Below are 54,125 nucleotides of genomic sequence, written 5' to 3'. Positions count from 1 at the left end.
CAACGCCTGAGGCGTCAGCCGCGCGCGATCCTCAGCGCCGTCTGCGCCGCATTGCGCAGGAAACCCGTATCGCTCATCACGGTGACCAGCCGCGCGCCGAGCGCAATGCCTTCCGCGGCGCGCTCAGCGCTCGCAGCGTAAAAGGCGACAGGCTTCTTCGCTGCATTCGCCCGCGCCACGATATGGCGCATCGCATCGTCGACCTCCTTGGCGGAGGCATTGACGGAGGCGCCGCCCGAGAGCGCGATCGAGAGATCGGACGGGCCGACGAAGAGCGCGTCGATCCCCTCCAGTGCGAGGATGTCATCGACGATCGCCATCGCCTCACGCGTCTCGATCATCGCGAACGTCAGGGAGAAGGCGTTGGCCTGCCGGAGATAGCTGTTCTGGTCGAGGCCAGAGGCGCCCAGGCCGCCATAGCTGCCCCAGCTGCGCTCTCCGAGCGGCGGGTACTTGGCATAGGCCGCGAGCCGGCGCGCATCCTCGATCGTGTTGATCATCGGCGCGATCACGCCGGAGGCGCCGGAATCGAACAGCTTCGAGACGTTCTGGAACTCGCCGACTGGAATGCGCGCCAGCGCCGGCTTGCCGGCGGCGTTGATCAGCGGGATCGCCCGGATCACCTCGGCCAGCGTGATCGGACCATGCTGCATGTCGAGCGTGACCGCGTCGAAGCCTTCCTGCGCCAGGATCCCGGCGATGCTCGGATCGGGCAGGCCGCACCAGGCGGACAACAGCGTCTCGCCCTTGGCGAGACGATCGGCGAGCGAGGACAGCACGGTCGGCTTGGCGGCGGTCATGAGCGCATTCTTCCGGTTGCCCGCTCTTCATCACTGGCGGGTCCGCCGACCCTGGACCGAACCGGCGGTGAAAGGCAAACCATGCGGCATGCGCCGTGCTCAAGGCCGCAATGCGGAGATGGCCGCCGAAGCAGCCCCGCTTCAACGGCCGGCCTGGATCTCGTCGGCCGCCTTGATCAGCAGCTCGGTCATGGTCCGGCGGATCTCGTCATCGGCGACCGTGACGCCGCCCGCGGCGAAGTCGGCCTTGACCTTGCGCAGCACGTCGTCGTCGCCGGCCTCCTCGAAATCGGCGAGCACCACCGACTTGGCATAGGCCTCGGCGTCGGCGCCGCTCTTGCCGAGCTTCTCGGCGGCCCACAGGCCGAGCAGCTTGTTGCGCCGGGCCGTCGCCTTGAAGCGCAGCTCCTCGTCATGCGCGAACTTGTTCTCGTAGGCGTCCTTGCGCTGGTCGAAGGTGGTCATCTGGCTCTTATCCTCTTCGGAGCGGCAAAATCATGCTGCGACGCGATATCAGCTTCGCCATATAGCAATGTGATGGCGGTCCGGGCTAGAGGCCAAGCGTCCCACTGCCCCAAGACGTCCCAGAAGAGCATACTGCGCCGCTTTTCCGGCCTTTGTTGCGTTTGCGGCGCGGAGGGGCCATATAGCGCGAGCGTGGCATGCTCTCCCAGGAGCGAGGCCCGCATGAACCAGCCGGATCGGCGCGCCAGAATCGAACTCGAAAGAGCCACGGGATTGCGCGAGAGCGTGCTGAACAGGGCCATGATCCCGCCGCGGGCGACCGCGACCAGAGAGAGGCCGACCCTTTGGATTTCCTCAAGCCACGGTATATCCCGATGAACCGCCGCCGTCGCATTTACGAAGGCAAGGCGAAGGTCCTTTATGAGGGGCCAGAGCCCGGAACGCTGATCCAGCATTTCAAGGACGACGCGACCGCCTTCAATGCCAAGAAGCATGAAGTGATCGACGGCAAGGGCGTGCTCAACAACCGCATCTCCGAGCACATCTTCAGCAATCTCAACGACATCGGCGTGCCCACGCACTTCATCCGCCGGCTCAACATGCGCGAGCAGCTGATTCGCGAGGTCGAGATCATTCCGCTCGAAGTCGTGGTCCGCAATGTTGCGGCCGGCTCGCTCTCGACCAAGCTCGGCATCGAGGAAGGCACCCAGCTGCCGCGCTCGATCATCGAGTTCTACTACAAGAACGACGCGCTGAACGACCCGATGGTCTCTGAAGAGCACATCACCGCCTTCGGCTGGGCGACGCCCCAGGAGATCGACGACATCATGGCGCTGGCCATCCGCGTCAACGATTTCCTCTCCGGCCTGTTCCTCGGCGCCGGCATCCGCCTGGTCGACTTCAAGATGGAATGCGGCCGACTCTGGGAAGGCGACATGATGCGCATCGTCGTCGCCGACGAGATCAGCCCCGATTCCTGCCGTCTCTGGGACATCCGGTCGAAGGACAAGATGGACAAGGACCGCTTCCGCCGCGACCTGGGCGGCCTGATCGAGGCCTATACCGAGGTTGCGCGCCGCCTCGGCATCCTCGGCGAGAACGAAAAGCCGGGCCCGACCGGGCCGCGCCTCGTGCAGTGAGCGTGACGGCTACCGGAACTCCGACGATTGAACGGGGGCGCTTGCGCTCCCGTTTGCGTTTCGGCGCGGTCGCCATGGCGCTCGTCCTGATCGCCGGCTGCGCCGACCATTTCGGGCCGGGCCTGATCCAGCTCGCGGCCGGGCGCGGCTGGGAGCCGCTGCCGATCCAGAACTGGGTCGTCAACGACGGCATCAACCCGAAGGCGATGGTGTTTTGCACGCCGCAGGATTGTGCCCGGCCGGGCGTCGCCGCGCTGCTGAGCTTCGAGGGCCGCGAGGCCACTGACATGGCGCGGACGCTCGCCCTCGACCCGGCGCGGCTGGCGCGGGAATTCTCGAAGCGCCCCAAGGCGAAACAGGGCGAGAAGCCGAAGAGCACCACCACCGTCTCGCGCTTCAAGCAGGACGGCAGCAATGGCATCCTCGTCGAGATCCGCGCCAAGGATGGCGGGCGCCTTGCCTCGACCGCGATCATCTACGCCCGCAAGGACAACACGCTCGCCATGGCGATCGCGGTGACCGACGATTCGCAAGCCGCCCAGGATTTCGCCCGCGCCACCTGGGCCAGCCGCTGACGTCACTGGAAAGCAGGAGAGCCCAATGGGCGACAAGCCACAGCTCGACCCTCAGCTGGTCCAGGATTTCGTCCGCGCCGCGCATGGCAATCTTGAGCGGGTCACGGCGCTCCTCGCCGAGCATCCGACCCTAGTGAACGCCGTCTGGGACTGGGGTGGTGGCGATTGGGAGAGCGGCCTCGGCGCGGCCGCCCATACCGGACGGCGCGAGATCGCTGAATTCCTGCTTGATCGGGGGGCGCGGATGGATGTCTTCGCGGCCGCGATGCTCGGGCATCTCGACCTGGTCCGCACCCACCTCGCCGCCATGCCTGCCGCCCTGACCGCACGGTATTCCGCTGCTCACCCATGCCAAAATGGGCGGCGAGGTGGCGAGGGCCGTGCTCGACTACCTGCAGGGCCTGCTCGACAGCCGCGACACCGCCGCCCCGGCGACCGACGCGACAAAGAGTTGAGCCCCCGCCGATTCGCCGCTAAGGCACCCGCACAGTCCCACCCCCGGAGATCACGATGAAAGCCCGCGTCACCGTCACCCTCAAGACCGGCGTGCTCGACCCGCAGGGCAAGGCGATCGAAGGCGCGCTGAAATCGCTCGGCATCGACGGCGTCGGCTCGGTCCGCCAGGGCAAGGTCTTCGACATCGAACTCGACGGCGCCGACAAGGCCGCGGCCGAGGCCGCGCTCAAGGCTGCCTGCGAGAAGCTGCTCGCCAACACCGTGATCGAGAATTATCGCGTCGAGTTGCAGGCGTGAGCCTGGATACGTCGATGGTCGTCCCCGCGACGCCGGCCGATATCGACGCGATCATGGCCTGCGAGCGCGGGCCCGGCTACGAGGCGACCGTCGGCCGCTGGAGCCGCGAGGAACACCTCGCCGGCATGGCCGACCCGACGCATCGCTATTTCGTCGCGCGCCGACCGGATGGCGCCATCGCGGGCTTCGTGATGCTGCAGGAGGTCGGCAACGCAGCCGATTCAATACTGGTCCGCCGGATCGCTGTCGGCGAGCAGCGGCGCGGCCATGGTCGGCAATTGCTCGGCCATGCGCTGCATGTGATCTTCGACGAGCTCGGCGCCCGCAGTGCTCGCCTGGGAGTCCGCGCCTACAATGCGAACGGCATCGCTCTTTACTCTGCCCTCGGGATGAGGGAGGAGAGCCGGCGCGAGGAGCACGGGCATGGCGACAAAGCCGTCACGGTGGTCACCATGACGATGAGTGCCGAGAGCTACCGCCAGTCGAAAAGGTCGAATCCATGAAGGCCGCCGTCATCACCTTCCCCGGCTCGAACCGCGACGGCGACGTCGCCAAGGCCTTGCGCCAGACTGGTGCGACCGTCGAACATGTCTGGCATGCCGACCATGAGCTGCCGGCCGGAACCGATCTCGTCGTCCTGCCGGGCGGCTTTTCCTATGGCGACTATCTGCGCTGCGGCGCCATCGCCGGCCGCGCCCACATCATGGACGCGACGCGGGCGCATGCGGCGCGCGGCGGCCTCGTGCTCGGCATCTGCAACGGCTTCCAGATCGCCTGCGAATCCGGGCTGCTGCCGGGCGTGCTTGCCCGCAACGCCAATCTGAAATTCGTCTGCAAGCGCCAGCACCTCAGGGTCGAGCGCAACGACACTGCCTTCACCTTCGCCTATGCCAAGGGCCAGGTGATCGACGTTTGCATCGCCCATGGCGAAGGCAACTACATCTGCGATCCCGAGACCCTCGCTCGGCTCGAAGGCGAAGGCCTCGTTGCTTTCCGCTATTGCGATGCCGCAGGCCAGATCACGGCCGCGGCCGATCCGAACGGCTCGCTCAATCACATTGCGGGCATCTATTCGCCGAACCGCAACGTGCTCGGCCTGATGCCGCATCCGGAGAACCTGATCGACGGCCTCGTCGGCGGCACCGACGGACGCGGCATGTTCGAGAGCCTTGTCAACGGCAGGAAGGCGGCCTGAGAAAGCGCGTCATTCTCGGGCGAAGCGAAGCGCAGACCCGAGAATCTCCCTACGAGAGAGGCGCCTTCTTGTCCTGAGATAGTCGGGTCAAGCCCGGCCATGACGCGCTCACGCGGGTCACTTCACCAGCGCCGCCGCCTTTGCCAGCATCCGCGACGCCGCCTGCCCGTCGAGCGGGCCGACATGCTTCTCCAAAATCCGCCCGTCCGGCCCGATCAGGAAGGTCTCGGGCACGCCGTAGACGCCCCAGTCGATCGCGGCGCGTCCGGCACGATCGACCCCGACCGCGGAATAGGGATTGCCGAGCGCGCCGAGGAAGCGGCGGGCATTCTCGGCCTCGTCCTTGTAGTTGAAGCCGACCAGCGCGACCTTGCCCTGCTTCACCGCGGCCGAATCCGCCATGGCGACGAGGAAGGGATGCTCGACCCGGCAGGGCGCGCACCAGCTCGCGAAGACGTTGGCGATCGTCGCCTTGCCTTTCGCCAGATCGGCCATGGCGAAGCTCGGCACCGGCTGGCCGTCGCGCTGCAGGCCTTCGAGCGGGGCGAGCGTGACTGCCGGCGCCGGCTTGCCGATCAGGGCCGAGGGCACCTTGCTGGCATCGCCCGAGAACAATCCCTTGGCGAAGACAGCGGCCAGCGCCGCGAAGACCAGCAGCGGGATGGCGTAGAGCCAGGGCGAGCGCCGCGGCGGCGAAACCGAAGCCTCGCTCATGACGCGTTCCCGCCACGGCGGCCGACGCCGCGCTCTTCCAGCGCCGCGAGCGCCCGCCGCTGGGCACGTCGATCGAGCAGGATCGCCGCCGCGAGGCCGGACAGGATCACGGCTGCCGCCAGATAGGCGGCGAGGATGAAGCCGGCATGGGGTCCGAGCATGTCCGTCATTGCGCCGCCTGCAGCGAGAGCCGGTCGAGCCGCTCGGCCTCGAAGATCGTCAGCGTCCGGACCCGCCGGCGCAGGATCTCGGCCTGCATGGCGGCGGCGTGCAGAGCCAGCGCCAGCAGCGTGAAGCCGACAGCGGTGATCAGCAGCGGCCAGAGCATCGAAGAATGGATGGTCGGGCCGCTGAGGCGCAGCACGGAAGCGGGCTGGTGGAGCGTGCTCCACCAGTCGACCGAGAACTTGATGATCGGGATGTTGACGCAGCCGACCAGCGTCAGGATCGCCACCGCGCGCCCGGCGCGCGACGGCTCGTCGATGGCGCGGCGCAGGGCGATCAGGCCGAGATAGAGCAGGAACAGCACCAGCATCGAGGTCAGGCGCGCATCCCAGACCCAATAGGTGCCCCACATCGGCTTGCCCCAGAACGAGCCGGTGAGCAGGCAGATCAGCGCGAAGCAGGCGCCGATCGGCGCTGCAGCCTGCTGGGCGACATCGGCGAGCGGGTGGCGCCAGACCAGGACGCCGAGCGCCGACAGCGTCATCATCGAATAGAACATCATGGCCAGCCAGGCGGCCGGCACGTGGATGTACATGATCTTGATGGTCTCGCCCTGCTGGTAGTCGGATGGCGCGACGAACCAGACGAGATAGAAGCCGATCGCGAGCAGCAGCGCCGCCGCGCCCGCAAGCCAGGGCAGCAACGCGCTCGACAGGCGCATGAAACGCGCCGGATTGGCCAGTTCGGTAAGGCTCGCCATGAAGGTGGTGGCCGGCTCTGCTCTTCTTTCGACCAGAGAGCATGTAGCAATCGCCGGCCCGGCTCACAATCGACGAGCGGCCCCTGCGACGATGAAGCCTTACTTCTCCTTGTCGCTCTCGGAAGCGGTCGCCCCACCTATGTCGACGACACCGAAGCGGCCGGAAGTCACGCCTTCGCCGGCCGTGAGGAAGCCCTCGGCCGCGAGCCCACGCCTGAGCAGTTCACGGACGGCAGCAGCTCGGCTCGGCATACGCTTCTCGAAGCGCCAGTTCTCGACGGCACGCAGCTCGTCCATGCTGAGCATGATCTGCAGCCTTTCGCCGCGTTCCAGATCCGGCATTGGCGCGCCCCCATCGCGCTGAAAATGAGTAAGTGACTATATGTACACAAATCACTTGTTCGCAAGCGATGACGCCCCCGGCGGTACCTTAGCGTCATGCCATTCCGCCGCCAACAGCGCTCCTTACTAACTAATTGAAATTATTATATTTTTTCTTGCGCTTGATGCAGTTTTCGTCCATCCTGCAGTTCAGGAGGGATTGTCATGCTCATCAAGCTATCCGATCCCATGTGGCGCGACATCGAGACCACCGTGCGCTCCAAGGCGGGTGAATCACGTGTCGTCGACGTCTTCGGCGTTGCCGAAGAAGTCCAGCTCCGCTTTGTCGACGATAACGTCGCGCTCGAGGATATCGCTGCCGCCGTCGCCCGGCTGGCAACCCAATCCGGCTGCGCGCTCGAACTCGACAGCGGCGAGATGCTGTCCGAAGTCTGAAACCTCAATCAGGCTGACGCAGCGCCGCCGCCGCCGCGATGCACCCGACCGCGGCAGCCATCAGTGACAGCGCGCCAAGGATCAGCAAGGGGCTCTGCAACGGCATCGGCCCCCGCGCGGCATCCGAGGCCGAGACACCGAAGATCAGCACCGGCACGCAGAGCGGCGCGACCAGGATCGGCAGGATCAGCCCGCCACGACGCAGGCTCGCGGTCAGCGCCGCCGCCGCCGCTCCGATGAAGCTCAGCGCCGGCGTGCCCAGCATAAGGCTCGCCGTCAGCGGCAGGACGCCTTCTGCCGGCAGGGCGACGAGAAGGCCGAGCAGCGGCGCAGCCAGCGTCAACGGCAGGCCGGTCGTCAGCCAATGCGCCAGCGCCTTGGCGAAGACGGCGAGCTCCAACGGCAGCGGCGCCCCCCTGATCAGGTCGAGCGAGCCGTCCTCCTCATCGGCCTGGAACAGCCGGTCGAGCCCGATCAGCGTCGCCAGCAGCGCGCCCAGCCAGAGGATGGCCGGGCCGATCCGCGACAGCAGGTTGAGGTCGGGGCCGAGCGCGAAGGGGATCAGCACGACGACGGTCAGGAAGAAGACGAGCGCGAGCTCGCCGCCGCCCCCGGCCCGCACCGCCAGCGCAAGATCGCGCCTGAGGATGGCGAGGAAGGCGCGGCTCACGGGCCGATCCTGAGTTCGCGCGCGCCGTCGAGGCCAAGCGGCCCATGCGTCGCGGCCAGGATCGCCCCGCCCGCGGCCAGATGCGCCTGCATCAATTGCGAGAGCATCGCCTGCGAGCCGACATCGAGCGCTGCCATCGGCTCGTCGAGCAGCCAGATCGGCCGCGACGTCACCAGGAGCCGCGCCAGCGCCACGCGCCGCCGTTGCCCGGCGGAGAGGTAGCCGACCGGCAGCGGTCCGGCATGCGGCAGGCCGACCGTGGCGAGCGCCTCGGCCGGGTCGAGCCCCGGCGAGCCCAGCAGCTCCTGCGTGAAACGCAGGTTTTCCGCCGCCGTCAGCGCGGTCTTGAGTCCGTCGCGGTGGCCGACCAGATGGGACGCCTCCGCTGGCGGCGTGTCGTCGAGACCGTCGAGCCTGATTGTGCCGGCCTCCGGACGCAGCCGCCCGCACAGCATGGCGATCAGGCTCGATTTGCCGGCCCCGTTGCGGCCGGTGAGCGCGATCGCCTCGCCATTCGCCAGCCGAAAACCGACTCCGTCGAAGATCGCACGGCCGCCGCGGCGGCAGGCGAGGCCCTCGGCGGTCAGGGCGAATCTCTGGAATCGAATCTGCGTCACGCCGAGCCTATCTTCCGAAACGTCATTAGTCCCTCGTGCGACGCATATCGAGCCTGTAGCGGGCTTCTTGGAATTGATCTATAGAACCCGTGGCTACGCCGCACGCCGATCCGGCGCGGGGCTCGGGCACTCCCGGGGCGGCGTGCGCGTCATGCGCAACAGGCCTTCGACCGAATCTTTCCGCAAGGCGGGATTCGGCTCGTGACCGCAACCCCTTGATCAGGATGTAAGCCAAAATGGCCTCGCTCGATTCATTCAAGTGCCGCAAGACGCTGACCGTCGGCACGAAGAAGTACGTCTATTACTCGCTGAAGGCGGCCGAGAAGAACGGCCTCGCCGGCATTTCCAAGCTCCCCTTCTCGATGAAGGTGCTGCTCGAGAACCTGCTGCGCTTCGAGGATGGCCGCTCCGTCACCAAGACCGACATCGAATCCTTCGTCGGCTGGCTCAGCGACAAGGGCAAGGCCGGCAAGGAGATCGGCTTCCGCCCCGCCCGCGTGCTGATGCAGGACTTCACCGGCGTGCCCGCGGTGGTCGACCTCGCCGCGATGCGTGACGGCGTCGTCGCCCTCGGCGGCGATCCCAAGAAGATCAACCCGCTGGTGCCGGTCGATCTCGTCATCGACCACTCGGTCATCGTCGACGAGTTCGGCTCGCCCAAGGCGTTCAAGCAGAACGTCGACCTCGAATACCAGCGCAATGGCGAGCGCTATCGCTTCCTGAAATGGGGCCAGGGCGCCTTCGACAATTTCCGCGTCGTGCCGCCCGGCACCGGCATCTGCCACCAGGTCAACCTCGAATACCTCGCCCAGACCGTCTGGACGGCCAAGGAGAAGGTGAAGAAGGGCAAGAAGACTGAAGTTGTCGAGGTCGCCTATCCCGACACGGTGGTCGGCACCGACTCGCACACCACCATGGTCAACGGCCTGGCGGTGCTTGGCTGGGGCGTCGGCGGCATCGAGGCCGAGGCCGCCATGCTCGGCCAGCCGCAGTCGATGCTGTTGCCCGAGGTGATCGGCTTCAAGCTCACCGGCAAGCTCAAGGAAGGCATCACTGCGACCGACCTCGTGCTCACGGTCACCCAGATGCTGCGCAAGAAGGGCGTTGTCGGCAAGTTCGTCGAGTTCTTCGGCCCCGGCCTCTACAATCTGACGCTGGCCGACCGCGCAACAATAGCCAATATGGGCCCGGAATACGGCGCGACCTGCGGCTTCTTCCCGGTCGATGCCGAGACGCTGAACTATCTGGAGACCACCAGCCGCAAGGCCGCCCGCGTCGCCCTGGTCGAGAAGTATTCGAAGGCACAGGGCCTGTTCGCGACGCGCTCGACGCCCGATCCGGTCTTCACCGACACGCTCGAGCTCGACCTGACCACGGTGCAGGCCTCGATGGCCGGCCCGAAGCGTCCGGAAGGCCGCGCCGATCTCGGCGCGATCAAGAGCGGCTTCGCGGCCGCGATGGACGCCGATTACAAGAAGGGCGGCGAGCTGTCGCGCCGCGTCAAGGTCGAGGGTGAGAAGTTCGATCTCGGCCATGGCGACGTCGTCATCGCCGCCATCACCTCCTGCACCAACACCTCGAACCCCTCGGTGCTGATGGCTGCCGGCCTGCTCGCCCGCAACGCCGTGGCGAAGGGCCTCAAGGTCAAGCCCTGGGTCAAGACCTCGCTGGCCCCCGGCTCGCAGGTCGTGGCGGAGTATCTCGCCAAGGCCGGCCTGCAGAAGGACTTGGACAAGCTCGGCTTCAACTTGGTCGGCTTCGGCTGCACCACCTGCATCGGCAATTCCGGCCCGCTGCCGGCGCCGATCTCGAAGGCGATCAACGATCAAGGCCTGATCGCCGGCGCCGTGATCTCGGGCAACCGCAACTTCGAGGGCCGCGTCTCGCCAGACGTGCAGGCGAATTACCTCGCCTCGCCGCCGCTGGTCGTCGCCTATGCGCTGGCGGGTTCCGTGCAGATCGACCTGACCACCGAGCCGCTCGGCATGGGCAAGGACGGCAAGCCGGTCTACCTCAAGGACATCTGGCCCTCCAACAAGGAGATCCAGGCCTTCATCGCCAAGAACGTCACCAAGGCGATCTTCAAGGCGAAGTATGCCGACGTCTTCAAGGGCGACGCCAACTGGCAGAAGGTCAAGGCGCCGACCGGCCAGACCTATGCCTGGGACGATCAGTCGACCTATGTCCAGAACCCGCCCTATTTCCGCGGCATGGGCAAGCAGCCGGCTCCGGTCACCGAAATCGTCGGCGCCCGCATCCTTGGCCTGTTCGGCGACAAGATCACGACCGATCACATCTCACCGGCCGGTTCGATCAAGGCCGCCTCGCCCGCGGGCGCCTATCTCACCGAGCATGGCGTCGCCGTCGCCGACTTCAACCAGTACGGCACGCGTCGCGGCAATCATGAGGTGATGATGCGCGGCACCTTCGCCAATATCCGCATCCGCAACCACATGATGGGCCCGAACGGCCGGGAAGGCGGCTACACCATCCATTATCCCAGCAAGGAAGAGCTGCCGATCTACGATGCGGCGATGCGCTACCAGGCCGAGAAGGTGCCGCTGGTGATCTTCGCCGGCGTCGAATACGGCAATGGCTCCTCGCGCGACTGGGCGGCCAAGGGCACCAACCTGCTCGGCGTCAAGGCCGTGATCGCCCAGAGCTTCGAGCGCATCCACCGCTCGAACCTGGTCGGCATGGGCGTGGTGCCGTTCACCCTGCAGGAAGGCACGAGCTGGGCCTCGCTCGGCCTCAAGGGCGACGAGAGCGTCACGATCAAGGGCCTCGCCACCGTCAAGCCGCGCCAGATGCTCGAAGCCGAGATCACCTATGCCGACGGCAAGGTGAAGAAGGTTCCGATCCTCTGCCGCATCGATACGCTGGACGAGCTCGACTACTTCAAGAATGCCGGCATCCTGCACTACGTGCTGCGCGGCATCGCAGCCTAAGGCTTGCGAAGACGATACTGGACGCCCGGCCTCAAAGCCGGGCGTCTCTATTTGGTCGTGACGGTTGTCCTATCCCGCACCGGGGTGTAAGGGGGCGGTCACAGCCATCCTCGGCGGGGGGCTTGGGGCAGGCGCGGGGCGAACGCGCCCGGACGCCATCCGCCATCATCATCCAAGACGGAGCACCCGCATGTCCGCCACGTTCGAGACGGTCGCCGGCATCATTTCGGAAACTTGCGACATTCCTCGCGAGAAGATCACGCCCCAGAGCCATGCGATCGACGATCTCGGCATCGACTCCCTCGCCTTCCTCGACATCGCCTTCGCGATCGACAAGGCCTTCGGCATCAAGCTGCCGCTGGAGCAGTGGACCCAGGAAGTGAACGAGGGCAAGGCGCCGGCCGAGCAGTATTTCGTGCTCGAGAACCTGTGCAAGCGCATCGACGACCTCGTCGCCGCCAAGGCCGCCTGAACAAGCTTCGGCCCGGAAGGGTCGCCGCTGGATACTGAAACGCCGCAAGCGGGGCCCGACCCCGATCGCGGCGAGACGGGTTGGAACCGCATGCGCCTCGAATATTTCGACATGATCGACAAGGTCGAGAGCTTCGATCCGGCGAGCAAGCGGATTGTGACCCGCTCGACGGTTCCGACACAGAGCCCGGTCTTCGAGGGCCATTTCCCCGGCCACCCGCTCGTTCCCGGCGTCCTGCTCACCGAGACCATGGCGCAGGCCTCGGGCTATCTGCTGCTCGGCCTCAACGGCCTGACGCAGATGCCCTTCCTGATGATGGTCGACAAGGCACGCTTCCGCACCTTCGTCGAACCCGACGCCGTGCTCGACGTCAGCGCCGAGCTCGTTCATGAGGGCTCCGGCTACGCTGCGACAAAGGCGAAGATCGCGATCGCCGGCAAGCCGATCTGCGATGCCGAACTGCGCTTCCGCCTGATGCCGTTCCCCGCCGATATGCGCACCTTGATGCAGAGCCGCATCGCTGCCATCGGCCTCTCCCCGGAGGCAGCCTGACATGGCCCGCGACGTCGTCATCACCGGTATCGGCCTCGCCTCCAGCCTGGGCGAGGGCATCGAAGCGCACGCACAGGCACTCACCTCCAATACGGTGCCGGTCATCGATAACGGGAGCTTTGCGCCCTATCCGCTGCATCCGCTGAAGCCGCTCGAGCTCGACAAGCAGATCCCCAAGAAGTCCGACCAGCGCCAGATGGAGCCCTGGCAGCGCCTCGGCGTCTATGCCGCCGGCCTTGCCCTCGACGATGCCGGACTGAAGGAGGACGCGGAGGCCAAGAGCCAGCTCCAGGTCATCGTCGCTGCCGGCGGCGGCGAGCGCGACCATGCCGTTGACGCCGCCGTGCTGACTGGCCTGCGCAACGCCAATCAGCCCGGCGCTTTCCTCAACGAGCGGCTGATGAGCGATCTGCGGCCGACCCTGTTCCTGGCCCAGCTCTCCAACCTGCTCGCCGGCAATATCGGCATCGTCCACGGCATCACCGGCGCCTCGCGCACCCTGATGGGCGAGGAACAGGCCGGCGTCGACGCGATCCGCACCGCCCGGGCTCGTATCGCGGCCGGCCAGGCCGACGTCATCCTCGTCGGCGGCGCCTACAACGCCGAGCGCCGCGACATGCTGCTGCTGCTCGAGCTCGGCGGCTTTCTGCGCGCCGCGGATTTCGCTCCCGTCTTTGCCCGCAGCGACGTGCCCGGCATCATCACCGGCAGCGCCGGCGCCTTCCTCGTGCTCGAATCGGCCGAGCGAGCCGCGGCCCGCGGCGCCAGGGCCCATGCCCGCCTCAGCCATGCCGGCGCCCATCGCAGCCGCCGCCAGCCCGGCTCAGTCGCCAAGGCGCTCGACGAATTGCTCGCCGGTTTCGGCCCGCTCGCATCGGATGCACTCGCGATCTCGGCCGCAACCGGATGCGCCGGGATCACCGCGGAGGAGGCGGCTGCGATCGCCAAGGCCGCGCCGGACGCGCGCCGCATCGCCGCTGGCGACCTCGTCGGGCATTCGCTCGAAGCCGCTTTCCCGGTCTCGGTCGCGCTGGCTGCAGCCGCGCTCTCGACCGGCGCGGCGAATGAGGCGATCGTCACCGGCGCGGCGCATTGGCGTGGCGAGGGCGCCGCCCGTCTGGTCAAGGCTTGAGGAGAGCGTCATGGGTGCAAGCCATCGCGACAGCCAGGGCCGGCCGATCGTCGCCGTCACCGGCCTCGGCATCGTCACCTCGCTCGGCCAGGGCAAGGACGCCAACTGGGAGGCCCTGACCGCGGGCCGCTCCGGCATCCATCGCATCGAGCGCTTCCCGACCGAGGGCCTGCGCACCACCATCGCCGCGACCGTCGATTTCCTGTTCGACGGCTCCGTCGCCGCCCCCGAGCTTTCCGAGAAGCTCGCCACGCTCGCAGCCGAGGAGGCCGTGGCACAGAGCGGCCTAGGCGAGACCGGCGATTTCCCCGGTGAGCTCTTCATGGCGGTGCCGCCGGTCGAGATGGAATGGCCGCAGAAGCAGGAGCTGGCGCAGGCCGTCGACGGCGATGCCGATTATGACGCGCTGCTGCGTGTCGCCGCCCGCCATAAGCACCAGGCGATGCACGAACTCTTCCTGTTTGGCGGCGTCGCCGAGCATATCGCCGAGAAATTCGGCACCAAGGGTTCGCCGATCTCGCTCTCGACCGCCTGCTCCTCGGGCGCGACCGCGATCCAGATGGGCGTAGAGGCGATCAGAAGGGGCGAGACTGAAGCTGCCTTGTGCATAGGAACCGACGGCTCGGTCCATGCCGAGGCGCTGATCCGCTTCTCGCTGCTCTCGGCGCTGTCGACGCAGAACGACCCGCCCGAAGGCGCCGCCAAGCCGTTCTCGAAGAACCGCGACGGCTTCGTCATGGGCGAGGGCGCCGGCGCGCTGGTGCTGGAGGATTACGACCACGCGCTGGCGCGTGGTGCCACGATCCTCGGCGTCGTCGCCGGCTGCGGCGAGCGCGGCGACGGCTTCCACCGCACCCGCTCGAGCCCGGACGGCAAGCCCGCGATCCTCGCCATGCAGGATGCCCTCGCCGATGCCGGCCTCACCCCTGATGATGTCGACTACATCAACGCCCACGGCACCTCGACGCCGGAGAACGACAAGATGGAGGCGATGAGCTGCTCGGCCGTCTTCGGCGAGCGCATGGCCAAGCTGCCGATCTCATCGAACAAGTCGATGCTCGGCCATACGCTGACCGCCGCCGGCGCGGTCGAGGCGGTGATCTCGCTCCTGACCATCGCCAATGGCCGGATACCGCCGACGATCAACTACAACACGCCGGATCCGGCGATCGCGCTCGACGTCATCCCGAACGAGGCCCGCGACGCCAAGGTCCGCACCGTGCTGTCGAACTCCTTCGGTTTCGGCGGCCAGAACACCTGCCTCGTCCTGACCGCCGGGCCGTCGGCGGCATGACCCGGGTCCTGGTCACCGGCGGCGCCAAGGGCGTCGGCGCCGCGATCGTCCGGGCGCTCGTGGCTGCCGGCCACGATGTCGATTTCACCTATCGCTCCTCCGGCGAGCAGGCGCAGGCGCTCGCCGCTGAGATCGCGGAGACCGCGCCGGGCCAGAGCGTGCGCGCCTTGCCGCTCGATCTTTCCGACAAGGCCGCGCTCGACGCCTTCTGCGAGCAATGCGAGGGCGAATCTTGGTTCGGCCTCGTCCACAATGCCGGCCAGCCCTATGACACGCTCGCCGCCATGCTGGTGCAGGACAAGGCCGAAGCGGCGATGCAGGTCAATTTCTGGGCCTTCACCCGCCTCGCCAAGAGCCTGATGCGCGGCATGATCCGCGCCAAGGCCGGCCGCATCGTCGCGATCGGCTCGGTCGCGGCGCTGCGCGGCAATCCCGGCAACGCTGCCTATGCGGCGTCCAAGGGTGCGCTGATCTCCTACGCCAAGACGCTCGCGGTCGAGACCGGCAAGCGCGGCGTCACCGTCAACGTGATCGCGCCGGGCTTCGTCGACACCGACATGATGGCGCCCTACGCCGCCTATCGCGACAGGATGGAAGGCCAGATCCCGGCCGGCCGCTTCGCCCGGCCAGAGGAAGTCGCCGGCCTCACCGCTTTCCTTATGAGCCCGCCGGCCGCCTACATCACCGGCACCGTACTGCCCATCGACGGCGGCCTGACCGCCCATCTCGGCGTGCATCGCTGAGAGTGCTCCAGCGCTTCACGTGAAACATGGTGAACGCGCAGCGCTTGGCGCCGCGTCGTGAACCGCTTATGTTCATCGTGAACCGGAGTGAACCATCATGACGGCAGCCTTCACCATCCGCCTCGATGACGAGACCCTCGCCAAGCTCGACGCGCTGGCGGCCGACACCGACCGCTCGCGCAACTGGCTCGCAGCCAAGGCGATCGAGAACTATGTCGAACTCAACGCTTGGCAGATCGAGCAGATCAAGGCCGGCCTAGCTGAAGCCGACCGCGGCGAATTCGTCAGCGAAGCCGATCTTGATGCGATCGAGGCCGAAATCCAGGCCAAGATCGACCGTCAATGAAAGTTGTCTGGACGCCGCGCGCGCAACGCAATCTGCGTGATGCCGCGCGATATCTGACGCAGTTCAATCCGCATGCTGCGCTCGCGATGGTGCAAACCATCCGCTCAGCACCGCAGCAGATCCTCCGCCATCCCGCAAGCGGGCGGCCCGGACGAGTCGACGGCACCCGGGAGCTTGTGATCACCGGCACCTCCTACATCCTGCCGTACCGTGTGCATCACGGCGCCATCGAAATCCTCGCTGTCATACACTCTTCCCGGCAATGGCCGGACCAGCTCTGAAAGACCAAGACCGATGCTCTCGCTCCAGCTCCATGGCGACCGCGATCTCCGCCTCGAACAGATCGAGCCGCCGCCGCCGCCCGCTCCCGGCGAGGTCCAGATCCGCGTGCGCGCCGTCGGGCTTAACTATCTCGACCTCTGGGGCTTCCGCGGCATGGCCTTCGCCAAGCGCAAGATGCCGCAGGCGGCCGGCGTCGAGGCCGCCGGCGAGGTCGTCGCGGTCGGCGAGGGCGTCTCGCGCTTCCGCGAGGGCGACACGGTGACGATGTACGGCGCCGAGACCTGCGGCCATTGCAAGGCTTGCCGCGAGGGGCGCGACAATCTCTGCGAGAACGTCGCGGGTATCATGGGCTTCCATATCGACGGCTTCGCCCGCGAGCTGATCAACCGGCCCGAACGCCTGGTGATCAAGGCGCCGAAGGGCGTCTCCTTCGAGGACGCCGCCTGCGCGCCGATCGGCTTCGGCACGGTCCAGCACATGCTGTTCGACAATGCCAAGCTCGAGCCCGGCGAGTCGGTGCTGGTCCATGCCGGCGGCTCCGGCATCGGCACGGCGGCGATCCTGATGGCCAAGGCGATCGGCTGCACCGTCTACACCACCGTCGGCGACGACGAGAAGGGCGAGAAGGCCAAGGCGCTCGGCGCCGATTTCGTCGTCAACTACAAGACCGAGCGCTTCGAGGGCGAGGTCCGGCGCCTGACCAAGCGCAAGGGCGTCGATGTCGTCTTCGAGCATGTCGGCGCCGACACCTGGAACGGCTCGCTGCTCTGCCTGAAGCGCGGCGGCCGGCTCGTCACCTGCGGCGCCACCTCCGGCGCCTCGACGACGATGAACCTGATGCAGCTCTTCCAGCAGCAATACCGGATCACCGGCTCCTTCGGCTGCCGGATCGAGAACATCTCGCAATCGCTGGAGAAGATGGCAGGCGGCATGAAGCCGGTGATCGATTCGGTCTTCCCGCTCGCGCAGTTCGAGCAGGGCCTCGCCCGGATCGAGGGCCGCAAGGTCTTCGGCAAGGTCATCGTCACGCTCTGAGACAATGCCGTCAGCCGGCGCCGACTTGACGCGCCGGCCGCAATCCCGCAAGTCGCGCCGCAATGGCGGGGTCCTTCCCGGACGCTGCGCCGGCGGACCGGACGGGGACCTTTGAGGCAGCTGAAGCAATTCGCGACGCGCATCGGCGCTGCGCTGATGATCGGGCTGATCCGCGCGGTCTTCGCCTTCCTGCGCGCGCTCGGGCCGGAGCGGGCCTCCGATCTCGGCGGCTGGCTGCTGCGCACGGCAAGCCCGCTGATCCCGGTCAACCGCGTCGCCTATGCCAATGTCCGCGCCGCCTACCCCGGCATTGCGGATGAAGAGGCCAGGCGCCTCGTCCGCGGTGGCTGGGAGAATCTCGGCCGCACCGTCGCCGAATACGCCCATCTCAAGACATTGTTCGACTATGACTACCACAACCCCGATCCGAACGGCCGGATCGAGGTCGTCGGCATCGAGCACTTCATCGCGCTGAAGGACGACGACAAGCCGGGGCTGATCTTCTCGGCCCATCTCGGCAATTGGGAGCTGCCGGCGATCTGCGCCGCCACCTACGACCTCGACACCACCGCCGTCTTCCGCGCGCCCAACGACCCGGCCATCGCCGCCGTCGTCCATGAGATCCGCTCCGGCGCCATGGGCGGCCTCGCCGCCGCCAAGCAGGGCGCCGCCTTCGCCATGCAGGGCGTGCTCGAGAATGGCGGCCATCTCGGCATGCTGATCGACCAGCATTTCACCCGCGGCGTGGTCGTGCCCTTCCTCGGCCGGCCGGCGCTGACCAATCCGATCCTCGGCAAGTTCGCCCGCCGCTTCGAATGCCCGGTCCATGGCGTGCGCGTCGTCCGCTTGCCGAACCGGCGCTTCCGCATCGAGCTGACACCGCCGCTCGACCTGCCGCGCGACGCCAATGGCGAGATCGACGTCACCGGCGCCATGGCGATGATGACCGCCGTGGTCGACGGCTGGGTCCGCGAGCATCCCGAGCAATGGCTCTGGATGCACCGGCGCTGGCGCCCGAACCTGATTGGTGCCGAGGCCCTGGCACGTTTTCGCGATCAGGCGCCGCAGGAGCCTGTTTTCAAGGCAACGTGATTTCCAATTGAGTGGAGAGTAGCGCTTTTGGTAACCGCCTGCTTCTATACAGGCGTCGAGTTCGAATGATGGTCCGCCACATCAGCAACATCGCTGCCGCCGCTGCCCTCCTGCTCCTGGCAGGATTGCCGGCGCATGCGCAGCAGCCTGCCGCCCGGCCGCAGGCGGTGGTCGAACTCTTCACCAGCCAGGGCTGCTCCTCCTGTCCGGCTGCGGACGCGCTCTTCACCGAGCTCGCCAAGGATCCCAAGCTGATCACGCTGACCTTGCCAGTGACCTATTGGGACTATCTCGGCTGGAAGGACACGCTCGGCCAGGAAGTCTTCAGCAAGCGCCAGAAGCTCTATGCCAAGGCACGCGGCGACGGCCAGATCTATACACCTCAGGCCGTGGTCAACGGCACCGCCCATATCGTCGGCTCCGACAAGGGCGGCATCGACAAGCTCGTCAAGGAGCAGGGCAAGGACGGTTTCCCGGTCAAGATCGACCTGACCGAGGCTGACGGCGCGCTGCGTATCACTCTGGGCACCGCCCCATTCACCAGCGAGAAGCCGGCCGTGGTCCTGCTGCTGCAGGTCAGCCGCACCGCGACCGTGCCGATCGAGCGCGGCGAGAACAGCGGCAAGACCGTGACCTATGCCAATGTCGTGCGCGGCATCAGCCGGATCGGCGAGTGGAAGGGAGAGGCTGCGACCCTGACCGTACCGCTCGAGACCGTTCGTAGCGCGGCGAAGGCCGATTCCTATGTCGTGCTGGTCCAGGGCGATCCCTATGCCCGCCAGAGCGCGATCCTCGGCGCCGCTCGCGGCCCGGCGAAGTAGACGCCAAAAGTAAACCGGCCCCTTAGAGAATCACCACCTTGTTGGGCAGCTCGTCGACATCGTCGGCAGCCGGCGGCGCATGGGCCGCGAGCACGGCGCCGACATCGCGCACCGCAGCGATCAGCCCCTCGCGCAAGGCGTCCTGCGCCGCCGCCGCAAGCAGCGGCTCGACGATCTTCTGCCAGGCCTCGCCGTCGACCTTGGCCGAGATGCCGGCATCGGCGACGACCTCTGCATAACGCTCCTGCACGGCGATATAGAGCAGCACGCCGGTGCGTCCGCGCGTCAACGTCAGCCCACGCGCGGTGAATTCGCGCAGCGCCGTCTCATGCGCCTGCCGCCGCTTGACGAAGCCGGGCACGAAGCGGCCGCCACGGCCATACCAAAGCAGGGTCGCCAGCAGCAGTGCCGCCGCGATCAGCTGCGTCAGGAAGATGCTCGCGGCGCTCAGCGTCGTTAGCAGCAGGAACGGCCAGGGCACGAACAAAGAGAGCGCCAGCGCCAGCACCAGCGGCACTGCGACATAGCTGCCGGCCGCCCGATCGACGACGACGACGATCTCGCCGGAGGTCTGCCGCTCGGCCTCGCGCACCGCTTCGGCGATGGCGTCGCGATCGTCGGAATTCAGCATCTCACCAATCCCCTGAAGCCCCGCCGCCGCCGGACGAGCCGCCGCCACCCGAGAACCCGCCCGAACTCGACCCGCCTCCCCAACCGGAACTCCAGCCGCCCGAGGACGAGCCGCCACTCCAGCCCGAGCCGCCGGAGGGCGGCAGCACGATCCAGCGTCCGTCCCGCGTCCGGTGCCGGCGCGCTCCGCCCGAGGAGCGGCCGAGCTCCTGCATGAAGCTCACGATCAGGATGAACACCATGATCATGACGAAAATCACCGCAGCGGTCTCGGCCCAGGAGGATTCGTCGCTGCGAATCTGCGCCCGCCGCTGCCATTCCTCGGCATCGCCGGTCAGGATCGACAGGATCGCGTCGACGCCACCCTCGATTCCTCCCGCGAAATCGCCGTTCTTGAACTTGGGCGCGACCGCGGTGGTGATGATCACCTTGGAGAGCGCGTCGGTCAGCGCGCCTTCCAGCCCGTAGCCCACATCGATGCGCACCTTGCGCTCGTTCGGTGCGACGAGGAGCAGCACGCCGTTGTTCTTCGCCTTGTCGCCGAGCTTCCAGGCCCGGAATAGGCCGTTGGCGAATTCCTCGATCGGATAGCCCTGCAGCGACGGCAGTGTCGCGACCACGACCTGGTCGCTGGTCTTCTCCTCATGCGCTTTCAGCTTCTGCTCGATCCGACTGAAGGCCTCGGCGCTGAGCAAGTTCGAATTGTCGACGATGCGGCCGGTGAGAGCGGGGTAGTTCGGATCGGCAGCGGCGGCGAGGAATGGGAAGAGGAGGAAAAGGAGCAGAACGGCGAGCAAGCGCCGCGGTGGCGCTGCCAGCCCAGGCACGCGCGCCTCTCTTCCCCCTTGTAGGGGAGAGCTGGAGAGGGGGGTAGCCAGCCGCGAGGGAAAACGCCTCGCTTTACCCGCCAGCACACCAGGCCAGGAACAGAGCGCTGCAAGACACCCCTCCCAACCCTCTCCCACAAGGGGGGAGGGATTCCGGCGAGCCCGCCATACGAACATTCGCATCAGCGGCCGCCGGACCGCTCAGAACTTCACCGCCGGCGGCCGTTCCGCTCCGGCCGTCGCCGAGAAGCTCTCCATCGGCTTGGCGCCCCAGAACAGCCGGGCCCAGATCACGCCCGGAAAGGTGCGGATCTCGGTGTTGAAGGCCTGCACCGCCTGGATGTAGTCGCGGCGGGCAACGGCAACCCGATTCTCGGTGCCTTCGAGCTGCGATTGCAGCGCCAGGAAGTTCTGGTTCGACTTCAGCTCGGGATAGCGCTCGACCGTCACCATCAGGCGCCCGAGCGCACCGCTGAGCTGGTTCTGGGCGTCCTGGTATTCCTTGAACTTGGCGGGGTCGGTGATGGTGGAGGCATCGACCTTGACCTGCGTGGCCTTGGCGCGCGCCTCGATCACCTGGGTCAGGACCTCGCGCTCCTGCTGGGCATAGCCCTTCACCGTCTCGACCAGATTCGGGATCAGGTCGGCGCGGCGCTGATACTGGTTCTGCACCTCGCCCCAGGCCGCCTTCGCCTTCTCCTCCAGCGTCGGCACATTGTTGTAGCCGCAGCCCGCCAGCACGAGGCCGAACAGCCCGAGCAGCAGCATGACGAGGGGACGGCGAACCGCCGCAGACTGCGTGAGCACCATGACGAACCCCTTCGGCTTGGCAGGATAAACTTGGCAGGACAAATCAGGCTTCGACCATAGCCGCGCCACCCGGCAGAGCAAACCAGCGCCACAAGCATGGCGCGCAAGCCTGCAAGCGCGCTAGTCTGCGCGGCGATCGAGGAGGAGTGGACCATGCCGCTTACATCGTCCGCATTCGGTACCCGCTCAGTCGTTGCCTTCGGCCTTTGGCTTGCCGCCACGATTGCAGCCCCAGCCCAGACCATGGCGCCTGCCCCGGAAGCCGCCACCGGCCGCACCGCCAAGACGCTCGGCACCGCACAGCGCTACATGGCCGCAGCAGCCAACCCGCTCGCCGCCGCCGCGGGCCGCGAGATCCTGCGCGCCGGCGGCAGCGCGACCGACGCGGCGATCGCGATCCAGCTCGTCCTCAACCTGGTCGAGCCGCAGAGTTCCGGCATCGGCGGCGGCGCCTTCTTCGTCTACTGGGACGAGGCCGGCCGCCAGCTGACGACGCTCGACGGACGCGAGACGGCACCCAAGGCGGCAAAGCCCGAGCGCTTCCTCGGCGCCGACGGCAAGCCGATGAAGTTCGTCGACGCCGTGGTCGGCGGCCGCTCAATCGGTGTCCCCGGCACGGTCCGGCTGCTGGAAGATGCCCATAAGCGCTGGGGCAAGCTGCCCTGGGCCGAGGTCTTCGCCCCGGCGATCAAGCTGGCCGAGGAGGGCTTTGCGATCTCGCCGCGTCTGGGCGGCCTGCTCGCGCTGGAGAAGAATCTCGGCAAGGACGCCCGCGCCGCCGCCTATTTCTACGAGCCCGACGGCAAGCCGAAGGCGGTCGGCACCATGCTGAAGAACCCGGCCTTCGCCACGACGCTCCGCGCTATCGCCGGCCGCGGCGCCGACGCCTTCTATGAGGGCGCGATCGCGCAGGACATCGTCGCGACGGTGACCGGCCACAAGGATAATCCCGGCGACATGACGCTGGACGACCTGTCCGACTACAAGGTCGAGGAGCGCGCCCCGCTCTGCGGCCGCTACCGCGCCTATACGCTCTGCGGCATGGGCCCGCCGAGCTCCGGCGCCGTCGCCCTGCAGCAGATTCTCGGCATGCTGGAGACAAAGGACATCGCCCGCCTCGGCCCGAGCGCTGAAGCCGCGCATATGTTCGCCGAGGCCGGCAAGCTCGCCTTCGCCGACCGGGCGCTCTATCTCGGCGACCCCGCCTTCGTCGGCGTCCCGACCAATGGGCTGATCGACGAGGACTATATCCGCGAACGCGCCAAGCTGATCAGCCCGGACAAGGCGATGGCCAAGGCCGGCGCCGGCACCCCGCCGAACAAGCGCGCCTTCCTGTTCGCGCCGTCCGAGGGCGTCGAGAACGGCACCAGCCATATCTCGGTGATCGACGCCGCCGGCAATGCCGTCTCGATGACGACGACGATCGAGGACGGCTTCGGCTCGCGCCTGATGACCAAGGGCGGCTTCCTGCTCAACAACGAATTGACCGACTTCTCCTTCGCGCCCGCTGAGGACGGCAAGCCGGTCGCAAACCGGGTCGAGCCCGGCAAGCGGCCGCGTTCCTCGATGGCGCCGACCATCGTTTTCGACGCCTTCGGCCGGCTCTACGCCGTCACAGGCTCGCCCGGCGGCAGCCAGATCATCGGCTATGTCGCCAAGACGCTGGTCGCCCTGCTCGACTGGAAGATGGATCCGCAGCGCGCCGTCGACCTCGCCAATTTCGGCAACCGCAACGGCCCGACCGAACTGGAGAAGGGCAGCGAGGCGGAAGCCTGGAAGGCCGCTCTGGAAGCCAGGGGCCACGAGGTCAGGCTGATCGACATGACCTCCGGCATCCAGGCGATCGTCAAGACGCCGGAAGGCTATCTCGGCGGCGCCGACGGGCGGCGCGAGGGCGTGGCGATAGGCGATTGAGAACCAGTATTAGGAACAGCGCGACAGGCGCCGTGAAGGTTTGCCGCGTTCCGACCAGACCAATACATCGCCGTCGCGCGCGAGGCTGATACGGCGCTTCTCGGTCATACCCTCACCGTGGCAGGTCGCCGCGATGTCCCAGCGGCCATTGCCACCACCGACGCGGTCGAAGCTGCAGTAGAATTCGTAGCCATCCACGCGGCGCGCGGTGAAGCGCATGGGGATTTCGTCGGTCGTACCGAGCTTGTTGCGGCACCAGGCGGCTTCATGCGCCCAGCGGCCAGCATAAGCGGGCTGCTGGGCAGCCGCAGTGTGAATAAGTCCGAGCGAGGAGAGGCTGATGAGCAAGACATAGCGAAGCATGGCATCCCCCATCATGGTGACGATGCCGGATTTGCTGAAATCAGACGGGTTTTGTCGAGATCAGCGTTGCGCAGGCTGCTTCGGCTCGCCGCCCGCCCCGCGCCCGGCGATCAGCCAGTAGACGAAGCCGGTCGCGGCACCGACCAGGAAGAGCGCCGACACGACCTGCATCTCGCCGGCGCTCGGCGCCCTGGCCATGCCAAGCATGGCGAGCGGCAGGATCGCGGCCAGAAGGCCGGTGAGGCCGCTCTGGATCAGACCGCTGCGAAAGCGGAAGAGCTCGGACGCGATCGCGACCAGCACCACCGGCAGCACCAGGATGGCGAAGCCGAGCCGGCCGAGCAGGGAAAAGGCCGCTTCCGCCGTCGGGCCGGGATCGAAGCCGCGTTCGGCCTGGTCGAACAGCGCCGAGAGCAGGCGATCGAAGCCACCCCCGATCAACAGGCCAAGATCAGGTGAGGCGACGCCTGCGATCAGCAGCGCGACCAGCCCGGAGCCGACGGCAAACAGCAGCGCGAACGGGATCAACAGCAGCCAGCGCAGCATGTCAGTGCGTAGCTGCCGCGGCGTCGACTTCGCCCTGCTCCAGCATCAGCCGGGCCCGGGCCGAGAGCTTCTCGGTCTCGCTCTTGAGCTGGCCGCAAGCGGCGAGGATGTCGCGGCCACGCGGCGTGCGCACCGGCGAGGCGTAACCCGCCCTGAACACGATCTCGGAGAAGCGCTCGATTCGCTCCCAGTCCGAGCACTCGTATTTGGTGCCGGGCCAGGGATTGAACGGGATCAGGTTGATCTTGGCCGGGATGCCCTTGAGCAGGCGCACCAGCTCGCGCGCCTCGGCGTCGCTGTCGTTGACGCCCTTGAGCATGACGTATTCAAACGTGATGCGTTTCGCGTTCGATAACCCCGGATAGTTCCGGCAGGCGTCGAGCAGGTCCTTGATCGGGTACTTCTTGTTGAGCGGCACCAGCTCGTTGCGCAGATCGTCGCGCACCGCATGCAGCGAGATCGCCAGCATCGTACCCATCTCGTCGCCGAGCGGGCCGATCTGCGGCACGACGCCCGAAGTCGAGACGGTGATGCGCCGGCGGCCGAGCGACAGGCCCTGATCATCGGTGATCACGCCGATCGCATCGCGCACGCCGTCGAAATTATAGAGCGGCTCGCCCATGCCCATGAAGACGATGTTCGAGACGAAGCGCCCGCCGTCATTGGGAACGAAGGCGCCGTCCGGCGCACTGCGGTTCGGGAAGTCGCCGAGCCGGTCGCGCGCCACCATCAATTGCGTGACGATCTCCTCGGTGGTGAGGTTGCGCACCAGGCGCTGCGTGCCGGTATGGCAGAAGGTGCAGGTCAGCGTGCAACCGACCTGGCTGGAGACGCAGAGCGTGCCGCGGTCGACCTCGGGAATGTAGACGCATTCGATCTCGGCGCCGCGGTCTCGCGGACCGGTCGGCGCCATCCGCAGCAGCCATTTGCGGGTTCCGTCGCTGGAGATCTGCTCGGCGGTGACCTCCGGCAGGTCGAGCGAGAAGCGCTCGGCGAGCTGCGCGCGCAGGCCCTTGCCGATCGTCGTCATCTCCTGGAAGTCGCGGACGCCGTAATGGTAGATCCAGTTCCAGAGCTGGCCGACGCGCATGCGCCGCTCCTTCTCGGGAACGCCGATCTCGGCCAGCGCCGCATCCAGGCCCGCGCGCGTGCGCCCGGCCAGCGAGGGCCGCCGCACAACAGGTTCAGCCGCCGGAGCGGCGGCTTCAGCAACAGAGAGATTCATCGGAACTCGGCTCGCAACGGGCGGCTCCCGCCCGGAATTGGCCGCCTCATAACATAACGGCGGCTAATCGCGAAATTGCCTTACTTGCAGGCGTCCTCGGCCCGCTTGACGATCTGCGAGATGCCGGCGAGCGAATACTTGTCGCTGGTCGCATTGCCGCGCTTCGAGGTGCCCTTGATCTCGAGGCCCGAACCCTTGCGCAGCGCATCGAGCATGCGGCCTTCCTCGGCCGGGTTCTTCAGCCAGACATTCTGGCCCTTGGCGACGAGCGCGAAGCGGTCACTGCCGATGATCGCCTGATGCTCGACGTCTTCCTTGAGGTCGAAATTCATGACGAGGCTGATCTCGTTGCGCACACCCTCGCCGGGCCGGCTGGAGATGAACAGCAAGCCCTCGACATCCTTGAGATTGGCAGGAGTGCGGCTTTCGGCCTTGGACAGGGCATAGCAGATCTTGGAGCGGCCCTGCTGCGAAGAGAAAGCCTGCCATTTGCCAGCGGTTTCGAGCAGCAGCGCCTGGCCCTGGCCACCAGCCGCAGCGGGCTTCGCCGGCGCGGGCTTGCTGGCGGCAGCACGCTGTGCCTGCGCCGGAGCGGCCGCAAAGGTCAGAGCCGCCAGGCCGAGCAGGGCGGCGGCCAGGAGCGGGCGGCGGGCGGAAGAGGGAGCCGGAATGCGAATCATGGATCGCCAGTAACCAACAAAAACGTTAACGCCGAATGGAGAATGCGCGGGATCGGCGATCCGGATTGACGCAACGCGTCGGATAGAATGTCACGATCCTGGCGAAAATGCGAACGCCCGCAACAGAGGCAGCGATCGGACGACGCCTTCTCCTTCAATAGTTTAGGGAAGGCTCGGTTTCGTTCGGCCTCAAGCTATGCCAGCCTTGTGCAGCTGCGAAGGAATCGAACGGACGGGAGATCGAGGATCGATGAAGGCGCTGCTGTGCGAGGCCCTCGGGCCGGCTGACACCCTGGTGATCCGCGACCTGCCCGTGCCGCGGCCCGGGCCCGGCGAGATTGCGATCCGGGTCAGCGCCGCGGCGCTCAATTTCTTCGACACGCTGGTGATCCAGGGCCGCTATCAGGTGAAGCCGCCACTGCCATTCTCGCCCTCGGCCGAATGCGCCGGCGTGGTCAGCGCCGTCGGCGAGGGTGTCACGGATTGGCGGGTCGGCGAACGCGTCGCGGCCTGGCTCGGCCATGGTGCCGCACGCGAGATCGTCGTGGTTCCCACTGGGGCCGCCATCCGGATTCCCGACAAGCTCAGCGACGTTCAGGCCGCAGGGCTCTTCGTCACCTATGGCACGGCAATGCACGGGCTGATCCAGCGCGGTGGTATCCAGCCGGGCGAGACGCTCGCCATCCTCGGCGCCGCCGGCGGCGCCGGCCTGGCCGCGGTCGAGATCGGCGCCCTGCTCGGCGCGCGCGTCATCGCCTGCGCCTCCTCGCCGGAGAAGCTGGCGCTCGCCCGCGAGCATGGTGCGGCGGAGGGAATCGACTACGCCGCCAACGATCTGAGGGCAGGGCTGCGGCGCCTCGCTCCCGATGGCCTCGACGCGCTCTATGACACGGTCGGCGGCACGCTCGCCGAGCCGGCATTGCGCTCGATGGGCTGGGGCGGACGCTATCTCGTCGTCGGCTTCGCTGGCGGCGAAATCCCCAGGATCCCTCTCAACCTGCTGCTATTGAAGGGCTGCGACCTGCGCGGCGTGTTCTGGGGCGACTTCGTCCGGCGCGATCCTGCCGGCCACCGCGCCAATATGGAGCGGCTGCTCGCCTGGGCCGCCGCCGGCCAAATCCGCGCCCATGTCCACGGCGCCTATCCCCTGGAGCGGGCGGCCGAGGCGCTGGCGCTGATCGCCGAGCGCAAAGTCCAGGGCAAGGTCGTCCTGACGCCATAGACGTCACAGATCCGCCAGCATCTCCTTGGCCTTCTGGCGGTGCTGCGGCGTGATCGAGCCGGCGACGGCGGCGAGCGCCGCGGCGATCACCGCCGCATCGTCGGTGAAACCGAGCAGCGGCATCACGTCGGGGATCGCATCGAGCGGCAGCACGAAATAGCCGAGCGCCGCCAGCAGGGTCAGCTTGACCCGCCGCGGCGTCGCCGGGTCGCGCGCGCAGACCCAAGCCGCGAGCAGGTCCTCGGCGAAGGGGATGCGCTTCGCCACGCGCTTCAGCCGGCCGATGAACTCGTAGCCGAAACGTGCCTCGTCGCGCAGGCTCTTGCGGATCGCCGCCATCTCGTCGGGGGTGAAGCGCTGTCCGAACCCGAAGCTGTCGCTCATTCCTGTCTCCCTCAGCGCGCCAATTCTAGCCCGCCGTCGACGAAAAAATGTGGCCCCGCATGAAGGGCTGCACAAGGGATCGACTCAGAATCGCACGCCAAACCCTCTTGGATGGCGAGCATCGCGCCTCTAAAGCCGTTCCAGCAATGTCAAAAGACGCGAGGGACGCCATGAAGCTCGACTCCTCCATCGCCGCTATCGTCACCGGCGGCGCCTCCGGCCTCGGCGAAGGCACCGCCCGCATGCTCGCCGGCCATGGCGTCAAGGTCGCCCTGTTCGACCTCAACGCCGAGCGCGGCGAAGCGATCGCCAAGGAGATCGGCGGTCTGTTCTGCGCCTGCGACGTCACCGACGAGGCCTCGGTCGACGTGGCACTGCAGAAGGCCCGCGCCGCCCATGGCGTTGCCCGCATCGTCGTCAACTGCGCCGGCATCGCCCCCGGCCGCCGCGTCGTCTCGAAGAAGCGCGACACCGGCGAGCTCGTTGCCCATGACCTCGCCACCTTCGAGAAGGCGGTCGCGATCAACCTGACCGGCACCTTCCGCCTGATCGCCAAATCGGCGGTGGCACTCGCCGGGCTCGATCCGGTCACCGAGGATGGCGGCCGCGGCGTCTTCGTCTGCACGGCCTCGGTCGCCGCCGAGGACGGCCAGATCGGCCAGGCCGCCTATGCCGCCTCCAAGGCCGGCGTCGTCGGCCTGACCCTGCCGGTCGCGCGCGATCTTGCCGGGGTCGGCATCCGCATCGTCACGATCATGCCCGGCCTGTTCGAGACGCCGATGTTCGCCGGCCTGCCGGACGACGCGCGAGCCTCGCTCGCCGTCTCGGTACCGCACCCCTCGCGCCTCGGCCGAGCCTCGGAATATGCGGCTCTGGTCAAGAGCATCGTCGAGAACGACATGCTCAACGGCACCGCGATTCGCCTCGACGGGGCGATCCGGTTGGCGCCGAAATAGCGCACCCACGTCATGCTCGGGCTTGACCCGAGCATCTCAGGCCGGAGAGGGCTCCAGCCGGCGCCTTCTCGTCAGGGGATTCTCGGGTCTGCGCTACGCTTGCCCGAGAATGACACCTCCTCGCCGTCCTATTCCGCCGCCCCGTCGCGTTTGATCTCGTGCTTGAGGATCAATGGCGTCTGGGCCAGCGCGAAGATCATGGTCAGCGGCATCACGCCCCAGACCTTGAAGGCGACCCAGAAATCCTGGGTCTGGGTGCGCCAGACCACCTCGTTCAGCGCCGCCAGCACGAAGAAGAACAGGCCCCAGCGCAGGGTCAGCCTGCGCCAGCCCTCCTCGTCGAGCTGCAGCACGCTGTCGAGCACCAGCGCCAGCAGCGAGCGGCCGAAATAGAGCCCGCCGAGCAGGATGCAGCCGAACAGCGTGTTCACGATGGTCGGCTTGACCTTGATGAAGAAGGCGTCGTCGAGCGCCAGCGTCAGCCCGCCGAAGACCGTCACCACGACCGCGTTGACGATCGCCATGCGCGGCAGATGGTTCATGATGATCTTCGACAGCGCCAGCGCGATCAGCGAGGCCGCGATGAAGACGCCGGTGGCGACGAAGATGCGCCGGTCCTCGGCGACGCCGAACCAGCGGTCGCCATAGGAATTGGCGAAGAAGAAGATCGCCAGCGGCCCGAATTCGAGCGCGAGCTTCAGCAGCGGATTGACCGGTTTTGCCTCGCTCGGGCTCGCCGCCGTCCCGCTCATGCCGCTTCTCCCAATCCTGCCACGGCGCGGGCGAAATCGCGCGCCGAGAATGGTTCGAGGTCGTCGACGCTCTCGCCGACGCCGATGAAATGCACGGGCAGGCCGAACTGCGCCGCCAAGGCCACGAGGATGCCGCCGCGCGCCGTGCCGTCGAGCTTGGTCATCACCAGCCCGGTGACGCCGGCCGTGTCGCGGAAGGCCTCGACCTGGCTGACCGCGTTCTGGCCGACGGTTGCGTCGAGCACGAGCAGCGCCGCATGCGGCGCCTCTGCGTCGAGCTTGCGGATCACCCGCACCACCTTGGCCAATTCGTCCATCAACCCCGTCTTGTTCTGCAGCCGCCCGGCCGTGTCGATCAGCAGCACGTCGGTGCCGTTTGCCTTCGCCTTCTGCAGCGCCTCGAAGGCGAGCCCGGCCGCATCAGCGCCCTGCTGGCCGGACACGACCTCGGCGCCCGTCCGTTCGCCCCAGACCTTGAGCTGCTCGATCGCCGCGGCGCGGAACGTATCGCCCGCCGCCAGCATCACCGACTTGCCCTCGGCCCGGAACTTGGCCGCGAGCTTGCCGATCGTCGTCGTCTTGCCCGAGCCGTTGACCCCGACCATCAGGATCACGAACGGCTTTTTGGTGGCGTCGATCGAAAGGGGCATGGCGACCGGGGTGAGGATCGCCTCGACCTCGCGGGCCAGGATCGCCTTCACCTCCTCCGGCTCGATCTGCTTGTCATAGCGGCCCTCGCCGACCGCCTTGGCGATCCGGGCCGAGGTCGCGAGGCCGAGATCGGCCTGGATCAGGATGTCTTCCAGGTCCTCCAGCGTCGCCGCATCGAGCTTGCGCTTGGTGAAGAGGTCGCTGATGCCGGTGGTCAGCGCCGAGGAGGTTCGCGACAGCCCATCGCGCAGCCGGCGCCACCAGCTGCGCTTGGGCTGGACCGGCTCGGGAGCGGGCTCCGACGGCGCGATCGGCAGCGGCGCGTCCTCGCCGAGCAGAATCTCGGGCGTGAGAGGCGCCTCCGGCTCGGCTTCTGGCACGATCTCGGCCACAGGCTCGGTTGGCAATTCCGGCGGGGGAGCGGAAACAGGCTCCGGCGGCCGCGTCTCCGGCTGGTCCAGTCCGAACAGCTTCGAGAAGAAGCCGCGTTTCTTCGGTTCGGTCTCGCTCATCGCGCGTCCTGCCGCTGCGAGCGGCGAGCTTCGGGTTGCATGGCCTCACGGCCTTGTTTAGCGCAATGCCATGACCAAGCCTGAGCGACCAGCCCTTTCGCAGGACGAGCTGCCCTTCGCGCTTCTGCATCGCGACGCGATGATGCTCGTCATCGACAAGCCGGCCGGGCTTCCCGTGCATCGCGGTCCGGCGGCGAAAGGCCGCATCATCCCGGTGCTGACCGACCACCTCGACGCCCTGCGCTTTGGCCTGCCGCGAAGGCCGGAGGCGGCGCACCGGCTCGACAAGGACACCTCCGGCTGCCTGGTGCTCGGCCGGCATCCCCGCGCCATGGCGCAGCTCAACCAGCTCTTTCGCGATGGCCGCATCGAGAAGACCTATTGGGCGGTCGTCGAAGGCGCCCCTGCCGAGGACGCAGGATTGATCGACCTAGCCCTGGCGAAGCGCTCGCCCGAACGCGGCTGGTGGATGAAGCCGGACCCGGAAGGTCTGCCCTCGCAGACGCGCTATCGCGTGCTCGGCCGCGGCGATTTCAATGGCACGGCCATCGCCTGGCTGGCGCTCGAACCGCTGACCGGCCGCACCCACCAGTTGCGCGTCCACTGCGCCGCCAGTTTCGGGCCGATCCTGGGCGATGAAATCTACGGCTCGGCGCCGCGCGATGGCGGCCCAGGCCTGCATCTGCACGCACGGAGCATCACGATTCCGCTCAATCCGAAGCGTGATCCGATAGAGGTCTCAGCCCTGCCGCCACAGCATATGCAGGCGGCGCTCGCGGCCTGCGGCTGGGCCGGCGACGACAAGCTTTCCTAAACCCTAACGCAGCCGCGATCGACGACAAGACCTCGTCAACCATTCCCTAAGGCGCGTCTGCTATCCCCGGTTGCATTGGCCCACGGGGTTTCTCATGCTGGATAAGGTGGCGAGAACGGCGGAAGCGCGCGATGCGCTGCTGACCTTCGCTCAGGCGCGCGCCGATATTGCCGCCGATGCCGGGGGCAGCGCCTCGCTCGCCACGCTTTTGGGCTGGATCGAGAGCTATCTGATGCGCGAGCATCCTGATCTGGGCCGCACCGGTGCCGTCTGCCCCTTCACCCGCCAGGCGGCGCGCATCGACACGGCGCGCCTCGCCATCTGCACGGCCAGGCCGGACGAGGAGGAGCGCGCCTTCACCCTGATCCGCGGCAGTTTCGGCGCGCTCGACGCCATTCCCTGCAAGCCTGCCATGGCGCATTTCCGCACCGTCATCGTCGGCTTCCCGAACTGCGCCGACGCACGCGGCGTCGCGATGCTGCAGCGGGTCCAGCAGCGCCACAAATTCTACTCGCTCGCCAGAGGCCGCATGATCGGCCTGATGTACGAAGCTTCCGACGCGCCAGGCTTGTGGAACCCCGATTTCAGGCCCCTGCGGGCGCCGCTGCCCGTCCTCGCCATCCGTCATATGGTCGAGCATGATGCGCCCTTCGCGGCCCGGCACCCGCTCCTGCTCGCCCCTTATCTCGCCAAGTTCCGGTTGGTGGGGGCGAAGCGCCTGGTCGACCATCTCCGCGGCCAGGGTTGAGCATGCCTGCCAAGTCCATGCACCGGGATAGGCAAGGATCGCTCTCGCCCGGCGGCGAGACAGCCGCGGGGTTCTCGGTCGAAATCCTCACCGGCCGCGACGCCTTCTTCGCCCTGAAGCCGGAATGGGACGGCCTCTTCGCCCGGGCCGGCCTGCCGCATCAGCTCTTCCAGCGCCATGCCTTCCTGCGACACTGGTGCGATCACTATCTTGCCGCCGACGACCGCCTTTGCCTTGTCGTGGGCCGCGAGGCGGGCCGCCTGGTCATGCTCTGGCCGCTGGAACGTCGGCGCCGCCTCGGCCTGGAGCTGGTGCGCCTGATGGGCGCGCCGGTGGCGCAGTTCGGCGATGTCCTGATCGAGGCCAGCCCAAAGCGCGAGCATTGGCTGGAGCGAGGCTGGGAGGCCTTGCGCCGGCGCGGCATCGATCTCGCCGAATTGCGCCTGATCCGTGCCGATGCGGCGTTCGCCCATTGCAGCCGGCTCATGACGATAGCGCCTGTGGTGAGCCAGGAGGCGCCCTTCGCCGATCTCGGCCTGCGCGTCGCTCCGGACGGACCCAGCCTCGCCTACCCGGCGCGGGACCGCTCAAATTATCGCCGCCGCCTGCGCCGGCTCGCTGAGCGCGGTGAGATCGCTTTCGCCCATCAGGAGCCCGGTCCCGCGGCGGCCATGCTCGCCGAGCAGGCGGTTGCGATGAAACGCGCATCCCTCGCGCAACATGGGGTCGTCGCCCCTGCGGTCCTGAATCCGCGCTTCGGGCGCTTCTTCGCGGCTCTCGCCGCCGATCGGAGCGAGGATACCGGCCTGCGCCTCTCGGTCGTGACCTGCGACGACCGACCGGTCGGGATCGATCTGTCTTTCGATTGCAAGGGTCGCAGCTTTGGCCATGTCATCGCCAGCGATCCCGCCTTCGAACGCGAGGGCCTCGGCCGGGTGCTGATCCACCACGCCTTTACCAGCGCCAGGGAGCGCGGCAACTCGATCTTCGATCTGCTGGCACCGGCCGACCCCTACAAGCGCGAGCACGCCGACGGGGCCGTGCCGGTGCGCGATTTCACCGTACCGTTGAGCTGGCGCGGGCAGCTTGCCTGCGACGTCGCGCTGCCGCATCTGCGACCGACGCTGAAGGCGATCGCCAAGCGCCTGCCGGCGGGCTGGGTGCGGCGCTTGGCAAACTGAAACCCGGAAATATCTAGAGCAGTTCCGCTCTTCTTCGAATCGTAAAACTGCTCTAAACCTTTGTTTTATCGTATTTTCTTAATGCGGACGGGTAGCCACTTCGCTCGAAAATGCTCTAGCTCGCCATCGCGTCCATGGCGCGCGCCAGCCTGACGTCGAGCTCGGTCAGGCCGCCGGCGTCATGTGTCGTCAGTGTCACCTCGACCGTCTTGTAGACGTTCGACCATTCCGGGTGATGGTCGAGCTTCTCGGCGAGCAGCGCCACGCGGCTCATCCAGCCGAAGGCTTCGTTGAAGTCGCGGAAGACGAAGCGCTTGCTCATCGCCTCCCGGCCCTCGACCAGCGTCCAGCCCGTCAGGATCGACAGGGCTTCCTTGCGGGCCTCCGGGCTCAGGCGCTTTGGACGATCATGTCCCATTGTCACCTCCGCTGCGACACCGCGCCGCTCGGCCGGTTCGGATAGGACAGGCCGAGCGGGTACGCCGCTTCCAGCACATAGGGACCGCCGCCGATCGAATCGCGTGAGGACATCAGCGCAAAACGCCGCGCCGTGAAGCTGATCGGCCGCACGATCGGATGCAGAGCGAGGTAATGCGCGACATCGACCGGCGAGCCGTCGCGTAAGCGCGCCAGCGTGACATGCGGCGTGAACTTGCGTGATTCGGCCGGCAGGCCGAGTCGCCGCATCAAGCGTTCCAGTTCGCCCTGCAATTCGCCCAGCTTCTGCGAAGGCTGGACGCGCGCGAACACTGCGCGCGGCCGGTCGCCACCGAAGCTGCCGAGCTGGTCGAGCGTGATCGTCAGCGGCTCGCCGCCGACATCGTGGAGGAAGCTGTCGATGTCATGGGCCATGCGCCGGTCGACATCGCCGAGGAAGCGCAAGGTGATGTGATAGTCGGCAGGCTCGATCCAGCGGGCGCCAGCCAATCCGCCACGATGCAGCGTCAGGCTTGAAGCGACCTCAGCGGGAATTTCCAGGGCGGTGAATAGCCGGGGCATGACGAATCAGTGCCAAGCATTTGTGACTCTGGCGAGACGGCAGCCTCGCACCGTCCGCCGTCGTTCACAAGCCGGCTCTGCTTCCCGCTCATGGGCAGGGGTTGCCGACCCGCTGATGGACCGCGTCGATCCGCGCCTCGAGCTCGGGCGAGATCGTGACCCTGACCGAGCCAATCGCCGTCCTGAGCTGCTCCATGCTGGTCGCCCCGATGATGTTCGAGGTGAGGAAGCAGCGCGAGGTCACGAAGGCCAGCGCCATCTGCACGGGATCGAGCCCAGCCTCGCGGGCGAGCGCGATATAGGCCTTGATCGCCGCCTCCGAGCCCTCGGTCTGATAGCGCTGGGCGCGGTCGAACAACGTCGTGCGGGTGCCCGCCGGCCGGGCGCCGTCGAGATACTTCCCGGAGAGATAGCCCTGGGCCAGCGGCGAGTAGGCGAGCAGCCCGACCTGCTCGCGCATGGCGATCTCGGCCAGCGCCGTCTCGAAGGTCCGGTTCAGGAGATTGTAGGCGTTCTGGATCGACTGCACGCGCGGCCGGTCGGTCCCCTTCGCCTCGGCAAGGAAGTTCATCGTGCCCCAGGCGCTCTCGTTGGAAAGGCCGAGATGGCGGATCTTGCCGGTCTTGACGACTGCTGCGAAGGCGTCGAGCTGCTCGGCGAACGGCGTCTCGTCCTCGGCTTGCACGAACGCCGCCTGGTTGAAGCGCGATGGGTTCGAACCCCACTGCATCGGCCGGTCGGGGAAGTGGATCTGGTAGAGGTCGATATAGTCGGTCTGCAGCCGCTTCAGGCTCTTGTCGACGGCTTCTTCGATCTGCCGGCGGTTGACCCGGGTCGGGCCCTTGTCGTCGCGGAACCAGTCGTTTGCCGAGCGGCCGACGACCTTGGAGGCGAGGATCACCTTGTCGCGATTGCCGCGCGCCTTGAACCAGGTACCGATGATCCGCTCGGTCGAGCCTTGCGTCTCGGCCTTGGGCGGAATCGAATAGAGTTCGGCCGTGTCGAAGAAATTCACGCCCTGGTCGAGCGCGTAATCCATCTGCTCATGGCCCTCGGCCTCGGTGTTCTGCTGGCCCCAGGTCATCGTGCCCAGGCAGATCGCCGAGACCTTGAGATCGGTGCGGCCGAGACGGCGGTAGTCCATGGCGAAAGGCTCCGGCGACGAGCGGGCCGAGGCGCGCTGCGCATGACTGAGGTGATGGCAGGATGCGCCCTTGCTCAGGAGCGCGGGCGCAGGGAGGCGAGGAACCGCTCCACCGTCGGCAGGATGCGCTGCGCGATGACGCGCACGCCCTCAGCTTTCGGATGCAGCATGTCGGGCTGGTTCAATACCCGGTCACCGGCGATCCCGTCCAGAAAGAACGGATAGAGGATCAACCCGTGCCTCTCGGCGAGCTTGGGATAGATCGCATCGAAACGGGCGACATAGTCCGGGCCATTGCTGCGCGGCGCATACATGCCGGCGAGCAGGACCGGGATGCCGCGCGCCTTCAGCCCGGTCACGATCGCGTCAAGCGACTTTTCGGTCAGCGCCGGATCGACGCCGCGCAGGGCGTCATTGGCGCCGAGCTCGAGGATGACGCCGTCGGTGCCGTCCGGCACCGACCAGTCGAGCCGCTCCAGTCCGCCCTGCGAAGTGTCGCCGGAGACGCCGGCATTGGCGATCTCGACGGAAATCCCTTTGTCGCGCAGCATCTTCTCCAGCACCGTCGGGAAGGCGGCGCTAGCAGGCAGGTTATAGCCGGCGGTCAGGCTGTCGCCGAGCGCGACCAGCTTGAGCGGCTTGCTCTGGGCGAAGGCGGAGCTGTTCATCGAAAAGGAACCCAGGCTGGCGAAAACGAGCAGCATGACCGCCCAAATGCGCGGCAACGGCTGGATTCGAGACGGCAAGCGCCCATATCGGTTGGCGGCGCGACGCATGGCGGTTCTGATCCCTTCGGCTCGGAAAGACGGTCGAAGCGGCGACATCGGATGGGATGAAAGCGGAAACATGGCGGCGAGCGAAGGAACCCCGGCGGTCATCGAACTGAGCGACGTCGAGCTCAGTCTGGGGCGCGGCGCTGCCCGCGTCCATATCCTCAAGGGCGTCTCGCTGACGATCCCGCAAGGACAGGCCACCGGTCTGGTCGGTCCGTCCGGCTCCGGCAAATCGACCTTGCTGATGACCATGGCCGGGCTGGAACGGCCGGATTCCGGGGTCGTGAAGGTGGCCGGCCAGGATCTCGGCGCGCTCGGCGAGGATGCGCTCGCCCTCTTCCGCGGTCGCCATATCGGCATCGTCTTCCAATCCTTCCACCTGGTGCCGACCATGACGGCGCGCGAGAATGTCGCGCTGCCGCTGGAGCTTGCCGGCGCCGATGACGCCTTCGAGCGCGCCGCCGCTGAACTCCGCAATGTCGGTCTCGGCGAGCGCATGGACCATTATCCGGCCCAGCTTTCCGGTGGCGAGCAGCAGCGTGTCGCCATCGCCCGAGCTGTCGCGCCCGACCCGGCGATCCTCGTCGCCGACGAGCCGACCGGCAACCTCGACGAGAGCACGGGCCGCTCGATCGTCGACCTGATCTTCGCGCTCCGGCGCGAGCGCGGCGCCACGCTCGTCCTGGTCACCCACGACCTCTCGCTCGCCGCGAGCTGCGATCGCACCGTGCGTCTGCGCGCCGGCCGCATCGAGACCGAGGCCGGCACCGAGGCGCTGGCGATCTGAGATGCACGCCCCCGTCAAACCGTCCGCTTCGCCCTCGACGCCCTCTCGCCGCCCAATGGGCTTGAAGTTGGCCTTGCGCCTCGCCTGGCGCGATCTGCGCGGCGGCCTGCGCGGGTTCGGCGTCTTCATCGCCTGCTTGGCGCTCGGCGTCATGGCGATCGCCGCCGTCTCCTCGGCCTCCCGCGGTCTGAGCGAAGGGCTCGGCCGCGAAGGCCGGCGCATTCTCGGCGGCGATGCCGCCTTCAGCCTGATCCATCGCGAGCCGACCGCGGAGGAGCACGCCTTCCTCGCCCGTCATGGCAAGGTCTCGACCATCGCGACCCTGCGCAGCATGGCCAATGCCGGCGAGAAGGGCGCCGCCCTCGTCGAGGTCAAGGCTGTCGACGGTTCCTATCCAAGCATCGGCGAACTCCGCACTGATCCGGCCCAGCCGGCCGCCGACCTGCTCGCTTTGCGCGACGGCGTCTATGGCGGCATCGCCGATCCCGTCCTGTTCGGTCGGCTCGACCTCAAGCCCGGCGACACCGTGCTGATCGGCTCGGCGCGGGTGCAACTCCGCGCCAATCTGACCTCCGAACCAGACAAGATCGCCGCCGGCGTCGGCTTCGGCCCGCGCCTGATCCTCTCGCAGGAGGCGCTGCGGGCCTCCGGCCTGCTCCAGCCCGGCAGCCTGGTGCGCTGGACCGCCCGGGTCATCCTACCCGACGGCGCGAGCACCGACGCCGCGCTCGATGCTCTCCTGGCCAATGCCGGCCGTGAGCAGCCCAATGCCGGCTGGGAAATCCGCTCGCGCGCCAATGCCGCGCCGAACTTCCAGCGCAATATCGAGCGCTTCACCCAGTTCCTGACCCTGGTCGGCCTGACCGCGCTCCTGGTCGGCGGCGTCGGCGTCGCCAATGCGGTGCGCCGCTTCGTCGAGGCCAAGCGGCTCGACTTCGCCACGCTGAAGGCGATCGGTGCCACCGGCGGCCGGGTCGTCGCCATCCATTTGACCGAGGTGATGCTCGTCGCCGGCTTCGGCATCGCGATCGGGCTTGTGCTCGGCGCTGCCGCGCCCTTCGCGCTCGGGTATGCGCTCGCCGACATCCTGCCCTTACCCTTCGAGCCGACGCTCGCCCCGGCAGAGCTCGCCGTCGCCGCGCTCTACGGCCTGCTGACCGCGCTGGTCTTCGCCATCATTCCGCTCGGCCGCGCCCATGACGTACCGGTCTCGGCCCTGTTCCGCGACCAGATCGACCCCGACCGGCGCCAGCCGCGCTGGCTCTACCGGGCGATCTTCCTCGCCGCGCTTGCCGGCCTCGTCGGCGTCGCGCTCGTCTTCGCCTATGACCGGCGCATCGCGCTGATCTATATCGGCGCCGCAGGCGGCGTGTTCCTGCTGCTGCGTCTGATCGCTTGGGGGATGATGGCGCTGGCCCGCCGCGCCGGGCGCCCGCGCCAGCCAGCACTGCGCATGGCGCTCGCCAACACCTATCGCCCCGGCGCGCTGACGCCCTCTCTGGTGCTCTCGCTCGGGCTCGGCGTCGCGCTGCTCTCGACGCTCGCCTTCATCGACGTCAGCCTGCGCCGGCAACTGACCCAGTCGCTGCCGCAGAAGGCGCCGAGCTTCTTCTTCCTCGACATCCCCAACGCCCAGGCAGCCGAGTTCGACCGCTTCCTCGCGCAGCAGCGCCCCGGCGCTCATGTCGAGCGCGTGCCGATGATGCGCGGGCGCATCGTCAGCGTGAACGATGTCCCCGCCGAGCAGATCAAAGCGAGCGAGCAGATGGCCTGGGTGCTCGAGGGCGATCGCGGCATCACCTACTCGGCGGCCATGCCCGAGGCCTCCAGGCTCGCCTCGGGCGAATGGTGGCCGGAAAACTATCGCGGCGAGCCGCTGGTCTCCTTCGACGCCCGCGCCATCGAAGGGCTCGGCCTCAAGCTCGGCGACAAGCTCACCGTCAACGTGCTCGGCCGCAACATCACCGCGCGCATCGCCAATTTCCGCGACATCGAATGGCGCTCGCTCGGCATCAATTTCGTGATGGTGTTCTCGCCGAACACCTTCGCCGGCGCGCCGCACACGAACCTCGCCACCGTGACCGACAACGGCGTGACGCCCGCGACCGGCGATCCCGTCCTGATGCGCCAGCTCGCCATCGCCTTCCCGGCGGTGACGGCGGTTCGGGTCAAGGATGCGCTGGAAGCGGTCAACACCATCGTCGGCCAGCTCGCCGGCGCGATTCGCGGCGCCTCCGCCCTCGCCATCGGCGCCAGCCTGCTGGTTCTCGCGGGCGCCCTGGCGGCCGGGCAGAGGGCGCGGCTCTATGACGCGATGATCCTGAAGACGCTCGGCGCGACCCGCCGCTTCATACTTTCGTCGTACATCCTCGAATACGCAGGCATCGGCGTCGTTTCCGCCCTGTTCGGGCTCCTGGCAGGTGCCGCGGCCGGCTGGGGCGTCGTCACGCAAGTGATGAAGATAGATTTCGTCCCCGATCCGACAGGCGCTATTATCGCCGCAACTGCAGCTGTCGTGGTTACCGTCGTGTTCGGATTGATCGGGACGCTGCAAATACTGTCGAAAGCGCCCGCTTCTCATCTGAGGAATTTATGAGGTCTGACTCTGTGCAGCGCGGCATAAACATGGACAGAGCGTAATGTTGCATCGACTGGCCGGCGAATTTCTATGCCGGCCGCGGCGCTAACCATGCTTGCCTCTTGTAAGGCCGCCTGATCCCCCTCATATTTCGAAACGTCGCGACATCGGTGCGCGGCGGTGGGCGTCGCAAGGGCGATTGTCCGCCAGGCAAAGTTTCAAGGGGAACTCTCTCCATGAGCGATTTCGACCGCAACGCTCAGGTCTGGGGCGCCGGCCGCGCCCAGCAGACCAGCGCCGTCGAGGTGGACCAGGGCCTGCGCTCGTTCATGCTCGGCGTCTACAACAACATGAGCATCGGCCTGGCCATCACCGGCCTGATGGCGATCGGCATCTCCATGCTGGCGATCGCCGGCTACTCGCCTTCGGGCAAGGTCACTGCGCTGACGCCGCTCGGCCAGGCGCTCTACCTCAGCCCGCTGAAGTGGGTGGTGATGCTGGCTCCGCTGGCCTTCATCTTCTTCTTCTCGTTCAAGGCCGAGAGCATGAGCTCCTCGACCGCCCGTGCCATGTTCTTCGCCTTCGCGGCGGTGATGGGCATCTCGCTGTCGTCGATCTTTGTGGTCTTCACTGGTGAATCGATCGCCAAGGTGTTCTTCATCACCGCGGCCTCCTTCGCTGGCCTCAGCCTGTTCGGCTACACCACGAAGAAGTCGCTGTCGGGCATCGGCTCGTTCCTGATCATGGGCCTGATCGGCCTGGTGATCGCCTCGGTCGTGAACATCTTCCTGGCCTCGAGCGCTCTGTCCTTCGCCATCTCGGTGATCGGCGTGCTGGTCTTCGCCGGCCTGACCGCCTGGGATACGCAGCGCCTGAAGGAAATGTACCTGTACTCGGACCTCGACTCCGAGTCGGCCGCGAAGCTCTCGGTGAACGGCGCCCTGTCGCTCTACCTGAACTTCGTCAACATGTTCCAGATGCTGCTCTCGCTCTTCGGCTCCAAGCAGGAGTGAGCCGGGCGACAGCCTGAAAGAACGAAGCCCCGGCCTCGCGGCCGGGGCTTTTTTGTTTGGCTTGAGCCTGGTGGAAGGGCTCAGCTCACCACGCTCAATCGCTTGTCGAGCACCTTGAGCACCCGGCCGAGCTCGGCCCCGCGCTTCAGGATCAGCCCGGTCGCGGTCACCACCGAATAGGCGCCCTGGCGCCGGGCCAGCGAGGGATCCTTGACGATTCGGTAGAGCGGAACCTCGGCTGTGCGTCGAAACACCGAGAACTGGGCCTTGTCGCGCAGGAAATCGATGGCGTAGTCGCGCCATTCGCCCGCCGCGACCATGCGGCCATAGAGATTGAACAGCTCGTTCAGCTCACGCCGGTCGAAGGTAACCGAGGATGGCGCGGCAGCCGGAAAGGCGACGACCGCGCCCACTCGCTGACCTGGCGGAGTTTCGCTTTCGCTCATCGCGCCTCCTTCCGTCTATCGCCCCTTATTCGGCAAGGGATGATGCGCCTGCCTCCGGAAGCTGGCAAGACAACTTGATGACGGCCGCCCCATCTTCTCGCCGCCGGAATGCGATTGCCATGATTTTGCCGCGCTTGCGCCAAGCGAGCGCCCCGTTGCGGCATTCAACTCCGAATCGTTGCCTCGGCGGCCCGGCCTGTCCGGTTCCGGACACGTCAGCCCCCCAGCCCCTCCGGCGCTGCGGCGGGCCGGGCCAACGAGTCGAGGCCAACTCACGGCTGGCGGTTTCCGCCGGCCGTTTTTCTTTGGCTGAGGCTCAGCGCGACGCGCCGTGATATTCGGGATTAGGCCGCATATCGACCGCCGAGGCGATCCGGTTCGACATGTTGTAGAAGGCGGCGACCGCGCCGATATCCCAGATGTCGCGCTCGCCGAAGCCGGCCTTGCGCAGGGCTTCCCGATCCTCCTCCTCGATCTCATGCGGGCTCTCGGTCAGCTTCACCGAGAAATCGAGCATGGCGCGATGGCGCCGCGAGAGCTGCGCGGCGCGATAGTTCATCACCATCATCTCGCCGAGCACCGGATCGCCGGAGAGCTGGCGCACCGCCTGGCCATGCGCCGTCAGACAGTAATAGCAGCGGTTCACGCTGGAGACTGCGACCGCGATCATCTCGCGCTCGAGCTTCGACAGGCCGGACGGCGCCAGCATCAGATCGTTGTAGAAGGCGGCGAAGGCCTGGAGCTTGGCGTCGTCATGCGCATAGGCAGTGAGGACGTTCGGGACGTAGCCGAGCTTCTCCTCGCATTTGGTGAAATAGGCCTGCATCTCCTGCGACAGGTCGGCCTGCGGCAGCGCGAGCGCCATCACGGCGGGCGGCGCGTCCTGCTTCGCAGGCTGCTCTCCCACCATCGCTTTGTCATGCTTCTTCGTCATCTCTGCACTCCTCGCGCTGATATCCGCGCGGATAAGACACAACTTGCCGTTTCCGCGCCACATTGGTGCAATCTGGCTGCTGCGATACGACGAAAGTTGCAGCAGCCTGTGAGCTATGTCATCGCTTCGGCAAAATAGCAGGGGGAAGAAGACTATGGCCAAGCGCGAAGCGAATGCCACGGCTGCAGCCGTAATCGCGATCGAGGCAGCGGCTCGCGAGCTCGGCTCGGCGATGCCCGCGGAATTCCCCAAGCTGCTCTATGGCCGCACCGTCGCCGAAGATCTCGTCGCCCTGCCGCCTGATCTGCTCGCCCGCGCTGCCGAGGCCGCCTATGCCCATCTGAGCAGCCGCCGCAAACCCGGCGAGCCCAATCTGCGCTTCCGCGACGAGGCGGTGAAAGAGGATGGGCGCGAGCGCCAGATCACGATCCTCGAGGTCGTCAACGACAATAAGCCGTTCCTGCTCGATTCGACCCTCGCGGAGCTGACCGAGCAAGGCTACGAGCCGCGCCTGGTCGCTCATCCCATCCTCGCCGTGGTGCGCAAGGACAATGGCACGTTCGAATCGCTCGCCGGCGAAGCAGCCGGCCGCGCCGTCGAGGGCACGCGCCGCGAGAGCCTGATCCATATCCATCTCGACCGGATCGACACGGCCGAGGCGCGCGAGCGGCTCGCTGCCGGCCTCGCCCGCGTCTATGTCGATGTCGGCCTCGCGGTCGATGACTGGGCCGCGATGCGCGGCCGAATCACCGAAGTCATCCAGTCCTACCGCGCCAACCCGCCGCCGCTGCCAGAGGACGAGGTCGCTGAAGCACTGAACTTCCTCGAATGGATCGCCAGCGACAATTTCACCCTGCTCGGCGTGCGCGCCTATCGCTTCGCCGGCGGCGACACAGCCGCCGACCCGGTCGATTCCTCCGGCCTCGGCATCCTGCGCGACCCCGATGTCCGGGTTCTCCGCAAGAATCGCGAGCTCGTGGTGATGACCCCTGAGATCCGCGCCTTCCTGGCCAAGCCGCAGGCGCTGATCATCACCAAGGCCAACGTCAAGAGCCGCGTCCACCGCCGCGTCCACCTCGACTATGTCGGGGTCAAGCTCTTCACCCCCGACGGCCGGCTCGACGGCGAATTGCGCATCGTCGGCCTGCTCACCTCGAACGCCTATACTGGCAGCGCACGCGCCATCCCCTATCTGCGCCTCAAGGTCGCCCGCGTGCTCAAGAGCACCGGCTTCGACCCGTCGAGCTATTCCGGCCGCGCCCTCTACAACGTGCTCGACGCCTTCCCGCGCGACGAGCTCTTCCAGATCGACGTCGAGACGCTGGAGCGCTTCGCCCTCGACATCATGCAGTTGACCGAGCGGCCCCGCATCCGGGCGCTCGCCCGCGCCGACGAGTTCGACCGCTTCGTCTCGGCGCTCGTCTTCATCCCCAAGGACCGCTACGACACCACGGTGCGCCGCCGCGTCGGCGAATTCCTCGCCCGTGTCTACCAGGGCCGCGTCTCGGCCGCCTATCCCGCCTATCCGGAAGGGCCGCTCGCCCGCACGCATTACATCATCGGCCGCGACGAGGGCCGCACGCCCAAGGTCGACCGCAACACGCTGGAAGCCGGCATCGCCGCGATCGTGCGCACGTGGAGCGACGGCCTCAAGGATGCGCTCGACGCGCAGAAGGCCGGCCCCGCGGCCCGCGCCCTCGCCGAACGCTATGCCGAGGCCTTCGGCGCCGCCTATCGCGAGCGCTATTCCGCCGAGGACGCGCTCGTCGATGTCGACATGCTGCAGAAGCTGTCGAGCGAGCGTCCGCGCGCGGTCAACCTCTACCGCAGAGAGGGCGACGGGCCGACCCGGGCCAATCTCAAGCTGTTCTCGCGTGGCGCCGCGATCTCGCTCTCCGAGCGCGTGCCGATGCTGGAGAACATGGGCTTCCGCGTCGTCAACGAGCGCACCTTCAACATCACGCCGCAGCAGAATGGCGCAGGCAGCGCCGACAGCCGTGTCTGGCTGCACGACATGACGCTGGAGCGCGCCAGCGGCGGCGAGATCGACATCGAGAACCTCGATCCGACGATCGAGGCGGCGCTGATGGCCCAGTTCCGCGGCTTCACCGAATCCGACCGCTTCGACCAGCTCGTCCTCGCCGCCGGCCTCGCCTGGCGGGAAGCTGCGCTGCTGCGGGCGCTCGGCCGCTATCTGCGCCAGGTCGGCGCGCCCTATGCGCAGGACTACATCGCCGACGCGCTGACCCGCCATTCCGGCATCGCCACCGGCCTGGTCAAGCTCTTCATCGCCAAGTTCGACCCGCGCCTCTCCGAGAAGAAGCGCGCCGAGCAGATGAAGGCCGAGCGCGAACACATCGAAACCGCACTCGCCGACGTCACCAGCCTCGACGAGGACCGCATCCTGCGCCGCTTCGTCAACCTGATCGACGCGACGCTGCGCACCAATTTCTTCCAGATCGGTCCCGACGGGCATCCGCGCGGCACGATCTCGTTCAAATTCGCCTCAGGCCAGGTCGACGGCATGCCGCTGCCGCGTCCGCTCTACGAGATCTTCGTCTATTCGCCGCGGGTCGAGGGCATCCATATGCGCTTCGGCAAGGTCGCGCGCGGCGGCCTGCGCTGGTCGGACCGGCCGCAGGATTTCCGCACCGAGGTGCTCGGCCTGGTCAAGGCGCAGCAGGTCAAGAACGCGGTCATCGTCCCGGTCGGTGCCAAGGGCGGCTTCGTGCCCAAGCAGTTGCCGCCGGCGAGCGACCGCCAGGCCTGGCTCGCGGAGGGCACCGAGAGCTATCGCATCTTCATCCGCACCTTGCTCGAGCTTACCGACAATCTCGACGGCGAGAAAATCGTGCCGCCGCCGGACACGGTTCGCCATGACGGCGACGATCCCTATCTCGTCGTCGCCGCCGACAAGGGCACTGCGACCTTCTCCGACACGGCCAACGCGCTCTCGGCCGAAAAGCATCACTGGCTCGGCGACGCCTTCGCCTCGGGCGGCTCGCAGGGCTACGACCACAAGGGCATGGGCATCACCGCCCGCGGCGCCTGGGAGGCGGTGAAGCGCCATTTCCGCGAGATCGACGTCGATATCCAGACGACGCCCTTCACCGTCGCCGGCGTCGGCGACATGTCCGGCGACGTCTTCGGCAACGGCATGCTGCTCTCGCCGGCGATCAAGCTCATCGCGGCCTTCGATCACCGCGACATCTTCCTCGATCCCAATCCGGATTCGGCCAAGAGCCTGGCCGAGCGCCAGCGCATCTTCGCCTTGCCGCGCTCCTCCTGGGCCGATTACGACAAGTCGCTGATTTCCAAGGGCGGCGGCATCTTCTCGCGCCAGGCCAAGAGCATCGCGCTCTCGCCCGAAGCTCAGCAGGCGCTCGGCTTCGACAAGACGCAGGTCACCCCGGCCGAATTGATGACCGCGATCCTGAAGGCGCCGGTCGACCTGCTCTGGTTCGGCGGCATCGGCACCTATATCCGCGCCAGCGACGAGACCGACGCCCAGGTCGGCGATCGCGCCAATGACGCGATCCGCGTCACCGGTTCCGATCTGCGCACGAAGGTGGTCGGCGAAGGCGCCAATCTCGGCGCGACCCAGCGCGGCCGCATCGAGGCGGCCCGCAACGGCGTGCGCCTCAACACCGACGCGATCGACAACTCCGCCGGCGTCAACACCTCCGACGTCGAGGTCAACATCAAGATCGCGCTGGCCGACCCTGTCCGCGACGGCCGCCTGCCCGAGAAGAAGCGCAACGCCCTGCTGGCTGAGATGACCGACGAGGTCGGCCTGCTCGTCCTGCGCAACAACTACCTGCAGAGCCTCGCGCTCTCGCTGACCGAGGCGCAGGGCATCCAGGCGAGCCCGCATCTGCGCCGGCTGATGGTTCAGCTCGAAGAAGATGGCCGGCTCGACCGCGGCGTCGAGTATCTGCCCTCCGACGCCGTGCTGATCGAGCGCGAGAAGCGCGGTGAGGGCCTGACCCGGCCGGAACTCGCCGTGCTGCTCGCCTATGCCAAGCTCGCTCTGCACGACGCGCTGCTCGACTCGGCGATCCCCGACGATCCCTATCTGAAGAGCGAGCTCGTCCGCTATTTCCCGCAGCCGCTGCGCGAGGGCTATGGCAAGGAGATCGCCAGCCACAGGCTGCGCCGCGAGATCGTCGCGACCCAGCTCGCCAACGCCATCATCAATCGCGGCGGCCCGGCGATCGTCGCGACGCTGGCGGATCAGACCCGCGCCGAGGCGCCGGAGATCGCAGCAGCCTATGCCGTCGCCCGCGACGCCTTCGACCTGATCACGCTGAACGGCGCCATCGATGCACTCGACGCCAAGCTGCCGGGCAAGACCCAGACCGGGCTCTATGCCGCCGCACAGGAGCTGGTCGTCGACCGGATGCGCTGGTTCCTGCGTCGCGGCGTCGCCAAGCCCGGCACGATCGAGCAGACTGTCGCTCACTATGCCAAGGGCGTCGCGGCGCTTGAGGGCGCGCTCGCCGAGCTGTTGCCGGAGGCGGCAGCCCAGGCGCGCAGCGCCCGCATCGCCACGCTAACGGCCGAGGGCGTGCCCGAGGCGCTGGCGGCGCGCGTCGCCAGCCTGCCCTGGCTCGCCGAGGCGACCGACATCGTCGATATCGCCAGCCGGTCCAAGCGCGACATCGTCGACGTCGCCCGGATTCATTTCGGTGCCGACTCGGTCTTCGGCTTCTCGACACTGATGTCGGCCGCCGCCGCCGTGCCGGCGACCGACGATTACGAGCGCCTGGCACGCCAGCGCGCGGTCGAGACGCTGACCGACGCCCATGCCGGGCTGACACAGGAGATCGCCACCGGCAGATCCGGCCCCGACGCGCTGAAGGACTGGCTGGCGGAGCGCGGCGCCGATGCCGAACGCACCCGCGCCACCGTCTCGGCCATTGCCATGTCCGGCCTCTCCCTGCCAAAGCTGATGGTGGCGGCCGGCATGCTGGCCGATCTGCCGCGCCGGTAAGGCCGGCAGACAGGACAATCGTCGTCGCGCCACTTGTCGTGCGCGGCGGCCTGAGGAGCGAGCGTAGTTATGAATCCCGAAGACGACGGCGCGGTTGCGACCCGGATCGACCCGAAGCTGCTGGAAATCCTGGTTTGCCCGGTGACGAAGGCGACGCTGGAATACGATGCCGCCCGTCAGGAGCTGATCAGCCGGGCCGCCAAGCTCGCCTATCCGATCCGCGACGGCATCCCGATCATGCTGCCGGAGGAGGCACGGCAGTTGGAAGGGTAGCGCTTCTTCCTTCTCCCCTCGGGGGAGAAGGTGGCAGCGCGTAGCGCTGACGGATGAGGGAAGGGCAGGCACTACCTGCCCCTGTCTTACCCGGTCGTACCGCCCTCATCCGTCTGCTTCGCAGACACCTTCTCCCCCAAGGGGAGAAGGATTCCAGAGCCTTACAGCATTTCGCCCTTGAGCAGCCGCGGCGTCGGCCCGGCCAGCCCGGCTGCCTCGCGAATGAAGAAGCGCTTCAGCCCCGGCATGCGCTCGACCAGACCGAGGCCTAGATCCCGCGCCAATCGTAACGGTGTCGAATCGTTCGAGAACAGCCGGTTGAGCCCGTCGGTGACGACGCCCATGGCGACCGTGTCGAAGCGCCGACCCTTCTCATAAGCTTCCAGCACATCGGAGCCGCCGACATCGAGGCCGAGCCGGGCCGCGTCAACGATGACCTCGGCCAGCGCCGCGACGTCCTTCAGCCCGAGATTGAGCCCCTGGCCCGCGATCGGATGGATGACATGTGCGGCGTCACCGAGCAGCGCCAGCCGCTCGCCGACGAAGCGGCGCGCCACGCCGAAGGAGAGGGGATAGGCGCCCGGGCGGCTTTCCAAGGCGATTTCGCCGAGTTCGAGACCGAAGCGGCGCTCGACCTCGAGCAGGAGGTCACTCTCGTCGAGCGCCAGGAGCGCCGAGACATTCTCGCTGCGCTCAGTCCAGACGATCGAGGAACGATGGCCGAGCTTGCCGCCATCCGCCAGCGGCAGGATCGCGAAGGGGCCGGACGGCAGGAAATGCTCGACGGCCCGTCCCTCATGCGGCCGCTCATGACCGATGGTCGCGACGATCCCCGATTGCGGATACGACCAGCCGACCCAGCCGATCCCGGCCTGCTCGCGCAGCTTGGAGCGGGCGCCATCGGCAGCGATTAGCAGCGCCGCATCGAGCTTTTCGCCGCCGGCGAAGGCAACGGTGATGAACCCGTCCTCCTCCGTGCCGGAGCGGACGCCGTCGGGCCGCAGCTCGACGCCGTTGGCCCGCGCGACCTGGAGCAGCGCCGTCACCAGCGCACCGTTCTCGACCATATGGGCGAAGGGCTGGCCGGGCTCGACTTCGCCATCGAAGGTCAGGAACACCGGCCGCACCAGATCGGGCGTGCGGCTGTCTGTGATGATCATTTCTGTCATCGGCGTCGCGGCCGCTTCGGCCAGGCGCCAGATGCCGAGCGCCTCCAGCATGTTGCGCGCCGCCGCCGCGACCGCATAGGCGCGGTCGTCGGCGCGCGGCGGCCCTGCCAGCGCCGGATCGGCCACGATCACGCCGAAGCTCTCGCCCAGTGCCTGCTTCAGCGCGACCGCCAGCGTCAGCCCGGCGACGCCGCCGCCGGCGACGATGATGCGTTGGCTCACGTCTTCGGAACCCTGCGCCATGACATTCCCTGTATCGCGCCGCTTGACGCGGCCGGATCGCTCATTGCTGATGCTTGCTGTCTTGCCGATAGCCGCCCCGGGCTGCAAGCCCGCGCCGAGCCAGTTCATGCCGATGACATCAGCCACCGACACCTTGCTCTCGATCTTCGATCTCGAACCGCTCGGACACAACCGGTTCCAGGGTCGCAGCCCCGACAATGGCTGGGCCCGCGTCTTCGGCGGGCAGGTGATCGGCCAGGCGCTTTACGCGGCCTGCAAGACGGTCGAGACCCGCCAGCCTCATTCGCTGCACGCCTATTTCCTGCTGCCGGGCGATCCCACGATTCCGATCGTCTACGAGGTCGAGCGCCTGCGCGATGGCGGCTCGTTCACGACGCGGCGCGTACTGGCGCTGCAGAAGGATGCGGCGATCTTCGCCATGTCGGCCTCCTTCCAGATCGCCGAGCCCGGCCACGATCACCAGATGCCGATGCCCGCAGTGCCAATGCCGGAGGAGCTGCCGGATCACGATGCCCTGGAGCGCGACGTCTTCCCGCACGTACCCGAGGCGGTGCGCGCCTATTACCGGCGCGAGCGCCCGATCGAGGTCCGCCCGGTCGAGATGACCCGCTATGCGCAGGACGGCTCGCGCGATCCGAGGTTCAATGTCTGGATCAGGGCAAGACAGCCCATGGCGGACGAGCCTGCGCTGCACCAGAGCGTGCTCGCCTATGCATCCGACCTGCTATTGCTCGATTCCAGCCTGATCGCCCATGGCACCAGCGTCTTCGATCGGCAGATCCAGGCGGCGAGCCTCGATCACGCGCTCTGGTTCCACCGGCCCTTCCGCGCCGACGACTGGCTGCTCTACGCCCAGGACAGTCCCTCGGCTTCAGGAGCGCGCGGCTTTTCCCGGGGCCTCGTCTTCGACCGGCAGGGGCATCTCGTCGCCTCCGTTGCTCAGGAAGGGCTGATCCGGCCACGGCCCGACCGGGCCTGAGCAGCGACCGCCTGCTTTCGCAGCATTTGCCTAATTATTAGCCATTACGACCCGCTTAACCGCGCCTGATCATGGCGGAATCGCGGCATTGCCCGCTCGCGCGCCACATCCAGCGGTTGGCACGCGGCTTGAAAGGCTTCCCCCGACGCGCCTGGCTCGAAAGGGCGCGAGAGGCGCAACCACGTCGCTTGGATCGCGGTCCGACGGCGCACAAGCGGGGGTAACCCAGCCATGAAGATCGTGATGGCCATCATCAAGCCGTTCAAGCTGGAGGAGGTGCGCGACGCGCTCACCGCCATCGGCGTGCACGGACTGACCGTGACCGAAGTGAAGGGCTATGGCCGCCAGAAGGGCCATACCGAAATCTACCGCGGCGCCGAATACGCCGTGAGCTTCCTGCCCAAGATCAAGATCGAGGTCGCCGTCACCGACGATCTCGTCGCCAAGGTGATCGAGGCGATCACCGCTGCCGCCCGTACCGGCCAGATCGGCGACGGCAAGATCTTCGTCTCGTCAATCGAGAAGGCCGTGCGCATCCGCACCGGCGAGACCGACGGCGACGCCCTCTGATTTCCGATCTTCCCAGGAGTTTCACGATGAACAACAAGACCCTTAACCGGGCCGGGCTGGTCGGGCTGGCCTTCGCTGCGATGGCCGGCGCCGCACTGGCGCAAACCCCGGCAGCACCGCCCGCTCCCGTGCCAAACAAGGGCGACGTCGCCTTCATGATGAGCTCGACGATCCTCGTCCTGCTCATGACCGTGCCCGGCCTCGCCCTGTTCTATGGCGGCCTCGTCCGCTCCAAGAACATGCTTTCGGTGCTGACCCAGGTCTTCGCCATCGTCTGCATCGTCTCGCTGATGTGGATCATCTTCGGCTACTCGCTCGCCTTCACCAATGGCGGCGGCCTCAACGACTTCGTCGGCGGCTTCTCCAAGGCCTTCCTGCGGGGCGTCGACGGCAATTCGACTGCCGCGACCTTCTCCAACGGCGTCGTCATTCCGGAATATGTCTACATCGCCTTCCAGATGACCTTCGCCTGCATCACCCCGGCCCTCATCGTCGGCGCCTTCGCCGAGCGCATGAAGTTCTCGGCGCTGCTGCTCTTCATCGTGCTCTGGGTCACCTTCATCTATTTCCCGATGGCCCACATGGTCTGGTACTGGGGCGGGCCTGATGCGGTCGGCAACGCCGCCAAGGCGGTCGCCGAGGCCGGCGCCGACGGCAAGGCTGCGGCCCAGGCGGCGCTCGACGCGGTCAACGCCGATGCCGGCATGCTGTTCAAATGGGGCGCGCTCGACTTCGCCGGCGGCACCGTCGTGCACATCAATGCCGGTATCGCGGGCCTCGTCGGCTGCGTCCTGATCGGCAAGCGCATCGGCTTCGGCCGTGAGCTGATGGCCCCGCACTCGCTGACCATGACGCTGATCGGCGCCGCTCTGCTCTGGGTCGGCTGGTTCGGCTTCAACGCCGGCTCCAACCTCGAAGCCAACGGCACCGCGGCGCTCGCCATGATCAACACCTTCGTCGCGACGGCGGCGGCGGCGGTCGCCTGGCTGTTCGTCGAATGGGCGGTCAAGGGCAAGCCTTCCATGCTCGGCATGGTCTCGGGCGCTGTCGCCGGCCTCGTCGCCGTCACCCCGGCGGCGGGCTTTGCCGGCCCGATGGGCTCCATCGTCCTCGGCCTCGTCGCAGGCGCGGTCTGCTTCGTCTTCTGCTCGACCGTGAAGAACGCGCTCGGCTACGACGACTCGCTCGACGTCTTCGGCATCCACTGCGTCGGCGGCATCATCGGCGCGCTGGCGACCGGCATCCTGGTCAACCAGGCGCTCGGCGGCGGCGGTATCCCCGACTACTCGACCAAGCCCGGCGAGCTTGTGACCGCGACCTACGAGTTCGGCACCGCCTTCATGGCCCAGCTCAAGGCGGTGCTGTTCACCATCGTCTTCAGCGGCGTCGGCTCGGCGATCCTCTACAAGATCGTCGACGTGATCGTCGGCCTGCGCGTCGCCCCGGACCAGGAGCGCGAGGGTCTCGACATCGCCGAGCACGGCGAGCGCGCCTATCACGACTGAGCGCAGCCCATCTCGTTCGCAACATCGCCCCGGCGGGACACCGCCGGGGTTTTTCTTTGACGTCAATCAATCGCGGCTTTCGGCGCGGTCGAGCACGATCTCGAGCACCTGCACCCCCTCCGGCAGTTCGATCAGGAACTCGGCGTCGCGTTGGAGGTGATGGATCCGGCGTGGATCGGGCCCGGCGAAGCGCGACATCGCCTCGACGCTCTCCCAATAGGAGATCGTCACGAACTCGCTTTCGGTCTCGCGGTCCTCGCGAAACATCTGCGCACCGAGCGCCTTCTTAGCCAGTGGTCTGACGCCGACTTCCAGCAGATAAGCCGCATAGGCGTCGGCCTTCTCCGGCGCGGTGCGGCCGCGCCAGATCCGGGCAATCCTCGCGATCCTGTCATCGCCATCCACCATGTCGCCCTCCTTGCGGTTGCTGCTCCAAAAATGCGTTGGCCGGGGCGATCGTTCCCCAAATTGCTGACAATGCGCGTCGGCAGCGCAAGGTTAAGCGGGCCTTAACCGGACCTTCCTAACCTGCCGGTTCGATGGGGCGGTTCCGGCCGCCTTCCTGACTGACGCCCGCAGACCACGGCCCGATGCGCACGATCCGACGCTCCTCATCGCTGATCGACCGCCTGCCCGATCCGGTGCGCGAGTTCCTGTCGCGCCGCGCCGCCGAGATCGCCGGCATGGCGATGCTCGCGCTGATGGTCGCCATCGCCATTGCCTTGGCCACCTGGTCGGTCGACGATCCCAGCCTCAACAACGCCACGCGCGGCACCGTGCACAACCTGCTCGGCCGGCCCGGCGCGATGATCGCCGACCTCGCCATGCAGCTGCTCGGCCTCGGCGTGGTCGCGCTGCTGCTGCCGCCTCTGCTCTGGTCGCTCCGGCTGATCCGCTTCCATCTCTTCGATCGCAGCGCGCTCAAGCTCGTGCTCTGGGTCGTCGGCATCGTCTCGACCGCCGCGGTGGCGAGCGCCCTGCCGGCAACGCCGCGCTGGCCGCTGCCGACCGGCATGGGCGGCGTGATCGGCGATGCCCTGCTGCAGGGCACCCGCAACATCGTCGGCCTGTCCGGCACTGCGCTCGGCGGCCTCGTCGCCTTCGTCTTCGCCGGCATCGCCATCCTCTCGGTCACCGCGGCCGCCGGCTTTGGTTTCGTCACCGACGAGGATCCCGAGCCCGATCATGACGATGACGCCGCCTTCGCCGATGGCGAAGAACGCCGCGACGACGAGCCGGGCTTCTCGGTGATTCTGATCGGCTGGGTCGCCCATGGCGCCATGGCGCTGAAGGCCGCGATCCTGCGCCGCCTGCCGCGCCCCCCCCAGCCCGCCTCGGCCGGAGCCACCTCGATGCCCGTCCCGGCTCAGTCCGGCCGCGTCCGCCGCGAGCCGAACTTCACCGGCGATCCGGAAGCCTATCGGTCCCCTGTCGTCGCTCCGGATCTCGTCCGCCCCGCTGCCAGACCCGCAGCGAACGCTCGCCCGGCCTATGACGACGATGACGAGCCTTTCGAGGCGCAGGATGTGCGTGACCTCAACGCACCGCGCGTTGCAGCACCCGTGCGCGCGCCCAAGCCCGGCAAGCGCCTGTCGCGCGAAGCGCAGCCCTCGCTGCTCGATCGCGAAGGCTTCGAACTGCCGCCGCTGACCTATCTGGCCGAGCCGAAGAAGGTCCCGGCCAACACCATCTCGACCGATGCACTGGAGCAGAACGCCGCCTTGCTCGAGGGTGTGCTCGAGGATTTCGGCGTGCGCGGCGAGATCAGCCAGGTTCGGCCCGGCCCGGTTGTGACGCTCTATGAGTTGGAGCCCGCCCCCGGCACGAAGAGCTCCCGCGTGATTTCTCTGGCGGACGACATTGCGCGGTCGATGAGTGCGGTGTCGGCGCGCGTTGCGGTGGTGCAGGGCAAGAACGCGATCGGCATCGAGCTGCCCAACGCCAAGCGCGAGACCGTCTTCCTGCGTGAACTGCTCGCCTCCCAGGATTTCGAGGGCACCAAGCACAAGCTGGCGCTCTGCCTCGGCAAGACCATCGGCGGCGAGCCGGTGATCGCCGACCTGGCACGTATGCCCCACCTTCTCGTGGCGGGCACCACCGGCTCGGGCAAGTCGGTGGCGATCGTTAGGTGAATGCAGTTCTCGGCATAGCGCAATC

Annotated in this window: 59 protein-coding genes and 1 pseudogene (1 of these 60 running past the window's edge); 34 read left to right on the top strand and 26 right to left on the bottom strand. The window is 67.3% G+C overall.

Annotated elements, in window-relative coordinates:
• Positions 1-10, top strand: partial view of a DNA-3-methyladenine glycosylase family protein gene (locus ACQKLX_RS27660; protein WP_427364761.1) — the 3' portion only. The gene continues 632 nt to the left of window position 1, outside the view; the window shows 10 of its 642 coding nt (coding positions 633-642); its start codon lies off the left edge, out of view; the stop codon is at positions 8-10.
• A gap of 4 nt (positions 11-14) precedes the next feature.
• Here ACQKLX_RS27660 and ACQKLX_RS27655 read toward each other — a convergent pair whose 3' ends face one another.
• The gene (locus ACQKLX_RS27655; RefSeq protein WP_427364760.1) at positions 15-800 is read right to left on the bottom strand and encodes an HpcH/HpaI aldolase family protein; all 786 of its coding nucleotides are present in this window, start codon (positions 798-800) and stop codon (positions 15-17) included.
• Between the two features lie 141 nt (positions 801-941).
• The gene (locus ACQKLX_RS27650) at positions 942-1,265 is read right to left on the bottom strand and encodes a DUF1476 domain-containing protein (protein ID WP_137882933.1); all 324 of its coding nucleotides are present in this window, start codon (positions 1,263-1,265) and stop codon (positions 942-944) included.
• A 344-nt stretch (positions 1,266-1,609) separates the two neighbouring features.
• Between ACQKLX_RS27650 and purC the strand changes: the two genes are divergently transcribed.
• Genes purC through purQ form a run of 6 tightly spaced genes read left to right on the top strand, consistent with a single transcriptional unit; the run spans position 1,610 to position 4,927 of the window.
• Positions 1,610-2,404 (top strand): phosphoribosylaminoimidazolesuccinocarboxamide synthase, encoded by a 795-nt coding sequence (purC, locus tag ACQKLX_RS27645; RefSeq protein WP_291675428.1) that lies wholly within the window; start codon positions 1,610-1,612, stop codon positions 2,402-2,404.
• Positions 2,405-2,445: 41 nt separating this feature from the next.
• Positions 2,446-2,979, top strand: coding sequence for a hypothetical protein (locus ACQKLX_RS27640; RefSeq protein ID WP_427364759.1), 534 nt, complete (start codon positions 2,446-2,448; stop codon positions 2,977-2,979).
• Positions 2,980-3,004: 25 nt separating this feature from the next.
• Positions 3,005-3,493: a hypothetical protein gene (locus ACQKLX_RS27635; protein ID WP_427364758.1), complete on the top strand. Its 489-nt coding sequence runs from the start codon at positions 3,005-3,007 to the stop codon at positions 3,491-3,493.
• Positions 3,490-3,732: a phosphoribosylformylglycinamidine synthase subunit PurS gene (gene purS / locus ACQKLX_RS27630; protein ID WP_137882937.1), complete on the top strand. Its 243-nt coding sequence runs from the start codon at positions 3,490-3,492 to the stop codon at positions 3,730-3,732. Before ACQKLX_RS27635 ends, purS begins: the two co-directional genes overlap by 4 nt.
• Complete coding sequence (locus tag ACQKLX_RS27625) at positions 3,729-4,235, top strand: GNAT family N-acetyltransferase (protein WP_427364757.1); 507 nt, start codon at positions 3,729-3,731, stop codon at positions 4,233-4,235. Before purS ends, ACQKLX_RS27625 begins: the two co-directional genes overlap by 4 nt.
• Positions 4,232-4,927 (top strand): phosphoribosylformylglycinamidine synthase subunit PurQ, encoded by a 696-nt coding sequence (gene purQ / locus ACQKLX_RS27620; protein ID WP_427364756.1) that lies wholly within the window; start codon positions 4,232-4,234, stop codon positions 4,925-4,927. Before ACQKLX_RS27625 ends, purQ begins: the two co-directional genes overlap by 4 nt.
• A 117-nt stretch (positions 4,928-5,044) precedes the next feature.
• On the opposite strand, the gene ACQKLX_RS27615 is transcribed toward purQ, so the two are convergent.
• From ACQKLX_RS27615 to ACQKLX_RS27600, 4 genes are all read right to left on the bottom strand, one after another.
• Complete coding sequence (locus ACQKLX_RS27615) at positions 5,045-5,641, bottom strand: DsbE family thiol:disulfide interchange protein (protein ID WP_427364755.1); 597 nt, start codon at positions 5,639-5,641, stop codon at positions 5,045-5,047.
• Positions 5,638-5,802, bottom strand: a complete 165-nt coding sequence (ccmD, locus tag ACQKLX_RS27610; RefSeq protein ID WP_427364754.1) for a heme exporter protein CcmD — start codon at positions 5,800-5,802, stop codon at positions 5,638-5,640. Before ccmD ends, ACQKLX_RS27615 begins: the two co-directional genes overlap by 4 nt.
• A 5-nt stretch (positions 5,803-5,807) precedes the next feature.
• Positions 5,808-6,566: a heme ABC transporter permease gene (locus ACQKLX_RS27605; RefSeq protein WP_427364753.1), complete on the bottom strand. Its 759-nt coding sequence runs from the start codon at positions 6,564-6,566 to the stop codon at positions 5,808-5,810.
• Between the two features lie 99 nt (positions 6,567-6,665).
• On the bottom strand, positions 6,666-6,908 hold the full coding sequence (locus tag ACQKLX_RS27600; protein ID WP_427364752.1) for a hypothetical protein: 243 nt from the start codon (positions 6,906-6,908) through the stop codon (positions 6,666-6,668).
• A gap of 204 nt (positions 6,909-7,112) precedes the next feature.
• On the opposite strand from ACQKLX_RS27600, the gene ACQKLX_RS27595 reads away from it, so the two are divergent.
• On the top strand, positions 7,113-7,343 hold the full coding sequence (locus ACQKLX_RS27595; protein WP_427364751.1) for a hypothetical protein: 231 nt from the start codon (positions 7,113-7,115) through the stop codon (positions 7,341-7,343).
• 4 nt (positions 7,344-7,347) lie between these two features.
• On the opposite strand, the gene ccmB is transcribed toward ACQKLX_RS27595, so the two are convergent.
• Both ccmB and ccmA read right to left on the bottom strand, forming a co-directional pair.
• Entirely contained in the window at positions 7,348-8,013 is a 666-nt protein-coding gene (gene ccmB, locus ACQKLX_RS27590) for a heme exporter protein CcmB (RefSeq protein WP_427364750.1), read from the bottom strand.
• On the bottom strand, positions 8,010-8,630 hold the full coding sequence (gene ccmA / locus ACQKLX_RS27585) for a heme ABC exporter ATP-binding protein CcmA (RefSeq protein WP_427364749.1): 621 nt from the start codon (positions 8,628-8,630) through the stop codon (positions 8,010-8,012). The genes ccmB and ccmA overlap by 4 nt, the downstream gene beginning before the upstream one ends.
• Positions 8,631-8,866: 236 nt before the next feature.
• Between ccmA and acnA the strand changes: the two genes are divergently transcribed.
• From acnA to ACQKLX_RS27530, 11 genes are all read left to right on the top strand, one after another.
• Positions 8,867-11,578, top strand: coding sequence for an aconitate hydratase AcnA (gene acnA, locus ACQKLX_RS27580; protein ID WP_427364748.1), 2,712 nt, complete (start codon positions 8,867-8,869; stop codon positions 11,576-11,578).
• 190 nt (positions 11,579-11,768) lie between these two features.
• On the top strand, positions 11,769-12,050 hold the full coding sequence (locus ACQKLX_RS27575) for an acyl carrier protein (RefSeq protein WP_066473700.1): 282 nt from the start codon (positions 11,769-11,771) through the stop codon (positions 12,048-12,050).
• Between the two features lie 90 nt (positions 12,051-12,140).
• Positions 12,141-12,602, top strand: a complete 462-nt coding sequence (locus ACQKLX_RS27570; RefSeq protein ID WP_427364747.1) for an ApeI family dehydratase — start codon at positions 12,141-12,143, stop codon at positions 12,600-12,602.
• Between the two features lies 1 nt (position 12,603).
• The gene (locus ACQKLX_RS27565; protein ID WP_427364746.1) at positions 12,604-13,734 is read left to right on the top strand and encodes a beta-ketoacyl-ACP synthase; all 1,131 of its coding nucleotides are present in this window, start codon (positions 12,604-12,606) and stop codon (positions 13,732-13,734) included.
• A gap of 10 nt (positions 13,735-13,744) precedes the next feature.
• The gene (locus ACQKLX_RS27560; protein ID WP_427364745.1) at positions 13,745-15,028 is read left to right on the top strand and encodes a beta-ketoacyl-ACP synthase; all 1,284 of its coding nucleotides are present in this window, start codon (positions 13,745-13,747) and stop codon (positions 15,026-15,028) included.
• Positions 15,025-15,771, top strand: a complete 747-nt coding sequence (locus ACQKLX_RS27555) for an SDR family NAD(P)-dependent oxidoreductase (protein ID WP_427364744.1) — start codon at positions 15,025-15,027, stop codon at positions 15,769-15,771. The genes ACQKLX_RS27560 and ACQKLX_RS27555 overlap by 4 nt, the downstream gene beginning before the upstream one ends.
• A 97-nt stretch (positions 15,772-15,868) precedes the next feature.
• The gene (locus ACQKLX_RS27550; protein ID WP_427364743.1) at positions 15,869-16,117 is read left to right on the top strand and encodes a CopG family ribbon-helix-helix protein; all 249 of its coding nucleotides are present in this window, start codon (positions 15,869-15,871) and stop codon (positions 16,115-16,117) included.
• Positions 16,114-16,398, top strand: coding sequence for a type II toxin-antitoxin system RelE/ParE family toxin (locus tag ACQKLX_RS27545; RefSeq protein WP_427364742.1), 285 nt, complete (start codon positions 16,114-16,116; stop codon positions 16,396-16,398). The genes ACQKLX_RS27550 and ACQKLX_RS27545 overlap by 4 nt, the downstream gene beginning before the upstream one ends.
• Before the next feature lie 13 nt (positions 16,399-16,411).
• Complete coding sequence (locus ACQKLX_RS27540) at positions 16,412-17,434, top strand: zinc-binding dehydrogenase (protein WP_427364741.1); 1,023 nt, start codon at positions 16,412-16,414, stop codon at positions 17,432-17,434.
• Between the two features lie 111 nt (positions 17,435-17,545).
• Entirely contained in the window at positions 17,546-18,526 is a 981-nt protein-coding gene (locus ACQKLX_RS27535) for a lipid A biosynthesis lauroyl acyltransferase (protein WP_427364740.1), read from the top strand.
• A gap of 68 nt (positions 18,527-18,594) precedes the next feature.
• On the top strand, positions 18,595-19,347 hold the full coding sequence (locus tag ACQKLX_RS27530; protein WP_427364739.1) for a DUF1223 domain-containing protein: 753 nt from the start codon (positions 18,595-18,597) through the stop codon (positions 19,345-19,347).
• Between the two features lie 22 nt (positions 19,348-19,369).
• Here ACQKLX_RS27530 and ACQKLX_RS27525 read toward each other — a convergent pair whose 3' ends face one another.
• The 3 genes from ACQKLX_RS27525 to ACQKLX_RS27515 form a co-directional block, all read right to left on the bottom strand.
• Positions 19,370-19,978: a TPM domain-containing protein gene (locus ACQKLX_RS27525; protein ID WP_152012645.1), complete on the bottom strand. Its 609-nt coding sequence runs from the start codon at positions 19,976-19,978 to the stop codon at positions 19,370-19,372.
• 1 nt (position 19,979) lies between these two features.
• Complete coding sequence (locus ACQKLX_RS27520) at positions 19,980-20,795, bottom strand: TPM domain-containing protein (RefSeq protein ID WP_427364771.1); 816 nt, start codon at positions 20,793-20,795, stop codon at positions 19,980-19,982.
• Between the two features lie 210 nt (positions 20,796-21,005).
• Positions 21,006-21,572 carry a LemA family protein gene (locus ACQKLX_RS27515; protein ID WP_427364770.1) on the bottom strand — a complete coding sequence of 189 codons (567 nt, stop codon included), beginning with the start codon at positions 21,570-21,572 and terminating at the stop codon, positions 21,006-21,008.
• Between the two features lie 195 nt (positions 21,573-21,767).
• Between ACQKLX_RS27515 and ggt the strand changes: the two genes are divergently transcribed.
• Positions 21,768-23,528 (top strand): gamma-glutamyltransferase, encoded by a 1,761-nt coding sequence (gene ggt / locus ACQKLX_RS27510; protein ID WP_427364738.1) that lies wholly within the window; start codon positions 21,768-21,770, stop codon positions 23,526-23,528.
• A 9-nt stretch (positions 23,529-23,537) separates the two neighbouring features.
• On the opposite strand, the gene ACQKLX_RS27505 is transcribed toward ggt, so the two are convergent.
• The 4 genes from ACQKLX_RS27505 to ACQKLX_RS27490 form a co-directional block, all read right to left on the bottom strand.
• On the bottom strand, positions 23,538-23,891 hold the full coding sequence (locus tag ACQKLX_RS27505) for a hypothetical protein (protein ID WP_427364737.1): 354 nt from the start codon (positions 23,889-23,891) through the stop codon (positions 23,538-23,540).
• A gap of 60 nt (positions 23,892-23,951) precedes the next feature.
• The gene (locus ACQKLX_RS27500; protein WP_427364736.1) at positions 23,952-24,437 is read right to left on the bottom strand and encodes a hypothetical protein; all 486 of its coding nucleotides are present in this window, start codon (positions 24,435-24,437) and stop codon (positions 23,952-23,954) included.
• Position 24,438: 1 nt separating this feature from the next.
• Positions 24,439-25,662 carry a dual-specificity RNA methyltransferase RlmN gene (gene rlmN, locus ACQKLX_RS27495; protein WP_427364735.1) on the bottom strand — a complete coding sequence of 408 codons (1,224 nt, stop codon included), beginning with the start codon at positions 25,660-25,662 and terminating at the stop codon, positions 24,439-24,441.
• 80 nt (positions 25,663-25,742) lie between these two features.
• Entirely contained in the window at positions 25,743-26,342 is a 600-nt protein-coding gene (locus tag ACQKLX_RS27490) for an invasion associated locus B family protein (protein WP_427364734.1), read from the bottom strand.
• A 250-nt stretch (positions 26,343-26,592) separates the two neighbouring features.
• On the opposite strand from ACQKLX_RS27490, the gene ACQKLX_RS27485 reads away from it, so the two are divergent.
• Positions 26,593-27,564: an NADPH:quinone oxidoreductase family protein gene (locus tag ACQKLX_RS27485; RefSeq protein ID WP_427364733.1), complete on the top strand. Its 972-nt coding sequence runs from the start codon at positions 26,593-26,595 to the stop codon at positions 27,562-27,564.
• Positions 27,565-27,567: 3 nt separating this feature from the next.
• On the opposite strand, the gene ACQKLX_RS27480 is transcribed toward ACQKLX_RS27485, so the two are convergent.
• A complete protein-coding gene (locus tag ACQKLX_RS27480; protein WP_427364732.1) occupies positions 27,568-27,948 on the bottom strand; it encodes a YkvA family protein in 381 nt (126 codons plus the stop codon).
• Positions 27,949-28,118: 170 nt separating this feature from the next.
• Here ACQKLX_RS27480 and ACQKLX_RS27475 point away from each other — a divergent pair, with 170 nt between their 5' ends.
• On the top strand, positions 28,119-28,904 hold the full coding sequence (locus tag ACQKLX_RS27475) for an SDR family NAD(P)-dependent oxidoreductase (protein WP_427364731.1): 786 nt from the start codon (positions 28,119-28,121) through the stop codon (positions 28,902-28,904).
• A gap of 128 nt (positions 28,905-29,032) precedes the next feature.
• Here the strand turns inward: ACQKLX_RS27475 and ACQKLX_RS27470 are convergent, their stop codons facing one another.
• Together ACQKLX_RS27470 and ftsY are read right to left on the bottom strand one after the other, a co-directional pair.
• Positions 29,033-29,656, bottom strand: a complete 624-nt coding sequence (locus tag ACQKLX_RS27470) for a septation protein A (RefSeq protein ID WP_427364730.1) — start codon at positions 29,654-29,656, stop codon at positions 29,033-29,035.
• On the bottom strand, positions 29,653-30,819 hold the full coding sequence (gene ftsY, locus ACQKLX_RS27465) for a signal recognition particle-docking protein FtsY (RefSeq protein WP_427364729.1): 1,167 nt from the start codon (positions 30,817-30,819) through the stop codon (positions 29,653-29,655). Before ftsY ends, ACQKLX_RS27470 begins: the two co-directional genes overlap by 4 nt.
• 70 nt (positions 30,820-30,889) lie before the next feature.
• Here ftsY and ACQKLX_RS27460 point away from each other — a divergent pair, with 70 nt between their 5' ends.
• The 3 genes from ACQKLX_RS27460 to ACQKLX_RS27450 all read left to right on the top strand — a co-directional run bounded on the left by ACQKLX_RS27460 (position 30,890) and on the right by ACQKLX_RS27450 (position 33,562).
• Positions 30,890-31,633, top strand: coding sequence for an RluA family pseudouridine synthase (locus tag ACQKLX_RS27460; RefSeq protein WP_427364728.1), 744 nt, complete (start codon positions 30,890-30,892; stop codon positions 31,631-31,633).
• A 94-nt stretch (positions 31,634-31,727) separates the two neighbouring features.
• Positions 31,728-32,381 carry a DUF6875 domain-containing protein gene (locus ACQKLX_RS27455; protein ID WP_427364727.1) on the top strand — a complete coding sequence of 218 codons (654 nt, stop codon included), beginning with the start codon at positions 31,728-31,730 and terminating at the stop codon, positions 32,379-32,381.
• A 2-nt stretch (positions 32,382-32,383) separates the two neighbouring features.
• Complete coding sequence (locus tag ACQKLX_RS27450; RefSeq protein ID WP_427364726.1) at positions 32,384-33,562, top strand: GNAT family N-acetyltransferase; 1,179 nt, start codon at positions 32,384-32,386, stop codon at positions 33,560-33,562.
• Between the two features lie 115 nt (positions 33,563-33,677).
• Here ACQKLX_RS27450 and ACQKLX_RS27445 read toward each other — a convergent pair whose 3' ends face one another.
• The 4 genes from ACQKLX_RS27445 to ACQKLX_RS27430 all read right to left on the bottom strand — a co-directional run bounded on the left by ACQKLX_RS27445 (position 33,678) and on the right by ACQKLX_RS27430 (position 36,409).
• Positions 33,678-33,980 (bottom strand): 4a-hydroxytetrahydrobiopterin dehydratase, encoded by a 303-nt coding sequence (locus ACQKLX_RS27445; protein WP_427364725.1) that lies wholly within the window; start codon positions 33,978-33,980, stop codon positions 33,678-33,680.
• Positions 33,981-33,982: 2 nt separating this feature from the next.
• Complete coding sequence (gene thpR / locus ACQKLX_RS27440) at positions 33,983-34,561, bottom strand: RNA 2',3'-cyclic phosphodiesterase (RefSeq protein ID WP_427364724.1); 579 nt, start codon at positions 34,559-34,561, stop codon at positions 33,983-33,985.
• An 88-nt stretch (positions 34,562-34,649) separates the two neighbouring features.
• Complete coding sequence (locus ACQKLX_RS27435; RefSeq protein WP_427364723.1) at positions 34,650-35,705, bottom strand: aldo/keto reductase; 1,056 nt, start codon at positions 35,703-35,705, stop codon at positions 34,650-34,652.
• A 74-nt stretch (positions 35,706-35,779) separates the two neighbouring features.
• Positions 35,780-36,409 (bottom strand): arylesterase, encoded by a 630-nt coding sequence (locus ACQKLX_RS27430; RefSeq protein ID WP_427364722.1) that lies wholly within the window; start codon positions 36,407-36,409, stop codon positions 35,780-35,782.
• Between the two features lie 142 nt (positions 36,410-36,551).
• Here ACQKLX_RS27430 and ACQKLX_RS27425 point away from each other — a divergent pair, with 142 nt between their 5' ends.
• The 3 genes from ACQKLX_RS27425 (at position 36,552) to ACQKLX_RS27415 (ending at position 40,856) form a co-directional block, all read left to right on the top strand.
• A complete protein-coding gene (locus ACQKLX_RS27425) occupies positions 36,552-37,265 on the top strand; it encodes an ABC transporter ATP-binding protein (RefSeq protein ID WP_427364721.1) in 714 nt (237 codons plus the stop codon).
• A gap of 1 nt (position 37,266) precedes the next feature.
• Positions 37,267-39,861 carry an ABC transporter permease gene (locus ACQKLX_RS27420; protein ID WP_427364720.1) on the top strand — a complete coding sequence of 865 codons (2,595 nt, stop codon included), beginning with the start codon at positions 37,267-37,269 and terminating at the stop codon, positions 39,859-39,861.
• A 218-nt stretch (positions 39,862-40,079) separates the two neighbouring features.
• Entirely contained in the window at positions 40,080-40,856 is a 777-nt protein-coding gene (locus ACQKLX_RS27415; protein ID WP_092163126.1) for a Bax inhibitor-1/YccA family protein, read from the top strand.
• 80 nt (positions 40,857-40,936) lie between these two features.
• On the opposite strand, the gene ACQKLX_RS27410 is transcribed toward ACQKLX_RS27415, so the two are convergent.
• Both ACQKLX_RS27410 and ACQKLX_RS27405 read right to left on the bottom strand, forming a co-directional pair.
• Positions 40,937-41,302, bottom strand: a complete 366-nt coding sequence (locus tag ACQKLX_RS27410) for a DUF2794 domain-containing protein (RefSeq protein WP_427364719.1) — start codon at positions 41,300-41,302, stop codon at positions 40,937-40,939.
• Positions 41,303-41,618: 316 nt separating this feature from the next.
• Positions 41,619-42,167 carry a peroxidase-related enzyme gene (locus tag ACQKLX_RS27405; RefSeq protein WP_427364769.1) on the bottom strand — a complete coding sequence of 183 codons (549 nt, stop codon included), beginning with the start codon at positions 42,165-42,167 and terminating at the stop codon, positions 41,619-41,621.
• A 223-nt stretch (positions 42,168-42,390) separates the two neighbouring features.
• Here ACQKLX_RS27405 and ACQKLX_RS27400 point away from each other — a divergent pair, with 223 nt between their 5' ends.
• The gene (locus ACQKLX_RS27400) at positions 42,391-47,229 is read left to right on the top strand and encodes an NAD-glutamate dehydrogenase (RefSeq protein WP_427364718.1); all 4,839 of its coding nucleotides are present in this window, start codon (positions 42,391-42,393) and stop codon (positions 47,227-47,229) included.
• A gap of 69 nt (positions 47,230-47,298) precedes the next feature.
• Positions 47,299-47,502: a Trm112 family protein gene (locus ACQKLX_RS27395; RefSeq protein ID WP_427364717.1), complete on the top strand. Its 204-nt coding sequence runs from the start codon at positions 47,299-47,301 to the stop codon at positions 47,500-47,502.
• A 161-nt stretch (positions 47,503-47,663) separates the two neighbouring features.
• On the opposite strand, the gene ACQKLX_RS27390 is transcribed toward ACQKLX_RS27395, so the two are convergent.
• Positions 47,664-48,914, bottom strand: a complete 1,251-nt coding sequence (locus tag ACQKLX_RS27390) for a ubiquinone biosynthesis hydroxylase (RefSeq protein ID WP_427364768.1) — start codon at positions 48,912-48,914, stop codon at positions 47,664-47,666.
• Between the two features lie 112 nt (positions 48,915-49,026).
• On the opposite strand from ACQKLX_RS27390, the gene ACQKLX_RS27385 reads away from it, so the two are divergent.
• From ACQKLX_RS27385 to ACQKLX_RS27375, 3 genes are all read left to right on the top strand, one after another.
• A complete protein-coding gene (locus ACQKLX_RS27385) occupies positions 49,027-49,893 on the top strand; it encodes an acyl-CoA thioesterase (RefSeq protein WP_427364767.1) in 867 nt (288 codons plus the stop codon).
• A gap of 231 nt (positions 49,894-50,124) precedes the next feature.
• Positions 50,125-50,463 (top strand): P-II family nitrogen regulator, encoded by a 339-nt coding sequence (locus ACQKLX_RS27380; protein WP_377800423.1) that lies wholly within the window; start codon positions 50,125-50,127, stop codon positions 50,461-50,463.
• A gap of 80 nt (positions 50,464-50,543) precedes the next feature.
• Positions 50,544-51,968 carry an ammonium transporter gene (locus ACQKLX_RS27375; protein ID WP_427364766.1) on the top strand — a complete coding sequence of 475 codons (1,425 nt, stop codon included), beginning with the start codon at positions 50,544-50,546 and terminating at the stop codon, positions 51,966-51,968.
• 66 nt (positions 51,969-52,034) lie between these two features.
• Here ACQKLX_RS27375 and ACQKLX_RS27370 read toward each other — a convergent pair whose 3' ends face one another.
• Entirely contained in the window at positions 52,035-52,376 is a 342-nt protein-coding gene (locus ACQKLX_RS27370) for an antibiotic biosynthesis monooxygenase family protein (protein ID WP_427364716.1), read from the bottom strand.
• 182 nt (positions 52,377-52,558) lie between these two features.
• Between ACQKLX_RS27370 and ACQKLX_RS27365 the strand changes: the two are divergent.
• A pseudogene (locus ACQKLX_RS27365) lies at positions 52,559-54,091 on the top strand (DNA translocase FtsK 4TM domain-containing protein); the annotation flags it as partial.
• Positions 54,092-54,125: the final 34 nt, after the last annotated feature.

The organism is Allobosea sp. NPDC003192 (genome assembly GCF_050275675.1).
Taxonomy (GTDB): Bacteria; Pseudomonadota; Alphaproteobacteria; order Rhizobiales; family Beijerinckiaceae; genus Allobosea.
This window is presented reverse-complemented; position numbering and strand designations above follow the sequence as displayed.

Coding starts and splice junctions, on each gene's coding strand:
- ACQKLX_RS27605 (WP_427364753.1), bottom strand. CDS start 6,566: ATGGCGAGCCTTACCGAACTGGCCAATCCGGCGCGTTTCATGCGCCTG.
- ACQKLX_RS27435 (WP_427364723.1), bottom strand. CDS start 35,705: ATGGACTACCGCCGTCTCGGCCGCACCGATCTCAAGGTCTCGGCGATC.
- ACQKLX_RS27550 (WP_427364743.1), top strand. CDS start 15,869: ATGACGGCAGCCTTCACCATCCGCCTCGATGACGAGACCCTCGCCAAG.
- ACQKLX_RS27420 (WP_427364720.1), top strand. CDS start 37,267: ATGCACGCCCCCGTCAAACCGTCCGCTTCGCCCTCGACGCCCTCTCGC.
- ACQKLX_RS27470 (WP_427364730.1), bottom strand. CDS start 29,656: ATGAGCGGGACGGCGGCGAGCCCGAGCGAGGCAAAACCGGTCAATCCG.
- acnA (WP_427364748.1), top strand. CDS start 8,867: ATGGCCTCGCTCGATTCATTCAAGTGCCGCAAGACGCTGACCGTCGGC.
- ACQKLX_RS27380 (WP_377800423.1), top strand. CDS start 50,125: ATGAAGATCGTGATGGCCATCATCAAGCCGTTCAAGCTGGAGGAGGTG.
- ACQKLX_RS27460 (WP_427364728.1), top strand. CDS start 30,890: ATGACCAAGCCTGAGCGACCAGCCCTTTCGCAGGACGAGCTGCCCTTC.
- ACQKLX_RS27415 (WP_092163126.1), top strand. CDS start 40,080: ATGAGCGATTTCGACCGCAACGCTCAGGTCTGGGGCGCCGGCCGCGCC.
- ACQKLX_RS27655 (WP_427364760.1), bottom strand. CDS start 800: ATGACCGCCGCCAAGCCGACCGTGCTGTCCTCGCTCGCCGATCGTCTC.
- ACQKLX_RS27445 (WP_427364725.1), bottom strand. CDS start 33,980: ATGGGACATGATCGTCCAAAGCGCCTGAGCCCGGAGGCCCGCAAGGAA.
- ACQKLX_RS27615 (WP_427364755.1), bottom strand. CDS start 5,641: ATGAGCGAGGCTTCGGTTTCGCCGCCGCGGCGCTCGCCCTGGCTCTAC.
- ACQKLX_RS27530 (WP_427364739.1), top strand. CDS start 18,595: ATGGTCCGCCACATCAGCAACATCGCTGCCGCCGCTGCCCTCCTGCTC.
- ACQKLX_RS27430 (WP_427364722.1), bottom strand. CDS start 36,409: ATGCTGCTCGTTTTCGCCAGCCTGGGTTCCTTTTCGATGAACAGCTCC.
- ACQKLX_RS27475 (WP_427364731.1), top strand. CDS start 28,119: ATGAAGCTCGACTCCTCCATCGCCGCTATCGTCACCGGCGGCGCCTCC.
- ACQKLX_RS27565 (WP_427364746.1), top strand. CDS start 12,604: ATGGCCCGCGACGTCGTCATCACCGGTATCGGCCTCGCCTCCAGCCTG.
- ACQKLX_RS27500 (WP_427364736.1), bottom strand. CDS start 24,437: ATGCTGCGCTGGCTGCTGTTGATCCCGTTCGCGCTGCTGTTTGCCGTC.
- ACQKLX_RS27370 (WP_427364716.1), bottom strand. CDS start 52,376: ATGGTGGATGGCGATGACAGGATCGCGAGGATTGCCCGGATCTGGCGC.
- ACQKLX_RS27555 (WP_427364744.1), top strand. CDS start 15,025: ATGACCCGGGTCCTGGTCACCGGCGGCGCCAAGGGCGTCGGCGCCGCG.
- ACQKLX_RS27595 (WP_427364751.1), top strand. CDS start 7,113: ATGCTCATCAAGCTATCCGATCCCATGTGGCGCGACATCGAGACCACC.
- ACQKLX_RS27455 (WP_427364727.1), top strand. CDS start 31,728: ATGCTGGATAAGGTGGCGAGAACGGCGGAAGCGCGCGATGCGCTGCTG.
- ACQKLX_RS27425 (WP_427364721.1), top strand. CDS start 36,552: ATGGCGGCGAGCGAAGGAACCCCGGCGGTCATCGAACTGAGCGACGTC.
- ACQKLX_RS27545 (WP_427364742.1), top strand. CDS start 16,114: ATGAAAGTTGTCTGGACGCCGCGCGCGCAACGCAATCTGCGTGATGCC.
- ggt (WP_427364738.1), top strand. CDS start 21,768: ATGCCGCTTACATCGTCCGCATTCGGTACCCGCTCAGTCGTTGCCTTC.
- ACQKLX_RS27560 (WP_427364745.1), top strand. CDS start 13,745: ATGGGTGCAAGCCATCGCGACAGCCAGGGCCGGCCGATCGTCGCCGTC.
- purS (WP_137882937.1), top strand. CDS start 3,490: ATGAAAGCCCGCGTCACCGTCACCCTCAAGACCGGCGTGCTCGACCCG.
- ccmD (WP_427364754.1), bottom strand. CDS start 5,802: ATGCTCGGACCCCATGCCGGCTTCATCCTCGCCGCCTATCTGGCGGCA.
- ACQKLX_RS27485 (WP_427364733.1), top strand. CDS start 26,593: ATGAAGGCGCTGCTGTGCGAGGCCCTCGGGCCGGCTGACACCCTGGTG.
- ACQKLX_RS27395 (WP_427364717.1), top strand. CDS start 47,299: ATGAATCCCGAAGACGACGGCGCGGTTGCGACCCGGATCGACCCGAAG.
- ACQKLX_RS27515 (WP_427364770.1), bottom strand. CDS start 21,572: ATGCTGCTGCTCGGGCTGTTCGGCCTCGTGCTGGCGGGCTGCGGCTAC.
- ACQKLX_RS27400 (WP_427364718.1), top strand. CDS start 42,391: ATGGCCAAGCGCGAAGCGAATGCCACGGCTGCAGCCGTAATCGCGATC.
- ACQKLX_RS27375 (WP_427364766.1), top strand. CDS start 50,544: ATGGCCGGCGCCGCACTGGCGCAAACCCCGGCAGCACCGCCCGCTCCC.
- ACQKLX_RS27635 (WP_427364758.1), top strand. CDS start 3,005: ATGGGCGACAAGCCACAGCTCGACCCTCAGCTGGTCCAGGATTTCGTC.
- ACQKLX_RS27385 (WP_427364767.1), top strand. CDS start 49,027: ATGACATCAGCCACCGACACCTTGCTCTCGATCTTCGATCTCGAACCG.
- ACQKLX_RS27600 (WP_427364752.1), bottom strand. CDS start 6,908: ATGCCGGATCTGGAACGCGGCGAAAGGCTGCAGATCATGCTCAGCATG.
- ACQKLX_RS27650 (WP_137882933.1), bottom strand. CDS start 1,265: ATGACCACCTTCGACCAGCGCAAGGACGCCTACGAGAACAAGTTCGCG.
- thpR (WP_427364724.1), bottom strand. CDS start 34,561: ATGCCCCGGCTATTCACCGCCCTGGAAATTCCCGCTGAGGTCGCTTCA.
- ACQKLX_RS27390 (WP_427364768.1), bottom strand. CDS start 48,914: ATGGCGCAGGGTTCCGAAGACGTGAGCCAACGCATCATCGTCGCCGGC.
- ACQKLX_RS27405 (WP_427364769.1), bottom strand. CDS start 42,167: ATGGCGCTCGCGCTGCCGCAGGCCGACCTGTCGCAGGAGATGCAGGCC.
- ACQKLX_RS27505 (WP_427364737.1), bottom strand. CDS start 23,891: ATGCTTCGCTATGTCTTGCTCATCAGCCTCTCCTCGCTCGGACTTATT.
- ACQKLX_RS27410 (WP_427364719.1), bottom strand. CDS start 41,302: ATGAGCGAAAGCGAAACTCCGCCAGGTCAGCGAGTGGGCGCGGTCGTC.
- ACQKLX_RS27480 (WP_427364732.1), bottom strand. CDS start 27,948: ATGAGCGACAGCTTCGGGTTCGGACAGCGCTTCACCCCCGACGAGATG.
- ACQKLX_RS27450 (WP_427364726.1), top strand. CDS start 32,384: ATGCCTGCCAAGTCCATGCACCGGGATAGGCAAGGATCGCTCTCGCCC.
- ftsY (WP_427364729.1), bottom strand. CDS start 30,819: ATGAGCGAGACCGAACCGAAGAAACGCGGCTTCTTCTCGAAGCTGTTC.
- ACQKLX_RS27490 (WP_427364734.1), bottom strand. CDS start 26,342: ATGATTCGCATTCCGGCTCCCTCTTCCGCCCGCCGCCCGCTCCTGGCC.
- ACQKLX_RS27540 (WP_427364741.1), top strand. CDS start 16,412: ATGCTCTCGCTCCAGCTCCATGGCGACCGCGATCTCCGCCTCGAACAG.
- ACQKLX_RS27570 (WP_427364747.1), top strand. CDS start 12,141: ATGCGCCTCGAATATTTCGACATGATCGACAAGGTCGAGAGCTTCGAT.
- ACQKLX_RS27575 (WP_066473700.1), top strand. CDS start 11,769: ATGTCCGCCACGTTCGAGACGGTCGCCGGCATCATTTCGGAAACTTGC.
- ACQKLX_RS27525 (WP_152012645.1), bottom strand. CDS start 19,978: ATGCTGAATTCCGACGATCGCGACGCCATCGCCGAAGCGGTGCGCGAG.
- rlmN (WP_427364735.1), bottom strand. CDS start 25,662: ATGAATCTCTCTGTTGCTGAAGCCGCCGCTCCGGCGGCTGAACCTGTT.
- purQ (WP_427364756.1), top strand. CDS start 4,232: ATGAAGGCCGCCGTCATCACCTTCCCCGGCTCGAACCGCGACGGCGAC.